At 72.2% G+C, this 56744-nt stretch carries 53 protein-coding genes, 3 pseudogenes and 1 riboswitch (1 of these 57 cut by a window edge); of the genes and pseudogenes, 41 read left to right on the forward strand and 15 right to left on the reverse strand.

What is annotated here, in order from left to right; translation table 11 throughout:
• Nucleotides 1-79 precede the first annotated feature (79 nt).
• Complete coding sequence (ffh, locus tag EAO77_RS14165; protein WP_147988338.1) at nt 80-1630, forward strand: signal recognition particle protein; 1551 nt, start codon at nt 80-82, stop codon at nt 1628-1630.
• A gap of 220 nt (nt 1631-1850) precedes the next feature.
• On the opposite strand, the gene EAO77_RS14170 is transcribed toward ffh, so the two are convergent.
• Nucleotides 1851-2735: a methyltransferase domain-containing protein gene (locus EAO77_RS14170; protein WP_147988339.1), complete on the reverse strand. Its 885-nt coding sequence runs from the start codon at nt 2733-2735 to the stop codon at nt 1851-1853.
• Between the two features lie 208 nt (nt 2736-2943).
• On the opposite strand from EAO77_RS14170, the gene proS reads away from it, so the two are divergent.
• The 18 genes and pseudogenes from proS (at nt 2944) to EAO77_RS14260 (ending at nt 17659) form a co-directional block, all read left to right on the forward strand.
• Nucleotides 2944-4356: a proline--tRNA ligase gene (gene proS / locus EAO77_RS14175; RefSeq protein ID WP_147988340.1), complete on the forward strand. Its 1413-nt coding sequence runs from the start codon at nt 2944-2946 to the stop codon at nt 4354-4356.
• A 269-nt stretch (nt 4357-4625) separates the two neighbouring features.
• The gene (locus EAO77_RS14180) at nt 4626-5255 is read left to right on the forward strand and encodes a hypothetical protein (protein WP_147988341.1); all 630 of its coding nucleotides are present in this window, start codon (nt 4626-4628) and stop codon (nt 5253-5255) included.
• 243 nt (nt 5256-5498) lie between these two features.
• Nucleotides 5499-5942, forward strand: coding sequence for a 30S ribosomal protein S16 (rpsP, locus tag EAO77_RS14185; protein WP_147988342.1), 444 nt, complete (start codon nt 5499-5501; stop codon nt 5940-5942).
• 2 nt (nt 5943-5944) lie between these two features.
• Complete coding sequence (locus tag EAO77_RS14190) at nt 5945-6184, forward strand: RNA-binding protein (RefSeq protein ID WP_045933091.1); 240 nt, start codon at nt 5945-5947, stop codon at nt 6182-6184.
• Between the two features lie 206 nt (nt 6185-6390).
• Nucleotides 6391-6948, forward strand: coding sequence for a ribosome maturation factor RimM (gene rimM / locus EAO77_RS14195; protein ID WP_147988343.1), 558 nt, complete (start codon nt 6391-6393; stop codon nt 6946-6948).
• Entirely contained in the window at nt 6948-7769 is an 822-nt protein-coding gene (gene trmD / locus EAO77_RS14200; protein WP_147988344.1) for a tRNA (guanosine(37)-N1)-methyltransferase TrmD, read from the forward strand. The genes rimM and trmD overlap by 1 nt, the downstream gene beginning before the upstream one ends.
• Before the next feature lie 126 nt (nt 7770-7895).
• The gene (rplS, locus tag EAO77_RS14205; protein ID WP_100109387.1) at nt 7896-8246 is read left to right on the forward strand and encodes a 50S ribosomal protein L19; all 351 of its coding nucleotides are present in this window, start codon (nt 7896-7898) and stop codon (nt 8244-8246) included.
• Nucleotides 8247-8339: 93 nt separating this feature from the next.
• Nucleotides 8340-9140: a signal peptidase I gene (lepB, locus tag EAO77_RS14210; protein ID WP_147988345.1), complete on the forward strand. Its 801-nt coding sequence runs from the start codon at nt 8340-8342 to the stop codon at nt 9138-9140.
• Nucleotides 9133-10216 (forward strand): annotated as a pseudogene (gene lepB / locus EAO77_RS14215) (signal peptidase I). Before lepB (EAO77_RS14210) ends, lepB (EAO77_RS14215) begins: the two are co-directional and overlap by 8 nt.
• Nucleotides 10110-11018 carry a signal peptidase I gene (lepB, locus tag EAO77_RS14220; RefSeq protein ID WP_147988346.1) on the forward strand — a complete coding sequence of 303 codons (909 nt, stop codon included), beginning with the start codon at nt 10110-10112 and terminating at the stop codon, nt 11016-11018. Before lepB (EAO77_RS14215) ends, lepB (EAO77_RS14220) begins: the two are co-directional and overlap by 107 nt.
• A 163-nt stretch (nt 11019-11181) precedes the next feature.
• On the forward strand, nt 11182-11925 hold the full coding sequence (lepB, locus tag EAO77_RS14225) for a signal peptidase I (protein WP_147988347.1): 744 nt from the start codon (nt 11182-11184) through the stop codon (nt 11923-11925).
• Nucleotides 11915-12421: an NUDIX hydrolase gene (locus tag EAO77_RS14230; protein WP_147988348.1), complete on the forward strand. Its 507-nt coding sequence runs from the start codon at nt 11915-11917 to the stop codon at nt 12419-12421. The genes lepB (EAO77_RS14225) and EAO77_RS14230 overlap by 11 nt, the downstream gene beginning before the upstream one ends.
• A 55-nt stretch (nt 12422-12476) precedes the next feature.
• On the forward strand, nt 12477-12785 hold the full coding sequence (locus EAO77_RS14235) for a DUF2469 domain-containing protein (RefSeq protein WP_055510545.1): 309 nt from the start codon (nt 12477-12479) through the stop codon (nt 12783-12785).
• A 213-nt stretch (nt 12786-12998) separates the two neighbouring features.
• Nucleotides 12999-13361 (forward strand): YraN family protein, encoded by a 363-nt coding sequence (locus EAO77_RS14240; RefSeq protein ID WP_147988349.1) that lies wholly within the window; start codon nt 12999-13001, stop codon nt 13359-13361.
• Entirely contained in the window at nt 13361-14977 is a 1617-nt protein-coding gene (locus tag EAO77_RS14245) for a YifB family Mg chelatase-like AAA ATPase (protein ID WP_147988350.1), read from the forward strand. The genes EAO77_RS14240 and EAO77_RS14245 overlap by 1 nt, the downstream gene beginning before the upstream one ends.
• A gap of 32 nt (nt 14978-15009) precedes the next feature.
• Nucleotides 15010-16209, forward strand: a complete 1200-nt coding sequence (gene dprA / locus EAO77_RS14250) for a DNA-processing protein DprA (RefSeq protein WP_261993895.1) — start codon at nt 15010-15012, stop codon at nt 16207-16209.
• 30 nt (nt 16210-16239) lie between these two features.
• The gene (whiG, locus tag EAO77_RS14255; protein ID WP_261993896.1) at nt 16240-17040 is read left to right on the forward strand and encodes an RNA polymerase sigma factor WhiG; all 801 of its coding nucleotides are present in this window, start codon (nt 16240-16242) and stop codon (nt 17038-17040) included.
• 61 nt (nt 17041-17101) lie between these two features.
• Entirely contained in the window at nt 17102-17659 is a 558-nt protein-coding gene (locus EAO77_RS14260; RefSeq protein ID WP_147989126.1) for a TetR/AcrR family transcriptional regulator, read from the forward strand.
• Nucleotides 17660-17894: 235 nt separating this feature from the next.
• On the opposite strand, the pseudogene EAO77_RS41325 reads toward EAO77_RS14260, so the two are convergent.
• A pseudogene (locus EAO77_RS41325) lies at nt 17895-18482 on the reverse strand (peptidoglycan DD-metalloendopeptidase family protein); the annotation flags it as partial.
• A gap of 140 nt (nt 18483-18622) precedes the next feature.
• Between EAO77_RS41325 and rpsB the strand changes: the two are divergent.
• The 9 genes from rpsB to EAO77_RS14310 all read left to right on the forward strand — a co-directional run bounded on the left by rpsB (nt 18623) and on the right by EAO77_RS14310 (nt 28410).
• Complete coding sequence (rpsB, locus tag EAO77_RS14270; protein ID WP_147988352.1) at nt 18623-19531, forward strand: 30S ribosomal protein S2; 909 nt, start codon at nt 18623-18625, stop codon at nt 19529-19531.
• A gap of 122 nt (nt 19532-19653) precedes the next feature.
• The gene (gene tsf / locus EAO77_RS14275) at nt 19654-20490 is read left to right on the forward strand and encodes a translation elongation factor Ts (RefSeq protein ID WP_147988353.1); all 837 of its coding nucleotides are present in this window, start codon (nt 19654-19656) and stop codon (nt 20488-20490) included.
• 158 nt (nt 20491-20648) lie between these two features.
• A complete protein-coding gene (pyrH, locus tag EAO77_RS14280; protein WP_147988354.1) occupies nt 20649-21413 on the forward strand; it encodes a UMP kinase in 765 nt (254 codons plus the stop codon).
• A 136-nt stretch (nt 21414-21549) separates the two neighbouring features.
• Nucleotides 21550-22107: a ribosome recycling factor gene (gene frr, locus EAO77_RS14285; protein WP_147988355.1), complete on the forward strand. Its 558-nt coding sequence runs from the start codon at nt 21550-21552 to the stop codon at nt 22105-22107.
• Nucleotides 22107-23270, forward strand: a complete 1164-nt coding sequence (locus EAO77_RS14290) for a phosphatidate cytidylyltransferase (RefSeq protein ID WP_147988356.1) — start codon at nt 22107-22109, stop codon at nt 23268-23270. The genes frr and EAO77_RS14290 overlap by 1 nt, the downstream gene beginning before the upstream one ends.
• 79 nt (nt 23271-23349) lie before the next feature.
• Nucleotides 23350-24456 carry a 23S rRNA (adenine(2503)-C(2))-methyltransferase RlmN gene (rlmN, locus tag EAO77_RS14295; protein WP_147988357.1) on the forward strand — a complete coding sequence of 369 codons (1107 nt, stop codon included), beginning with the start codon at nt 23350-23352 and terminating at the stop codon, nt 24454-24456.
• A 76-nt stretch (nt 24457-24532) separates the two neighbouring features.
• A riboswitch (TPP riboswitch) is annotated at nt 24533-24638 on the forward strand.
• Nucleotides 24633-25727: a thiamine ABC transporter substrate binding subunit gene (locus tag EAO77_RS14300; RefSeq protein WP_147988358.1), complete on the forward strand. Its 1095-nt coding sequence runs from the start codon at nt 24633-24635 to the stop codon at nt 25725-25727. Its footprint overlaps the riboswitch before it by 6 nt.
• A gap of 38 nt (nt 25728-25765) precedes the next feature.
• On the forward strand, nt 25766-27382 hold the full coding sequence (locus EAO77_RS14305) for an ABC transporter permease (protein ID WP_147988359.1): 1617 nt from the start codon (nt 25766-25768) through the stop codon (nt 27380-27382).
• Nucleotides 27382-28410 carry an ABC transporter ATP-binding protein gene (locus EAO77_RS14310; protein ID WP_147988360.1) on the forward strand — a complete coding sequence of 343 codons (1029 nt, stop codon included), beginning with the start codon at nt 27382-27384 and terminating at the stop codon, nt 28408-28410. The genes EAO77_RS14305 and EAO77_RS14310 overlap by 1 nt, the downstream gene beginning before the upstream one ends.
• A 30-nt stretch (nt 28411-28440) precedes the next feature.
• On the opposite strand, the gene EAO77_RS14315 is transcribed toward EAO77_RS14310, so the two are convergent.
• From EAO77_RS14315 to EAO77_RS14330, 4 genes are all read right to left on the reverse strand, one after another.
• Nucleotides 28441-29589 carry a hypothetical protein gene (locus tag EAO77_RS14315; RefSeq protein WP_147988361.1) on the reverse strand — a complete coding sequence of 383 codons (1149 nt, stop codon included), beginning with the start codon at nt 29587-29589 and terminating at the stop codon, nt 28441-28443.
• On the reverse strand, nt 29571-30299 hold the full coding sequence (locus EAO77_RS14320; RefSeq protein WP_147988362.1) for an ABC transporter ATP-binding protein: 729 nt from the start codon (nt 30297-30299) through the stop codon (nt 29571-29573). The genes EAO77_RS14315 and EAO77_RS14320 overlap by 19 nt, the downstream gene beginning before the upstream one ends.
• A gap of 214 nt (nt 30300-30513) precedes the next feature.
• Nucleotides 30514-31902 (reverse strand): aspartate aminotransferase family protein, encoded by a 1389-nt coding sequence (locus EAO77_RS14325; RefSeq protein WP_147988363.1) that lies wholly within the window; start codon nt 31900-31902, stop codon nt 30514-30516.
• Nucleotides 31887-32384, reverse strand: a complete 498-nt coding sequence (locus EAO77_RS14330; RefSeq protein ID WP_187283213.1) for an Lrp/AsnC family transcriptional regulator — start codon at nt 32382-32384, stop codon at nt 31887-31889. Before EAO77_RS14330 ends, EAO77_RS14325 begins: the two co-directional genes overlap by 16 nt.
• Before the next feature lie 181 nt (nt 32385-32565).
• On the opposite strand from EAO77_RS14330, the gene EAO77_RS14335 reads away from it, so the two are divergent.
• The 3 genes and pseudogenes from EAO77_RS14335 to EAO77_RS14345 all read left to right on the forward strand — a co-directional run bounded on the left by EAO77_RS14335 (nt 32566) and on the right by EAO77_RS14345 (nt 35358).
• Nucleotides 32566-34005, forward strand: a complete 1440-nt coding sequence (locus EAO77_RS14335; RefSeq protein WP_147989127.1) for a gamma-aminobutyraldehyde dehydrogenase — start codon at nt 32566-32568, stop codon at nt 34003-34005.
• 239 nt (nt 34006-34244) lie between these two features.
• A pseudogene (locus tag EAO77_RS14340) lies at nt 34245-34770 on the forward strand (HXXEE domain-containing protein).
• A gap of 42 nt (nt 34771-34812) precedes the next feature.
• Entirely contained in the window at nt 34813-35358 is a 546-nt protein-coding gene (locus EAO77_RS14345; RefSeq protein WP_147988365.1) for a hypothetical protein, read from the forward strand.
• Between the two features lie 74 nt (nt 35359-35432).
• On the opposite strand, the gene EAO77_RS14350 is transcribed toward EAO77_RS14345, so the two are convergent.
• From EAO77_RS14350 to EAO77_RS14375, 6 genes are all read right to left on the reverse strand, one after another.
• Complete coding sequence (locus EAO77_RS14350; RefSeq protein ID WP_147988366.1) at nt 35433-36632, reverse strand: serine hydrolase domain-containing protein; 1200 nt, start codon at nt 36630-36632, stop codon at nt 35433-35435.
• A 173-nt stretch (nt 36633-36805) separates the two neighbouring features.
• Complete coding sequence (locus EAO77_RS14355) at nt 36806-37498, reverse strand: response regulator transcription factor (protein WP_147988367.1); 693 nt, start codon at nt 37496-37498, stop codon at nt 36806-36808.
• Nucleotides 37495-38685 (reverse strand): sensor histidine kinase, encoded by a 1191-nt coding sequence (locus EAO77_RS14360; RefSeq protein WP_261993897.1) that lies wholly within the window; start codon nt 38683-38685, stop codon nt 37495-37497. The genes EAO77_RS14355 and EAO77_RS14360 overlap by 4 nt, the downstream gene beginning before the upstream one ends.
• An 80-nt stretch (nt 38686-38765) precedes the next feature.
• A complete protein-coding gene (locus tag EAO77_RS14365; protein ID WP_261993898.1) occupies nt 38766-39542 on the reverse strand; it encodes an SAM-dependent methyltransferase in 777 nt (258 codons plus the stop codon).
• Nucleotides 39539-40258, reverse strand: a complete 720-nt coding sequence (locus tag EAO77_RS14370) for a glycerophosphodiester phosphodiesterase (protein ID WP_410088546.1) — start codon at nt 40256-40258, stop codon at nt 39539-39541. Before EAO77_RS14370 ends, EAO77_RS14365 begins: the two co-directional genes overlap by 4 nt.
• Nucleotides 40259-40266: 8 nt before the next feature.
• The gene (locus tag EAO77_RS14375) at nt 40267-41292 is read right to left on the reverse strand and encodes an adenosine deaminase (protein WP_147988369.1); all 1026 of its coding nucleotides are present in this window, start codon (nt 41290-41292) and stop codon (nt 40267-40269) included.
• Between the two features lie 110 nt (nt 41293-41402).
• Here EAO77_RS14375 and EAO77_RS14380 point away from each other — a divergent pair, with 110 nt between their 5' ends.
• The gene (locus EAO77_RS14380; protein ID WP_147988370.1) at nt 41403-42119 is read left to right on the forward strand and encodes a DUF4190 domain-containing protein; all 717 of its coding nucleotides are present in this window, start codon (nt 41403-41405) and stop codon (nt 42117-42119) included.
• A gap of 36 nt (nt 42120-42155) precedes the next feature.
• Here the strand turns inward: EAO77_RS14380 and EAO77_RS14385 are convergent, their stop codons facing one another.
• A complete protein-coding gene (locus EAO77_RS14385) occupies nt 42156-42704 on the reverse strand; it encodes an NADAR family protein (protein ID WP_147988371.1) in 549 nt (182 codons plus the stop codon).
• Nucleotides 42705-42879: 175 nt separating this feature from the next.
• Here EAO77_RS14385 and EAO77_RS14390 point away from each other — a divergent pair, with 175 nt between their 5' ends.
• The 8 genes from EAO77_RS14390 to EAO77_RS14425 all read left to right on the forward strand — a co-directional run bounded on the left by EAO77_RS14390 (nt 42880) and on the right by EAO77_RS14425 (nt 52783).
• Complete coding sequence (locus EAO77_RS14390; protein WP_147988372.1) at nt 42880-44394, forward strand: gamma-aminobutyraldehyde dehydrogenase; 1515 nt, start codon at nt 42880-42882, stop codon at nt 44392-44394.
• 51 nt (nt 44395-44445) lie between these two features.
• Nucleotides 44446-45693: a PotD/PotF family extracellular solute-binding protein gene (locus tag EAO77_RS14395; protein ID WP_147988373.1), complete on the forward strand. Its 1248-nt coding sequence runs from the start codon at nt 44446-44448 to the stop codon at nt 45691-45693.
• Nucleotides 45694-45728: 35 nt separating this feature from the next.
• A complete protein-coding gene (locus EAO77_RS14400; protein ID WP_147988374.1) occupies nt 45729-46880 on the forward strand; it encodes an ABC transporter ATP-binding protein in 1152 nt (383 codons plus the stop codon).
• On the forward strand, nt 46877-47800 hold the full coding sequence (locus tag EAO77_RS14405) for an ABC transporter permease (RefSeq protein ID WP_147988375.1): 924 nt from the start codon (nt 46877-46879) through the stop codon (nt 47798-47800). Before EAO77_RS14400 ends, EAO77_RS14405 begins: the two co-directional genes overlap by 4 nt.
• Entirely contained in the window at nt 47800-48594 is a 795-nt protein-coding gene (locus EAO77_RS14410) for an ABC transporter permease (RefSeq protein WP_147988376.1), read from the forward strand. The genes EAO77_RS14405 and EAO77_RS14410 overlap by 1 nt, the downstream gene beginning before the upstream one ends.
• Nucleotides 48595-48875: 281 nt before the next feature.
• A complete protein-coding gene (locus tag EAO77_RS14415) occupies nt 48876-50288 on the forward strand; it encodes an NAD(P)/FAD-dependent oxidoreductase (RefSeq protein ID WP_147988377.1) in 1413 nt (470 codons plus the stop codon).
• Nucleotides 50289-50411: 123 nt separating this feature from the next.
• Complete coding sequence (locus EAO77_RS14420) at nt 50412-50885, forward strand: hypothetical protein (RefSeq protein WP_147988378.1); 474 nt, start codon at nt 50412-50414, stop codon at nt 50883-50885.
• A gap of 92 nt (nt 50886-50977) precedes the next feature.
• Entirely contained in the window at nt 50978-52783 is a 1806-nt protein-coding gene (locus tag EAO77_RS14425; RefSeq protein ID WP_147988379.1) for a chitinase, read from the forward strand.
• Here the strand turns inward: EAO77_RS14425 and EAO77_RS14430 are convergent.
• Nucleotides 52734-53339: a phosphatase PAP2 family protein gene (locus EAO77_RS14430; RefSeq protein ID WP_410088453.1), complete on the reverse strand. Its 606-nt coding sequence runs from the start codon at nt 53337-53339 to the stop codon at nt 52734-52736. The two genes, EAO77_RS14425 and EAO77_RS14430, sit on opposite strands and share 50 nt — an antisense overlap.
• A gap of 361 nt (nt 53340-53700) precedes the next feature.
• Complete coding sequence (gene gabT / locus EAO77_RS14435; protein ID WP_147988381.1) at nt 53701-55023, reverse strand: 4-aminobutyrate--2-oxoglutarate transaminase; 1323 nt, start codon at nt 55021-55023, stop codon at nt 53701-53703.
• On the opposite strand from gabT, the gene EAO77_RS14440 reads away from it, so the two are divergent.
• Nucleotides 55006-56744, forward strand: the 5' portion of a protein-coding gene (locus EAO77_RS14440; RefSeq protein ID WP_410088548.1) for an ATP/GTP-binding protein. Its footprint extends 379 nt past the window's final position; 1739 of the gene's 2118 nt are visible here — the first part of the coding sequence; it begins with the start codon at nt 55006-55008; its stop codon lies off the right edge, out of view. The genes gabT and EAO77_RS14440 overlap by 18 nt on opposite strands.

The raw sequence follows: 56744 nt of genomic DNA on the forward strand, positions 1-56744 counted from the left end.
GGCGAGGACGATTGCGCCGCGCGGCCGGATACCCTGGAGGGCGATCCAACGCCCCCGACTCCTGAGGACCGACGCCGCCGTGTTCGACACTCTCTCCGATCGCCTCTCAGCGACCTTCAAGAACCTGCGTGGCAAGGGGCGCCTGTCCGAGGCCGACATCGACGGCGCGGCCCGGGAAATCCGCATCGCCCTGCTCGAGGCCGACGTCGCCCTGCCCGTCGTCCGGGAGTTCATCAAGCAGGTCAAGACCCGCTCGCTGGGCGCCGAGGTCTCCAAGGCGCTCAACCCGAGCCAGCAGGTCATCAAGATCGTCAACGAAGAGCTGGTGGGGATCCTCGGCGGGGAGACCCGGCGCCTGCGGTTCGCCAAGACCGCACCGACGGTGATCATGCTCGCCGGCCTCCAGGGCGCGGGCAAGACCACCCTGGCCGGAAAGCTCGGCCTGTGGCTGAAGGGCCAGGGCCACTCGCCGCTGCTCGTCGCCTGCGACCTCCAGCGCCCCAACGCCGTCACCCAGCTCTCGGTCGTCGCCGAGCGCGCGGGCGTGGGCTTCTACGGCCCGCAGCCGGGCAACGGCGTCGGCGACCCGGTCCAGGTCGCCAAGGACTCCGTCGAGTACGCGCGCACCAAGCAGTACGACATCGTGATCGTCGACACCGCCGGCCGCCTCGGCATCGACCAGGAGCTGATGGAGCAGGCCGCGGACATCCGCGACGCCGTCCAGCCCGACGAGGTCCTCTTCGTCGTCGACGCCATGATCGGTCAGGACGCGGTCAACACCGCCGAGGCGTTCCGCGACGGCGTGGGCTTCGACGGCGTCGTCCTGTCCAAGCTCGACGGCGACGCCCGTGGCGGTGCCGCGCTCTCCATCGCGCACGTCACCGGCAAGCAGATCATGTTCGCCTCCAACGGCGAGAAGCTGGACGAGTTCGACGCGTTCCACCCGGACCGCATGGCGTCCCGCATCCTCGGCATGGGCGACATGCTCTCGCTGATCGAGAAGGCCGAGCAGACCTTCAGCCAGGAAGAGGCCGCCAAGATGGCCTCCAAGCTGGCGAGCAGCAAGGGCAAGGAGTTCACGCTCGACGACTTCCTCGCCCAGATGGAGCAGGTCCGCAAGATGGGCTCCATCAGCAAGCTGCTCGGCATGCTGCCGGGCATGGCCCAGATGAAGGACCAGATCAACAACATCGACGAGCGCGACGTGGACCGCACGGCCGCGATCATCAAGTCGATGACCCCGGGCGAGCGCACGGACCCGACGATCATCAACGGCTCCCGCCGCGCCCGTATCGCGCGCGGTTCCGGCGTCGACGTCAGCGCCGTGAAGAACCTCGTCGAGCGCTTCTTCGAGGCGCGCAAGATGATGTCGCGGATGGCCCAGGGCGGCGGCATGCCGGGGATGCCCGGCATCCCGGGCATGGGCGGTGGCCCCGGCCGGCAGAAGAAGCAGCAGAAGCAGGCCAAGGGCAAGCGCAAGAGCGGCAACCCGATGAAGCGCAAGGCCGAGGAGGCCGAGGCCGCGGCACGACGCGAGCAGGCCCAGCAGGGCGGCGCGTTCGGGCTTCCGGCGGGGGAGCCCGGCAAGGACTTCGAACTGCCCGAGGAGTTCAAGAAGTTCATGGGCTGAGCCCTCGCGACGGCCCCGGGTTCATCCGGCCGGGCGACCGCGACGGCCGGCGGTTCGTCGGTCCGGGCCCGCCGCGGCGGGCCCGGGTCTCATCGGGCCGGGCCCCCCGGGTTCCAGCGGTTCACGGGCCGTGCCACTGCGCACCGGCCCGCGCAAGGGGCCCGCGACCGTCACCGGTTGCGGGCCCCTTCCGCGCTCTCCCGTCCGGCCCTCCGCGCTCTCAGGGGGTGCGGGCGATCAGATAACGGAAGACGTTCGGCATCCAGACCGTCCCGTCGGGCCTGCGGTACGGGTGCAGCGCCTCGGTGATCTCCTTGGCGACCTGGCCGGTGTCGCTGTCGCGCACCGCGGCGTCGTACAGGCCGGTCGACATCAGCCCGCGCACCGCGCTGTCCGCGTCCGCGTACCCGAAGGGGCAGGCGACCCGGCCCGAGCCGTCCGGGCGCAGGCCCGCACGGGCCGCCACGTCCTCCAGACCGTCCCGCGGGGACTCGGGCACGCTCCGCCTGCCCGACCGGCCCTTGTGCGCCACCCGCAGCACACCGGACGTGGCGCACCGCTCCGGCGGCCCCCATCCGGTGAGCACCACCGCGGCGCCGCGCTCCGCGCCGGCGACGGCCGCCCGCAGGGCCGGCTCCAGCCACCGGGCGTCCCCCGCGCCGCCGCCGATCGGCTGGAAGGCGGTGACCAGGTTCCAGGCGGGGCGACGGGCGTCGTGGAGCCCTTCGGTCCCCGACACCAGCCGCGCGTCCACGGGCGCCGTGCCCGAGGCGGTCAGCCGCTCCCTGGCCAGTGCCAGCCTGCCGGGGTCGTCGTCGGCGCCCGTCACCGATGCGCCGCGCGCGGCGGCGATCAGCAGGGCGAGGCCCGAGCCGCAGCCGAGACCGAGCAGCCGGGATCCGGCGCCGACCTCCAGCCGTGCGTACACCGCCTCGTACAGCGGTACCAGCATGCGCTCCTGGATCTCGGCCCAGTCCCGGGCCCGTGCCTCCGCGAGGACGTCCGGGGCGTCGTGCCCGGCCGAAGCGGCCTGATCCGTCTGTGCAGTCCGAGGAGAGGACGCCGACGCCGTGCGGTGCCGGTTCCGGACGAGCGTGGATGCCATCAATACGCCCCATTCCGCCGTGAGAGTCGGTTGTGCCCCGAAGGGCAGGCCCCTGGTGCGTTCGTACCGCGCCTTCCGTATGCCAGGGAACTGCGCGGGCGGCCCCGCGTCCAGGGGTTGTGCGGCATTGCTTGCGCGCCCGGTGCGTGCGCCCCGGGGCACATGGCCGATTCCCGTCCCGGTCCCATGTCGCCGTACCATGCGCGCCATGGCCAAGACACCTGTGCTGACACCCCAGGCGGAGGACTTCCCGCGCTGGTACCAGGACCTGATCAACAAAGCCGAACTGGCGGACAACGGCCCGGTGCGCGGCACCATGGTCATCCGACCGTACGGCTACGGCCTGTGGGAGCGGATGCAGCACGAGATGGACGCCCGCATCAAGAACGCGGGCGCTCAGAACGCCTACTTCCCGCTCTTCATCCCCCAGTCTTACCTGACTCGCGAGGCTGAGCACGTCGAGGGCTTCGCGCCCGAACTCGCGGTGGTCACCCACGGCGGCGGCAAGGAGCTCGAGGAGCCGGTCGTGGTGCGGCCGACCTCCGAGACGATCATCAACGACTACTTCTCCAAATGGGTGCAGAGCTACCGCGACCTGCCCCTGCTGATCAATCAGTGGGCCAACGTGGTCCGCTGGGAGATGCGGCCCCGCGTCTTCCTGCGCACGACCGAGTTCCTCTGGCAGGAGGGCCACACCGCCCACGCCACCTACGAGGACGCCCGCGACTACGCCGCGTACATCCACCGGGAGGTGTACGCGGACTTCATGGTCAACGTGCTCGGCATCGACGTCGTGCTCGGCCGCAAGACGCCCAGGGAGCGCTTCGCAGGGGCGATCAACACCCTCACCCTCGAAGGGATGATGGGCGACGGCAAGGCGCTCCAGATGGGCACCAGCCACGAGCTCGGCACCAACTTCGCCAAGGCGTTCCAGACCCGCTACCTGACGGCCGACGGCCGCCAGGAGCTGGTGTGGCAGACCTCGTGGGGCACCTCGACCCGGATGGTCGGCGGTCTGATCATGTCGCACGGCGACGACAACGGGCTGCGCGTGCCGCCGCGGCTCGCGGCGGTCCAGGTCGTGGTCATGGCGATCAAGGGCGAGGAGTCGGTCGCCCGGGTCCGGGAGCTGGGCGGCACGCTCCGGGCGGCCGGGCTGCGCGTCCATGTCGACGACCGGGTGGACACCCCCTTCGGGCGCCGGGCGGTGGACTGGGAGCTCAAGGGTGTGCCGGTGCGGATCGAGATCGGGCCGCGCGACCTGGAGGCGGGCACCGCGATGCTGGTCCGCCGCATCCCGGGCGGGAAGGAGGCGGTCCCCGCCGACGCGCTGACCGCCCTGCTGCCCAAGGTCCTGGAGGACGACCAGGCCCTGCTGCTGGAGCAGTCCCGTCGTCGCCGCGAGTCCCGCACGACCGACGTCTCGACGGTCGAGGAGGCCGCCGCGGCGGCCGCCGCGGGCGGCTGGGCGCGGATCCCCTGGGCGGTGCTGGGCGAGGAGGGCGAGGCGAAGCTCGCCGAGCAGGCGGTGTCCGTGCGCTGCCTGGTCGCCGAGGACGGGTCGGTGCCGGAGGCCGACGACGCCCCCGGTACCGTCGCCCTCGTGGCGCGCGCCTACTGAGCCGTCCCGCTCCGGCGGGCGCGCCGCGGCCGGCGCGCCCGCCGGAGCGCCCGGGCCCGTACGCGCGCACTCCGTGGGCGTGAGCGGGGGCCGCGGGGCGCGCGAGGCGAGCTGTACGCTCCCTGGCGTGCGCAGGGCGCGCAGCCGCGTGGTTACGCACCACCTTACGGTGAGCTGTGCGCCTTCTCCGGGGATCCGCCCACCCGACCCCCTCGGCGGCATCGGCCGCGAACTGACGGGTACGTGCAAAATATTTGCGATGCCCCGGAATGGAACCCGGGGGGCTTCCGGCTCGTTGTCACGACGTGAGCACGACACCACCTGTTCTCGCCGCAGAGCTGGCACAGGCGTGGGCCGACATTCAGCGGCACCACCCCGAACTGCCGGATCTGGCCGCGCCAGAGTCCCTGATCGGAGAGTCCTCGTCCGCCTGTGGCGCCGAGCTCTCCTTCGAGCGACTGCTCCACGAGGCAGTCCACGGCATCGCCGCCGCGCGAGGAGTCCGCGACACCTCGCGCGCCGGCCGCTACCACAACCGCCGCTTCCTCGCGATCGCCGAGGAGATGGGCCTCGACCACCCCGAGGAGCCGCACCCGAGCAGCGGTTTCTCCCTGGTCACGCTCAACCCCGAGGCCAAGCGGCGGTACCGCCCCACCATCGAGCGGCTGCAGCGCGCCCTCAAGGCGCACACCGCGGCGACGGCGTCCGACACCAAGCGCTCTTTCCGGGGGCCGGCCGCACGGCACGGTTCGTCCGGCGGCGGTGTGCGGGTCAAGGCCGTCTGCGACTGCGGCCGCAACGTCAGAGTCGTCCCGTCCGTCCTCGCCCAGGCGCCCATCGTCTGCGGCGGCTGCGGCAAACCGTTCCGCATCCCGGAAGTCGTCGGCGCGGCGAGCTGAGCGGGAGGGGTGCGGGCGAGCGCTCCACCCGCCGGGCCGCGCCGGCCGCCGACGGGGGCGGACGGCCGTGCCGGGCGGGTGAAGAGCCCCTGCGCGCGTGTGGCACAATGGCTAGCTGTACTCGACAGCCGCACAGGAACCCTCTCGCCTCCGGCTGACGCGTCCATCGGGCACCCGAGTACCGCAACCCCACGTGGCATCTCGTTGTGCCCAACCACGTCAAGACCAGGAGACACCACTCCCGTGGCAGTCAAGATCAAGCTGAAGCGTCTCGGCAAGATTCGCCAGCCCCACTACCGCATCGTCGTCGCCGACTCCCGTACCCGCCGTGACGGCCGGGCCATCGAGGAGATCGGGCTGTACCACCCGACGTACAACCCCTCGCGCATCGAGGTCGACTCGGAGCGTGCGCAGTACTGGCTGTCCGTCGGCGCCCAGCCGACCGAGCCGGTCCTCGCCATCCTGAAGCTCACCGGCGACTGGCAGAAGGCCAAGGGCCTGCCCGCCCCGGAGAAGCCGCTGCTGGCCCCGGCCACCAAGGAAGACAAGCGCGCCAGCTTCGATGCCTTCGCCAAGGCCATCGAGGGTGACGACGCCAAGGGCGAGGCCATCACGCCGAAGGCCAAGAAGGCCGACAAGAAGGCGGACGAGGCCGAGGCCGCTCCCGCCGAGTCGACCGAGGCCTGAGCATGCTCGAGGAGGCTCTCGAGCACCTCGTGAAGGGCATCGTCGACAATCCGGACGAGGTACAGGTCGCCTCGCGCAATCTGCGCCGCGGCCGTGTGCTGGAGGTCCGGGTGCACCCCGACGATCTCGGCAAGGTGATCGGCCGCAACGGCCGCACCGCGCGTGCCCTGCGCACCGTCGTGGGCGCCATCGGCGGCCGTGGCATCCGCGTCGACCTCGTCGACGTGGACCAGGTCAGCTGAACTGAAGTGGAACACCGGCCCGGGGGTCCGCCCCGGGGCCGGTCGCAGCACCGGCTCGGGCCGGGGAGGGCTCCAGGGCCCGCCCCGGCCCGTCGTCGTACACGCCGTACCGGTGCCGTGCCCTCCGTCTCCCTGCGTCGCACGGGGTCTCCCTGCGTCGCACGGGCCGGGGCCGGCCGTCCGGGTCAACCGAAGGAGTAGCAAGCGTGCAGCTGGTGGTGGCGCGGATCGGACGCGCCCATGGCATCAGGGGCGAGGTCACCGTCGAGGTGCGCACGGACGAGCCGGAGCTGCGGCTCGGCCCCGGCGCCGTGCTGGCCACCGACCCGGCCGGCGCGGGCCCGCTGACGATCGCGGCGGGCCGTGTGCACAGCGGCAGACTGCTGCTGCGCTTCGAGGGCGTCTCGGACCGCAACGCCGCCGAGGCGCTGCGCAACACGCTGCTCATCGCCGCGGTGGACCCGGAGGAGCTTCCCGAGGACCCCGAGGAGTACTACGACCACCAGCTGATGGACCTCGACGTCGTCCTCGCCGACGGCACGGAGATCGGGCGGATCACCGAGATCAGCCACCTCCCGTCGCAGGACCTGTTCATCGTCGAACGGCCCGACGGCAGCGAGGTCATGATCCCCTTCGTCGAGGAGATCGTCTCCGAGATCGACCTGGAGGAGCAGCGGGCCGTCATCACCCCCCCGCCCGGTCTGATCGACGACAGCCAGGCCGAGATCGCCTCCGCCCGCGACGGGGCACAGGAGGAGTCCTGATGCGGATCGACGTCGTCACGATCTTCCCCGAGTACCTCGACCCCCTGGACGTCTCGCTGGTCGGCAAGGCGCGCGCCCGGGGCCGGCTCGGCGTCCAGGTGCACGACCTGCGCGACTGGACGTACGACCGCCACAACACGGTCGACGACACCCCTTACGGCGGCGGTCCCGGCATGGTCATGAAGACCGGGCCCTGGGGCGAGGCACTCGACGACGTGCTGGCCGGCGGGTACGAGGCCGGAGCCCACGGCCCCACCCTGGTCGTGCCCACCCCCAGCGGCCGCCCCTTCACCCAGGAGCTGGCCGTCGAGCTCAGCGAGCGCCCCTGGCTCGTCTTCGCCCCCGCCCGCTACGAGGGCATCGACCGCCGTGTCGTGGACGAGTACGCGACCCGCATGCCGGTGTACGAGGTGTCCATCGGCGACTACGTGCTGGCCGGCGGGGAGGCCGCCGTGCTGGTGATCACCGAGGCCGTCGCCCGGCTGCTGCCCGGCGTGCTCGGCAACGCGGAGTCGCACCGCGACGACTCGTTCGCCCCGGGCGCCATGGCCGACCTGCTGGAGGGGCCGGTCTACACCAAGCCCCCCGTCTGGCGCGGACGGGAGATCCCGGACGTGCTGGTCAGCGGCCACCACGGCAGGATCGCGCGCTGGCGCAGGGACGAGGCGTTCCGCCGCACCGCCGCCAACAGGCCCGACCTGATCGAGCGTTGCGACCCGGCCGCCTTCGACAAGAAGGACCGGGAGATCCTCTCCATGCTCGGCTGGGCCCCCGAGCCCGGCGGACGATTTTGGCGCAGGCCGCAGCTCGTGGAAGAATGAGCCGCTGCTGTGCGTCCGGCCGGCGCCCCTGCCACAGGGGGAACGACGCCCGCCCGACGTGAGCACCCCGATCTCATCACGACATTCCGTCGATGACCTGTGGCATCGACGAGGAAGCAGAACACCATGGCCCACCTGCTCGACAACGTCAACGCGGCTTCGCTCCGCTCCGACGTCCCCGCCTTCCGCCCCGGCGACACCGTGAACGTCCACGTCCGCGTCATCGAGGGCAACCGCTCCCGTATCCAGCAGTTCAAGGGCGTCGTCATCCGCCGCCAGGGCGCGGGCGTGAGCGAGACCTTCACGGTCCGCAAGGTCTCCTTCTCCGTCGGCGTCGAGCGCACCTTCCCGGTGCACAGCCCGATCTTCGAGAAGATCGAGCTCGTCACCCGCGGTGACGTCCGTCGCGCCAAGCTCTACTACCTCCGCGAGCTGCGCGGCAAGGCCGCCAAGATCAAGGAGAAGCGCGACAACTGAGCCGTCGCCCGCCCGGCCCCCGACGGCCGGACGGACCCGGAGCTCGCACGCGCGTCCGGTGTTCACAGGGCGGCCGGATAGGCTTCGCCCCCGATGGACACCGAAGCACAGCACACGGAGCGCGACCGCTCCTCCGGCCCCGCAGAGGGGACCGCGGAGGAGGGGTCGCGCTCCGCGCGTTCCCCCCGTCGCTCCCGCCGCAGCGGCGCCCGGGGGCGCATCTCCCTGCGCACCGCCGGACTGATCGGCGTGACCTGCACCGTCCTCGTGCTGCTGTTCAGCCATTTCGTGGTCCAGCCCTTCCAGATCCCGAGCAGCTCCATGGAGCCCACGCTCCGGGCCGGCGACCGGATCCTGGTGAACAAACTCGCCTACGGACCGGACTCCCGGCCCGCCCGCGGCGACATCGTGGTCTTCGACGGCAGAGGTTCCTTCGTCCGGGCGGAACTGACGGAAAACCCCGTCAGTTCCGTAGTACGAGAGGGGCTCGCCGCTCTCGGTCTCGCCGAACCGGCCGACACCGACTTCGTCAAACGCGTGGTCGGCACCGGTGGCGACCGGGTGGTCTGCTGTGACGACGAGGGCAGGATCGAGGTGAACGGTGTACCGGTCGACGAGGGGTATCTGCATCCCGGCGACGTCCCGTCCGAGGTGGCCTTCGACATCGTCGTCCCCGCGGAACGGCTCTGGGTCATGGGCGACCACCGCGGGAACTCCAGCGACTCCCGGGACCACCTCGGCGACCCGGGCGGCGGCATGGTCCCCGTCGACAAGGTGATCGGCCGCGCCGACTGGATCGGCTGGCCGGCCGGGCGCTGGACCTCCATCGAACCCACCGGCGCCTTCCGGCACGTGCCCCCGCCCAGCAGTGTCGTGGGCGGCGGGCATGGGTAACCGCGGCCGTGCGGCGAGCCATCGCGCCGACACCCGGCTGCCCACGGGGACCCGCCCCACCGACGGCGGCCGCCCGCTGCCGGGCCGTGCCGAGCGGCGCCGACTCGCCCAGAAGGTCCGGCGCAGGCGCCGCCGCTCCGCGGTCAAGGAGGTCCCCCTCCTCATCACCGTCGCCCTGCTCATCGCCCTGGTGCTCAAGACGTTCCTGGTCCAGGCGTTCGTCATCCCCTCCGGCTCGATGGAGCAGACGATCCGCATCCAGGACCGGGTGCTGGTGGACAAGCTCACGCCGTGGTTCGGCTCCAGGCCCCAGCGCGGTGACGTCGTCGTCTTCAAGGACCCCGGCGGCTGGCTGCCGCGCGAGGAGAAGCCGACCGGCGACGACCCCGTCGTCGTCAAGCAGGTCAAGCAGTTCCTGACCTTCATCGGCCTGCTGCCCTCGGCCGACGAGCGCGACCTGATCAAGCGAGTGATCGCGGTGGGCGGCGACACCGTGAAGTGCTGCGGCGCCGACGGCCGGGTCACCGTCAACGGCGTCGCCCTGAACGAGCCGTATCTGCACCCCGGCAACGCGCCGTCGACGATCTCCTTCGAGGTCAGGGTGCCCGAGGGGCGGCTGTTCGTGATGGGAGACCATCGCTCCGACTCCGCCGACTCCCGTTTCCATCTCAGGGAGGAAGGGCAGGGGACCGTGTCGGAGGACCAGGTCGTCGGGCAGGCAGTCGTGATCGCCTGGCCGCTGGACCACTGGAGCCGCCTGGAGGAACCGGGGACCTTCGCGTCCGTTCCGGGCGCGCGCGTTGGGACGCCGGCGGCGGCGGCGCCGTCGCATAGTGTGTCCTCCCAGGATCTGAACGGAATGGTCCTGCTCCCGACCCCTGCGGAACTCCCGCTCGTTATGGGAGTGGTGGGCCTGTTCCTTGTACGGGGCAGGCGGTTCGTACGGAGTGAGGAGTGGATGTGGGGGACGTGGCGGTCGGCGCACGGTCCGGGCACGACGATCCCGAGGAGAGGCCGGGGCGGCTCCCCGAGCAGCCCTCGGACGCGAGCGGAGCGGCTCCGGCGGGCGGCGGTGACGACGACGATGCGCCGGAGGGCAGCGGTACGGGACAGAAGAAGCAGCGATCCTTCTGGAAGGAACTGCCGCTCCTGATCGGTATCGCGCTGCTCCTCGCGCTTCTGATCAAGACCTTCCTGGTGCAGGCGTTCTCCATTCCGTCGGATTCCATGATGAACACCCTGCAGCGCGGTGACCGCGTGCTGGTGGACAAGCTCACGCCCTGGTTCGGCTCGGAGCCCGAGCGCGGCGAGGTCGTCGTCTTCCACGACCCGGGCGGCTGGCTGGAGGGCGAGCCCACGCCCGAGCCCAACGTCTTCCAGGAGTTCCTCAGCTTCATCGGCCTGATGCCCTCCGCCGAGGAGAAGGACCTGATCAAGCGGACCATCGCGGTCGCCGGCGACACGGTCGAGTGCAAGAAGGGCGGCCCCGTCATGGTGAACGGGAAGGCCCTCCGGGAGGACTACCTCTACCCCGGCAGCTCGGCCTGTGACGACCAGCCCTTCGGCCCGTTCAAGGTGCCCGAGGACCGGATCTGGGTGATGGGCGACAACCGCCAGAACTCCCAGGACTCCCGCTACCACATGGAGGACGTGAACCGCGGCTTCGTCCCGGTGGACAAGGTCGTCGGCCGTGCCGTCGTCGTCGCCTGGCCTCTGAACCGCTGGTCCACGCTGCCGGTGCCCGCCACCTACGACCAGCCGGGGCTCGACGCCGCGGCCGCCGTCGCCCCGTCGGCCCTGGGCCTCGCGGGCGCGGTGCCGCTCGTGCTGTGGCGCCGCCGCCGGCTGTCCGCCCAGGCCCTCGCCGCGCGCGGCTGAGCGGCTCGTGGCGGCGCCGGGCCCTGCGGCGCTGCCCGGGAGCACGGCTCCCGCCGGGGCCGATTCCGGGTGCTGACCCGGAGCCGTACCGCCGGGTAGGGTGCCTCGCGGACCGCAGATCCCCGGGGCGCAGCCGGGGACCGATCTCTCCGAGGAGCGCTGGATGGGCGGTACAGGACGTGACGGGGCCGGCGGCGGCCGGCTGGGCAGCGCGCTGTCCGGCATAGCCGTGGCCGTCGGCTGTGTGCTCTTCCTCGGCGGTTTCGTCTGGGGCGCCCTCGTCTACCAGCCGTACACGGTCCCGACCGACTCCATGGTCCCGACGGTCGACGTCGGTGACCGGGTGCTCGCCGAGCGGATGGGCGGCGAGGACGTCCGCCGCGGCGACGTGGTGATCTTCCGCGACAAGGACTGGGGCAACCTCCCCATGATCAAGCGGGTCGTCGGCGTCGGCGGCGACGAGGTCGCCTGCTGCGGGGACGGCGGACGGCTGACGGTCAACGGCCGGGCACTCGACGAACCGTATCTGCGCGCCGAGGGCCGGGCCGCGGAGGACTTCACCGCGAAGGTGCCCGAGGGTCACCTCTTCCTGATGGGCGACGACCGCAGGACCTCGCTGGACTCGCGCTCCCACCTCGAGGAGACGGACAACGGCGCCGTCCCCCGGTCCGCCGTCGAGGCGCGCGTCGACGCGATCGCCTGGCCGCTGGACGGCGGCATGGTGGGGCGTCCCGACGCGTTCGCGGAGCTGCCGGGCGGGGTCTCGCGGCCCGGCCCCGTGAAGCTGATGGTTGCCACGGTGGCGGGCGGCGCCGGGCTCATCCTGGGCGGTGCCGTGTACGGGCCGGTGGCGGCCTGGATCGGACGGGCGCGGCGGCCGAAGCCGGAGGCCGCGGGTGTCGTCTGAGCCGTCGGCCGCCGGAGCGCGGCGCAGGGTCGCCAGGGTCGTGCTGCTCGACCCCGAGGACCGCATCCTGCTCCTCCACGGCTTCGAGCCGGGCGACCCTGCCGACGACTGGTGGTTCACCCCGGGCGGCGGACTCGAGGGCGACGAGACGCACGAGGAGGCCGCGCTGCGCGAGCTGACCGAGGAGACCGGGATCACCGGGGTGGAACTCGGGCCGGTGCTCTGGCGGCGTCAGTGCTCGTTCCCGTTCGACGGCCGCCGCTGGGAGCAGGACGAGTGGTACTTCCTGGCCCGTACCACGACCACCGAGACCGCCCCGGCCGGGCTGACCGAACTGGAGCGGCGCAGTGTCGCCGGCCTCAGGTGGTGGACCTCCGCCGAACTGTCGGCGGCGCGTGAGACGGTGTACCCGACCAGGCTCGCCGAGCTGCTGCGCACGCTGCTCGACGAGGGACCTCCGAGTACGCCCGTGGTCCTCGCCCCGGAAATCGCATAGGGGCGCGGGGCACTGGCGCACAATGGGGGGACGCAAGGCTGAAGGGGAACATGCCATGAGCGCCGAGGACCTCGAGAAGTACGAGACCGAGATGGAGCTGAAGCTCTACCGGGAGTACCGAGATGTCGTCGGGCTGTTCAAATACGTGATCGAGACGGAGCGCCGCTTCTACCTCACCAACGACTACGAGATGCAGGTGCACTCGGTGCAGGGTGAGGTGTTCTTCGAGGTCTCGATGGCGGACGCCTGGGTCTGGGACATGTACCGGCCGGCCAGGTTCGTCAAGCAGGTCCGCGTGCTGACATTCAAGGACGTGAACATCGAGGAGCTCAACAAGAGCGACCTGGAGCTTCCCAGCAGCTGACGGCCGGGCGGTGGCCCACGGCCGGCGCCGCCCGGGGCGCCGGATGTTCTGTCCGGGGAGGTCCCCGCCTGCGGTCGGGTGTCCGTCCCGGTCGGCGGCTCCCTCTCCCGGGTGACGGAGTTGTCCACAGCGAGCTGCTTGTCCACGGGTTTCCACCAAGATCCACACCGTCGGGGCGCAGGCCCCAGAGTCGGTGCCGGAGGTGGGGCCGACATGAACGCGACGCGTGCGATGGGACGGTACGGCGAGGACCTGGCAGCCCGGCGGCTGGCCGGTTCGGGCATGAGCCTGCTGGCGAGGAACTGGCGCTGCGGGCGGGCCGGAGAGATCGACATCGTGGCCCGTGAGGGCGACGTCCTCGTCGTCTGCGAGGTCAAGACCCGCAGGGCCGGTGCCCACGGGCAGCCGATGGCGGCGGTGACTCCCGCCAAGTCCAGGAGGCTCAGACACCTGGCGGAGTGCTGGGCGGCCCGTCACGGGGGAGCGCCCCCGGGCGGGATCCGCGTCGACCTGGTGGGCGTGGTGCTCCCCCGCAGGGGCGCCGCCGTGGTCGAGCACGCCAAGGGGGTGGCGTGATGGGGTTCGCCCGCGCGTGTTCCGTGGCCCTCGTCGGTGTCGAGGGCGTGGTGGTCGAGGTCCAGGCCGACCTGGAGCCCGGGGTGGCCGCCTTCACCCTGGTGGGCCTGCCGGACAAGAGCCTGGTCGAGAGCCGCGACCGGGTCCGGGCCGCGGTCGTCAACTCGGGAGCCGAATGGCCGCAGAAGAAGCTCACCGTGGGGCTCAGCCCGGCGTCCGTCCCCAAGGGCGGCAGCGGTTTCGACCTGGCCGTCGCCGTCGCGGTGCTGGCCGCGGCCGAGCGCATCGACCCGCGGCAGATCGCCGATCTGGTGCTCATCGGCGAGCTCGGGCTCGACGGACGGGTGCGGCCGGTGCGCGGGGTGCTCCCCGCCGTCCTCGCGGCGGCGGAAGCGGGCTACGACCAGGTCGTCGTCCCGGAGCAGACCGCCGGCGAGGCGTCCCTGGTGCCCGGTGTGTCCGTCCTCGGCGTCCGCACCCTGCGGCAGCTGATCGCGGTGCTGGCCGACGAACCGGTGCCCGACGAGGAGCCGGTCGCCGCCGGGCGCCCCGACCCGGCGCTCGCCGGGCTGCTCGTGCCGGGCGCCGGCGTGGGCACCGGGCTGAGCGCCGCCCCGGAGACCGGCGGCGGGCCCGACCTGGCGGACGTCGCGGGGCAGCGGACCGCCCGTACCGGGCTGGAGGTCGCCGCGGCCGGCGGACACCACCTGCTGCTCACGGGGCCACCGGGCGCGGGCAAGACCATGCTGGCCGAGCGGCTGCCTGCCGTGCTCCCGCCGCTGACCCGGCGGGAGTCGCTGGAGGTCACGGCGGTCCACTCGGTGGCGGGCATCCTGCCGCCGGGCGAACCCCTGGTCCGCACCGCCCCGTACTGCGCGCCGCACCACTCGGCGACGATGCAGTCCCTCGTCGGCGGCGGGCACGGACTGCCGAGGCCCGGCGCGGTCTCCCTCGCGCACCGGGGCGTGCTCTTCCTGGACGAGGCGCCCGAGTTCACCGGCAAGGCCCTCGACGCACTGCGCCAGCCCCTGGAGTCGGGACACGTCGTGGTCGCCAGGAGCGGGGGTGTCGTCCGGCTGCCCGCCCGCTTCCTCATGGTCCTCGCGGCGAACCCGTGCCCCTGCGGGCGGCACACCCTGCACGGCGCCGGCTGCGAATGCCCTCCGTCCGTCGTCCGCCGCTACCAGGCGCGGATGTCCGGGCCGCTGCTCGACCGGGTGGACCTGCGCATCGAGGTCGAGCCGGTCCACCGCTCCGAGCTGATGGGCGGCGGGCGCGGGGAGTCCACCGCCGAGGTCGCCGCACGGGTGCTGGAGGCCAGAGCCCGGGCCGCGGCCCGGCTCCAGGGCACCGGCTGGACGGTCAACAGCGAGGTGCCCGGCCATGAGCTGCGTACCCGCTGGACGGTGGCACCCGGAGCACTGGCGGTCGCCGAGCGGGACATCGAGCGGGGACTGCTCACCGCGCGCGGCCTCGACCGGGTGCTGCGCGTCGCGTGGACGATCGCCGACCTCCACGGCCGCGACCGGCCGGAGGCCCGGGACATGGCGCTCGCGCTGGAGCTGCGGACCGGGATCGCCCGGGGCGCCGCCACCCTGACGGGAGCGGCACGGTGAGGCCGGGGCCGGGGCCCACGGCAGCCGGCGAAGTGCCCGCCGCGGGGGAGGAGGCGCCGTGGCAGGCCGGCCCGGCCGACGACGGGCGGGAACGATCGGCACGCTCCGTGCTCACCCGGATCCTGGAGCCCGGTGACGAGAGGAACGGCCGCTGGCTGCGCGAGTTCGGCGCGGAAGGGCTGCTGGCGCGGCTGACGGCCGACGGCGATCCGGCCCGCGCCCTGCCCGGGGCCACCGAGCGCCGTGTCGTCGGTCTGCGGGCGCGGGCCGCAGGCGTCGTACCCGGCCGGCATGCGGACGCGGACCATGGCGCGGGCGGCAGATTCATCGTGCCGGGAGACGCGGAGTGGCCGACCCAGCTCGACGACCTCGGCGACGCCCGGCCGATCGGCCTGTGGCTCCGGGGCGGCTTCGACCTCCGGAGATGGGCGCTGCGCTCGGTCGCCCTCGTCGGCGCCCGCGCCTGCACCCCCTACGGGGCGCACATGGCCACCACCCTGGCCGCCGGTCTCGCGGAGCGGGGCTGGGTGGTGGTGTCGGGCGCCGCGTTCGGCGTCGACGGGGCCGCGCACCGCGGGGCGCTCGCGGCGGGCGGGGCCACCGTCGCCGTCCTCGCCTGCGGGGTCGACACCGTCTACCCCAGGGGCCACACCGAACTGCTCGGCAGGATCGCGCGGCAGGGGCTGCTGGTCAGCGAGTTGCCGCCGGGTGAGCATCCGACCGCCAGACGCTTCGTCCTGCGCAACCGGGTGATCGCCGCCCTCACCCGCGGCACGGTGGTGGTGGAGGCGGAGTACCGCAGCGGATCACTGGTCACCGCCCGCAGCGCACAGCGGCTCGGCCGCTTCACCATGGGCGTCCCCGGCCCGGCGACCAGCGGGCTGTCCGCGGGCGTGCACGAACTGCTGCGCGGCGAAGGTGTGCTCGTCACCGACGCGGCGGAAGTCGTCGAGCTTGTGGGGGACATGGGTGCGCTCGCGCCCGAGCGGCTGGGACGGGTCCTGCCGAGGGACGTTCTGGAGCCCGCCGCCAGACAGGTGCTCGAAGCGCTGCCGGGCCGGGGCACGGCGACCGCGCGGGACGTGGCGCGCGCCGCGGGCGTCCCGGAGGACGAGGCGCTCGGCAGGCTGTACGAACTGCAGGCACTGGGCTTCGCGGAACGGCACGGGACGGCCTGGAAGTTGGCGCCCCGGCCGATTCGCGGTTCGAACGCGCGGCGAGGCGATGCTTGACCTGAAGCATTCGGGTGAAAGGGTGAAGCGATGACCTTCTCCGCCCCGTCTGTGACGCCTGAGGGCCCGGTGCACCGTGTGTCGGCCCCGATTCGAAGGTGTGGACGAGGGCGTATATCCGCCGCCGACCGTTCCCCCGGCCTCGCCCACCGCGACGGCGTCAAGTACGTGGCGGGCCGGGTCAGCGTGGGCCTGCCGTCCAACGTCGAGCAGGCGGACTTCGTCTCCTCCGGGGTCTTCGGCCTCATCGACGCGATCGAGAAGTTCGACGTCGAGCGGTCGATCAAGTTCGAGACGTACGCGATCACCCGTATCCGCGGTGCCATGATCGACGAACTGCGCGCCCTCGACTGGATCCCGCGCTCCGTGCGGCAGAAGGCCCGGGCGGTCGAGCGGGCGTACGCCACCCTGGAGGCGCAACTGCGCCGCACGCCGTCGGAGGCGGAGGTCGCCGCCGAGATGGACGTCACCGTGGAGGAACTCCACTCGGTTTTCAGCCAGTTGTCGCTCGCGAACGTCGTCGCGCTGGAGGAGCTGCTCCATGTCGGCGGCGAAGGGGGCGACCGGCTCAGCCTGATGGACACCCTGGAGGACACGGCCGCCGACAATCCCGTCGAGGTCGCCGAGGACCGGGAACTGCGCAGGCTCCTCGCCCGGGCCATCAACACCCTGCCCGACCGGGAGAAGACCGTGGTGACCCTCTACTACTACGAGGGCCTCACCCTCGCGGAGATCGGGCACGTCCTGGGCGTCACCGAGAGCAGGGTGAGCCAGATCCACACCAAGTCCGTCCTCCAGCTCCGCGCCAAGCTGGCCGACGTCGGACGCTGACGCCCCCGCACGACGGCCGCACTCGTAGAGTGGGGGTGTGCCCAGGATTCGAGCGGCCTCCGTGGCCGAGCACCGGACGATGCAGCGAGGCGCCCTGCTGGACGCCGCGCGTTCACTCCTGTCCGAAGGCGGCACCGAGGCGCTGACCTTCCCCGCGCTCGCCGAGCGCACGGGTCTGGCCCGGTCGTCCGTCTACGAGTACTTCCGCTCCCGAGCGGCCGTCGTCGAGGAACTGTGCGCGGTCGACTTCCCCGTGTGGGCGGCCGAGATCGAGAGCGCCATGGACCTCGCCGCCACCCCGCAGGAGAAGGTCGAGGCGTACGTGCGCCGCCAACTGGAGCTCGTCGGCGACCGGCGGCACCGGGCCGTCGTCGCGATCTCCGCGAGCGAACTGGACTCCGGTGCGCGCGAGAAGATCCGCGCCGCGCACGGAGCCCTGATCGCGATGATCGTCGAGGCCCTGGCCGAACTGGGCCAGAGGGAGCCGCGCCTGTCCGCCATGCTGCTCCAGGGCATGGTCGACGCCGCGGTCCGCCGCATCGAACTGGGCGCGGCCGAGGACCCCTCCGCCATCGCCGACGCCACCGTCGCGATGGCGCTGCGCGGCGTGCGGGGCTGACCGCGCGGAGCGTGCGGTGCGCCGCCCCCGCGGTGAGCAGCAGAAGGCCGGCGTGCACCGCCTCCGCGGGCCCGGCCGGTGCTCCGGCGGTCTCCGTGCCCGGGAGCGGCACGGAGAACACCGGAAGCAGCCGCGAGGGCCCACCGCGCAGGAGCTCCGGAGGCAGCGGCGACAGCGGATCGAGGTAGTCGCTCCCGCGCAGCAGACCCCAGTGCAGGCACGCCCCGGGGCAGTGCCCGCTCCCGCCGCCCAGCGTGCCGACGATCTGCCCCGCCCTGACCTCGTCCCCCTCCGCGACCAGGGCCGTCACCGGCTCGTACGTGGTGCGCAGCGGCGGGTCGCCCGTGCCGGCGAGGACGATGCCGACGACACCGCGCCCCGCCACCGTGCCCGCGAACGACACCCGCCCCGCTGCCGCGGCGCGCACCGGGGCGCCGGCCGCACCGGCGAGATCGACGCCCCGGTGGCCCGCCCCGTACGGCGACGCCGGCGGATCCCAGCCCCTGACGACCACGGGCCGCGGCGCGCCGAGGGGCCAGCCGTACCCCCCGGCCGGCCCGTCGGCCCGGGCCGGGGTGACGCACAGGGCGACCAGCAGCAGGGCGGCCGTCGCCGACCACCGGACGGCCCGGGTGCAGGCGCCGGCGGACGCGGGGCGCGGGGCGGCGGGCGTGCGGCCACGCCGCACGGAGGGTGCGCGGTTCATGGCCCAACCGTCCCCCGGCCGGTCCGCCGCGAGTGGATCATGGTCCGGATCTGTGGACAACCGGCCCGTTGTGGACAGCGGCGTCACCCGGGGCTCCCGGGGTCCCGTACACTTCATCTGGCGATCCGGGTCACCGGGTCGACTTCGCACGCCCCGCCACCGGACCTTCTGCGGTCGGTGGCCGCGCTCCTCGGTCCTTCTGTGGCACGGCGCGTCGGGGCGTCAGGACACAACCGAGAACCCAAGGAGATACGGCCATGGCCGTCGTCACGATGCGGGAGCTGCTGGAGAGCGGCGTCCACTTCGGTCACCAGACCCGTCGCTGGAACCCGAAGATGAAGCGCTTCATCTTCACCGAGCGCAACGGCATCTACATCATCGACCTGCTCCAGTCGCTGTCGTACATCGACCGCGCCTACGAGTTCGTCAAGGAGACCGTCGCGCACGGCGGCTCCATCATGTTCGTCGGTACGAAGAAGCAGGCCCAGGAGGCCATCGCCGAGCAGGCGACGCGCGTCGGCATGCCCTACGTCAACCAGCGCTGGCTGGGCGGCATGCTCACCAACTTCTCGACCGTCTACAAGCGTCTGCAGCGCCTCAAGGAGCTCGAGCAGATCGACTTCGAGGACGTGGCCGCCTCCGGCCTCACCAAGAAGGAGCTCCTGGTCCTCTCCCGCGAGAAGGCCAAGCTCGAGAAGACCCTCGGCGGCATCCGCGAGATGCAGAAGGTGCCGAGCGCCGTCTGGATCGTCGACACCAAGAAGGAGCACATCGCCGTCGGTGAGGCGCGCAAGCTCCACATCCCGGTCGTCGCGATCCTCGACACCAACTGCGACCCCGACGAGGTCGACTACAAGATCCCGGGCAACGACGACGCGATCCGCTCCGTCACCCTGCTCACCCGCGTGATCGCCGACGCCGTCGCCGAGGGCCTCATCGCCCGCTCCGGCGTGGCCACCGGCGACTCGAAGCCGGGCGAGAAGGCCGCGGGCGAGCCGCTGGCCGAGTGGGAGCGTGACCTGCTCGAGGGTGAGAAGAAGGCCGACGACGCCGCGGAGAAGCCGGCCGACGCCCCGGCCGCCGAGGCGCCGGCTGCCGACGAGGCCCCCGCCGCCGAGGCGCCGGTCGCCGACGAGGCCCCGGCTGCCGAGGCCGAGCAGGCCTGAGCCACGGCCTGACCTGCACAGGTTCGGTTGACGACGGCGGGGGCCCGGTGGCCCCCGCCGTCCACCCGTAGATCTTCCCGATCTTCGTAGATCTTTCAGACTTCGAGAGAGAACCCAGACTCATGGCGAACTACACCGCCGCTGACGTCAAGAAGCTCCGCGAGCTCACCGGCGCCGGCATGATGGACTGCAAGAAGGCGCTGGACGAGGCCGACGGCAACGTCGACAAGGCCGTCGAGGCCCTGCGCATCAAGGGGCAGAAGGGCGTCGCCAAGCGCGAGGGCCGCTCCGCCGAGAACGGCGCCGTCGTCTCCCTCATCGCCGGCGACAACTCCTCCGGTGTCATCCTCGAGCTGAAGTGCGAGACGGACTTCGTCGCCAAGGGCGACAAGTTCCAGGCCGTCGCCAACGCGCTCGCCGAGCACGTCGCCAAGACGGGCCCCGCCGACATCGAGGCGCTGCTCGCCTCCGAGATCGAGGCCGGCAAGACCGTCCAGGCGTACGTGGACGAGGCCAACGCCAACCTCGGCGAGAAGATCGTCCTGGACCGCTTCGCGCAGTTCGCCGACGGTTACGTCACCGCGTACATGCACCGCACCATGCCCGACCTGCCCCCGCAGATCGGTGTCCTCGTCGAGCTCGACAAGGAGAACGCCGAGATCGCCAAGGGCGTCGCGCAGCACATCGCCGCCTTCGCGCCGAAGTACCTCTCCCGCGAGGACGTCCCGGCCGAGGTCGTCGAGACCGAGCGCCGTGTCGCCGAGGAGACCACCCGCGCCGAGGGCAAGCCCGAGGCCGCCCTCCCCAAGATCGTCGAGGGTCGGGTCAACGGCTTCTTCAAGGAGGCCACCCTTCTCGGCCAGCCGTACGCGCTGGACAACAAGAAGACGGTCCAGCAGATCCTGGACGAGGCCGGAGTCGCCCTCAAGCGCTTCAGCCGCATCAAGGTCGGCATCTGAGTCCGTACGCCACGGACACCGGACCCCGGTAGGGTCTGAAGCAGTCGTCCGCGTCCGCGCCGGACGACCGCAGATCTGACGAGGAGGCCATTGCCGTACGGGAAACCGCAAGGACCCCAGGGCAATGGCCTTCTTCGTATGTGCACGAGGAGATCTCCATGAATCAGGACGCCGCAAAGGGCGACGACAACCACGGCAAGAAAGCCGGCCGCTTCATGCTGAAGCTGTCCGGTGAGGCGTTCGCCGGCGGCGGGGGCCTGGGGGTGGACCCCGACGTCGTACACGCCATCGCCCGAGAGATCGCGGCGGTCGTACGCGACGGCGCAGAGATCGCGGTCGTGATCGGCGGCGGAAACTTCTTCCGCGGCGCCGAGCTCCAGCAGCGGGGCATGGACCGGGCGCGCTCCGACTACATGGGCATGCTCGGCACCGTCATGAACTGCCTCGCCCTCCAGGACTTCCTGGAGAAGGAGGGCATCGACTCCCGCGTCCAGACCGCCATCACCATGGGACAGGTCGCCGAGCCGTACATCCCGCTGCGCGCCGTGCGCCACCTGGAGAAGGGCCGCGTCGTCATCTTCGGCGCGGGCATGGGCATGCCCTACTTCTCCACCGACACCACCGCCGCGCAGCGTGCGCTGGAGATCGATGCCGAGGCCCTGCTCATGGGCAAGAACGGCGTCGACGGGGTCTACGACTCCGACCCCAAGGCCAACCCCGACGCGGTGAAGTACGACGCGCTCGAGTACGGCGAGGTGATCGCCCGGAACCTCAAGGTGGCGGACGCCACCGCGATCACGCTCTGCCGCGACAACGCCCTGCCGATCCTCGTCTTCGAGCTTCTCGCCGAGGGCAACATCGCCCGGGCCGTCAACGGTGAGAAGATCGGCACCCTCGTGAGCGCCCGGGGCACCCGGGCCTGACCGGGGCGCCCCCGGGGCCGCACCCCGGGGGATGGACAAAGTCCTGCCGGTCGGACACCGTGCAGGGAACACGCGACGCAGGTTCCGCCGGCCCAGTCCGATGCCGGGCCCAACTCAAGACACGCAGGAGCAAGTGGTGATCGAAGAGACCCTCCTCGAGGCCGAGGAGAAGATGGAGAAGGCCGTCCTGGTCGCCAAGGATGACTTCGCCGCGATCCGCACCGGACGTGCGCACCCGGCGATGTTCAACAAGATCGTGGCGGACTACTACGGTGCCCTGACCCCGATCAACCAGCTGGCCTCGTTCTCGGTGCCGGAGCCCCGGATGGCCGTCGTCACGCCGTTCGACAAGACCGCTCTGCGCAACATCGAGCAGGCGATCCGCGACTCCGACCTCGGTGTCAACCCGAGCAACGACGGCAACATCATCCGCGTGGTCTTCCCCGAGCTCACGCAGGACCGCCGCAAGGAGTTCATCAAGGTCGCCAAGACCAAGGGCGAGGACGCCAAGATCTCCATCCGCGCCGTTCGCCGCAAGGCCAAGGAGACCATCGACAAGCTGATCAAGGACGGCGAGGTCGGCGAGGACGAGGGCCGCCGCGCGGAGAAGGAGCTCGACGACACCACCGCGAAGTACGTCGCGCAGGTGGACGAGCTGCTCAAGCACAAGGAAGCCGAGCTGCTCGAGGTCTGATGAACGACTCTTCCTGGGGGGCCTCGCCCGGCGCGGGATACGCCGGTGCATGGCCACCGCCCGACCAGGGGCCCCTCCCGGCGGGTCCTGCCCACGATGGGCACGGGGCACAGCAGACTCGGCCCATGCCCATCGTGCCGGACTTTCCCGACGCAGGTAGAGACGCCCAGTCCGCAAAAGGCCCCGCCGGCCGCGAGGTCCCCGAGGGGGGTGCCGCACGGCTCGGCGGCCCCCTGTTCCGCGACGAGAATCCGCAGGAGCCCATGCCCACCCCGCCGTCTGCCCCCGCGCCGCAGCCGACGCATGCCGCGCCGCAGCCGACGCCCTCCTCGCAGCCGCCCCAGAAGAAGCGCGCCGGCCGCGATCTCCGGGCGGCCATAGGGGTCGGTGTCGGTCTCGGGGCGGTGATCGTCGTGTCGCTGTTCTTCGTGAAGGCCGTGTTCGTCGGCGTCATAGCGGTCGCCGTCGTCGTCGGTCTGTGGGAACTGACCTCCCGGCTCCAGGAGCGCAAGCAGATCAAGGCGCCCCTGGTGCCGCTCGCCGTCGGCGGTGCGGCCATGGTCGTCGCCGGCTACCTGCGCGGCGCCGAGGGCGCCTGGGTGGCGATGGCGCTGACCGCACTGGCCGTGCTGGTGTGGCGGATGACCGAGCCGCCCGAGGGCTATCTGAAGGACGTCACGGCCGGCGTCTTCGCCGCCTTCTACGTGCCGTTCCTCGCGACCTTCGTGTCGATGATGCTCAGCGCGGACGACGGTCCGGAGCGCGTGCTCACCTTCCTGGTGCTCACGGTCGTCAGCGACACGGGCGCGTACGCCGTGGGGTGGCGCTTCGGCAAGCACAAGCTGGCGCCGCGCATCAGCCCCGGCAAGACCCGTGAGGGGCTGCTCGGCGCGGTCGGGTTCGCCATGGCGGCGGGCGCGCTGTGCATGGAGTTCCTGGTCGACGGCGGCACCTGGTGGCAGGGGCTGCTGCTGGGCCTGGCGGTCGCGGCCAGCGCCACGCTCGGCGACCTCGGCGAGTCGATGATCAAGCGGGACCTGGGGATCAAGGACATGGGCACCCTGCTCCCCGGGCACGGCGGCATCATGGACCGCCTGGACTCTCTGCTGCCGACCGCCCCGGTGGTGTGGCTGCTGCTGGTGCTCTTCGTCGGCACCGGCTGACCTGCGGTTCTTCCGGTGAGGGCTCGTCGTCCACAGGGCGGCGGGCCCTCACTCGTATCTCTGCGACACTGGTAGCACCATGCCCAAGCCCGGAGAACTCACTTTCGTCGCGCCCCGCGGAGCCAAGAAGCCCCCGCGGCACCTCGCCGACCTCACGCCCGCCGAGCGCAAGGAGGCCGTCGCCGCCATCGGCGAGAAGCCGTTCCGCGCCAAGCAGCTGTCCCAGCACTACTTCGCGCGCTACGCGCACGACCCCGCGCAGTGGACGGACATCCCCGCCGCCGCGCGCGAGAAGCTCGCCGGGGAGCTGCTGCCCGACCTGATGTCGGTCGTGCGGCACATCTCGTGCGACGACGACACCACCCGCAAGACACTGTGGCGGCTGCACGACGGCACGCTCGTCGAGTCCGTGCTGATGCGCTACCCGGACCGGGTCACCATGTGCATCTCCTCCCAGGCGGGCTGCGGGATGAACTGCCCGTTCTGCGCGACCGGACAGGCCGGGCTCGACCGGAATCTCTCGACCGCGGAGATCGTGCACCAGATCGTCGACGGCATGCGCGCCCTGCGCGACGGCGAGGTCCCCGGCGGTCCCGCCCGCCTGTCGAACATCGTCTTCATGGGCATGGGCGAGCCGCTGGCCAACTACAAGCGGGTCGTCGGCGCGATCCGCCGGCTCACCGACCCGGAGCCCGACGGGCTGGGCCTGTCCCAGCGCGGCATCACCGTCTCCACGGTCGGCCTGGTGCCCGCGATGCTCCGCTTCGCCGACGAGGGCTTCAAGTGCCGCCTCGCCGTCTCGCTGCACGCGCCGGACGACGAGCTGCGCGACACCCTGGTGCCGGTCAACACCCGCTGGAAGGTGCGCGAGGTCCTCGACGCGGCCTGGGAGTACGCGGAGAAGTCCGGCCGCCGGATCTCCATCGAGTACGCCCTGATCCGTGACATCAACGACCAGGCGTGGCGCGGCGACCTGCTCGGACGGCTGCTCAAGGGCAAGCGCGTCCACGTGAATCTGATCCCTCTCAACCCGACCCCCGGCTCCAAGTGGACGGCGTCGCGGCCCGAGGACGAGAAGGCGTTCGTCGAGGCCATCGCCGCCCATGGCGTGCCGGTCACCGTCCGCGACACCCGCGGCCAGGAGATCGACGGGGCCTGCGGGCAGCTGGCCGCGCAGGAACGGTGACCGGAAGGCCGCCGGGCCCGGCTGGTACTGTGCCCGTGCATTCGCACAGATGACCGTGCGCAGGAAGAACAACGAAACATTCCGACAGGGGAGCGCACCACAGCGCTGAGAGTGCGGCACGGCCGCAGACCCTCGGACCTGATCCGGGTCATACCGGCGTAGGGAGTCAGCACCACATGAACAGCCAGCTTCGCCGTGCCGTCGCCGCGGCCGCCGCCTCCGCCCTCGGCGTCACCGCTCTCGCCGCGTGCGGCGGCGGATCCGACGGCCAGGAGGGCGGCGGTACGGCCTCCAAGACGGTCACCCTCGTCAGCCACGATTCGTTCGCGGTGTCCGACACCGTGCTCAAGGCGTTCACCGAGCAGACCGGGTACACGGTCAAGGTGCTCAAGAGCGGGGACGCCGGCACGGCGCTCAACAAGGAGATCCTGACCAAGGGGTCCCCGCAGGGCGACGTCTTCTTCGGCGTCGACAACACCCTGCTCTCCCGCGCCCTGGACAACGACCTCTTCACGCCGTACGAGGCCAAGGGCCTCGACCGGGTCGCCGACGCCGTGCAGCTGGACGCCGGGAAGCACCGCGTCACGCCCGTCGACACCGGCGACATCTGCGTGAACTACGACAAGAAGTACTTCGCGGACAAGAAGCTCGCCCCGCCGAAGACCTTCGCCGACCTCGCCAAGCCCGAGTACAAGAACCTCCTCGTCGTGGAGAACGCCGCCACCTCCTCGCCCGGTCTGGGCTTCCTGCTCGGCACCGTCGGCGAGTTCGGCGAGTCCGGCTGGCAGGACTACTGGAAGAAGCTCGACGCCAACGGCGTCAAGGTCGTCGACGGCTGGGAGCAGGCGTACAACGAGGAGTTCTCCGGTTCGGCGGGCGGAAAGAAGGCGGGCGCGGACCGTCCGCTCGTCGTCTCCTACGCCTCCAGCCCGCCCGTCGAGATCCTCTACGCCGAGCCGCAGCCCGCCGAGGCGCCCACCGGCGTCGCGACCGGCACCTGCTTCCGCCAGATCGAGTTCGCCGGACTGCTCCAGGGCGCGAAGAACGAGGCGGGCGGCAAGGCGCTGCTCGACTTCCTGATCGGTGACGCCTTCCAGGAGGACATGCCGCTGAACATGTTCGTCAACCCGGTGGTCGAGGGCGCGTCGCTGCCCGAGCTGTTCACGAAGCACGGCGCGGTCGTCGACGAGCCCGCGACGGTCGATCCCGCGACGATCGCCGGCAACCGTGAGCAGTGGGTCCGCTCGTGGTCCTCGCTCGTCCTGAAGTAAGGGCGTCCCGGCGCGGCAACGCGGCGCGGCTCGCCCTGATGGCCGGGCCCGTCGCGTTCTTCGCCGTCTTCTTCGCCTACCCCGTCGCCGCCATCGTGGGCCGTGGTCTGCACGACGGAGGGGCGTGGCAGTTCGGGCGCGTCGCGGAGGTGGCCGGCCGGCCGGAGATCCTGCGGGTGCTCTGGTTCACCACCTGGCAGGCGCTCGCCTCCACCGCGCTCACGCTGCTGATCGCCCTCCCGGGGGCGTACGTCCTCGCCAGGTTCGACTTCCCCGGCAAACGGCTGCTGCGCGCGGTGGTCACGGTGCCGTTCGTGCTGCCGACCGTGGTCGTCGGCACCGCGTTCCTCGCGCTGATCGGGCGCGGCGGTCTGCTCGACGAGGTGTGGGGCGTCCGGCTCGACACCACCGTCTGGGCCATCCTGCTGGCCCATGTGTTCTTCAACTACGCCGTGGTCGTCCGCACCGTCGGCGGGCTGTGGTCCCAGCTCGACCCCCGCCAGGAGGAAGCCGCGCGCGTCCTCGGCGCGGGCAGGTTCACCGCGTGGCGGCGGGTGACCCTGCCCGCGCTGATGCCCTCGCTCGCGGCGGCCGCGCTGATGGTCTTCCTCTTCACCTTCACCTCGTTCGGCGTGGTGCAGATCCTCGGCGGCCCCACGTTCTCCACGCTGGAGGTGGAGATCTACCGGCAGACCGCCGACCTGCTCGATCTGCCCACGGCCGCCGTGCTGACCCTGATGCAGTTCGCCGCCGTCGGAGCGATCCTCGCCGTGCACGCCAGGACGGTACGCCGCAGGGAGAGCACCCTGCGGCTCGTCGACCCCTCCGCCACGGCGCGAAGGCCGCGCGGCGCCGCGCAGTGGGCGCTCCTCGGGGGCGTGGTCGCGGTGGTGCTGGTGCTGCTGGTCGCCCCACTCGCGGTGCTCGTCGAACGGTCCTTCGACACCCCGGGTGGCTACGGCTTCGACTACTACCGGGCCCTCACCGTCGTCGATTCCCGGGGCGGCACGTTCCTCGTCCCGCCCGTCGAGGCGGTCCTCAACTCCCTGCAGTACGCGGCCGCCGCGACCGCCGTCTCGGTCGTCGTCGGCGGTCTGGCCGCCGCGGCGCTGACCCGGCGGGCCGGCAGGCTGGTGCGCGGTTTCGACGCGCTGCTGATGCTGCCCCTCGGCGTCTCGGCCGTCACGGTCGGCTTCGGCTTCCTCATCGCGCTCGACGAGCCGCCGCTGGACCTGCGCACGTCCTGGATCCTGGTGCCGCTCGCCCAGGCGCTCGTCGGAGTGCCGTTCGTCGTCCGCACGATGCTGCCGGTCCTGCGCGCCGTGGACAGCCGGCTGCGCGAGGCGGCGTCCGTGCTCGGCGCGTCGCCGCTGCGCGCCTGGCGAGAGGTCGATCTGCCGCTGGTGCGCAGGGCGCTGCTGGTCGCGGCGGGCTTCGCCTTCGCCGTCTCCCTGGGCGAGTTCGGCGCCACCGTCTTCATCGCCCGGCCCGACAACCCGACGCTGCCCGTCGCGGTGGCCCGGCTGCTCGGACGGCCGGGAGAGCTCAACTACGGCCAGGCGATGGCCCTGTCCACCGTGCTGATGGCGGTCTGCGCGGCGGCGCTGCTCGCCCTCGAACGCATCCGTCCCGACAAGACCTCCGGGGAGTTCTGATGGCGCTGCTGCAACTGGAGGGCGTCACCGTACGGTTCGGGGACCGTCCCGCGCTCGACCGGGTGGACCTCGGGGTCGCGGAGCACGAGATCGTCTGCGTCCTCGGGCCGAGCGGGAGCGGAAAGTCCACCCTGCTGCGGGTGGTCGCCGGGCTCCGGGCCGCCGACGCGGGGCGCGTCCTGCTCGACGGGTCGGACCAGACCAGGGTGCCGGTGCACCGGCGCGGAGTGGGCCTGATGTTCCAGGACCACCAGCTCTTCCCGCAGCACGACGTGGCGGGGAACGTCGCGTTCGGGCTGCGCATGCACGGCGCGGCGGCGGCCGAACGCGTGCGCCGCACCGGGGAACTGCTGGACCTCGTCGGTCTGCCGGGCGCGGAGCGGCGGTCCGTGGCCTCCCTGTCCGGCGGTGAGCAGCAGCGGGTGGCCCTGGCCAGGGCACTCGCTCCGGAGCCCCGGCTGCTGATGCTCGACGAGCCGCTGGGCCAGCTCGACCGGGGGCTGCGCGAGCGCCTCGTCGTCGAACTGCGCGGCCTGTTCGGCCGGCTGGGCACCACCGTGCTCGCGGTGACGCACGACCAGGGCGAGGCGTTCGCCCTCGCCGACCGCGTGGTCGTCATGCGGGACGGCCGCATCGCCCAGGCGGGGACGCCGCTGGAGGTGTGGCAGCGGCCGGCGTCCGAGTTCGTCGCACGCTTCCTGGGCTTCGACAACGTCGTGCCCGCCACCGTCAGCGGGACCGCGGCCGCCACCGCCTGGGGCAAGGTTCCCGTCCCCGACGGCGCGCCGCAGGGGGAACGCACCCTGCTCGTCCGGCCGTCGGGCGTGCGGCTCACCGCGGCCGGCGAGGGCCTCGCCGCGGTCGTGGAGTCGATGACCTTCCGCGGCAGCCGGGTCGCCGTACGTCTGCGGCCCGCGGACGGGCCCGTGCTGGAGGCCGAATGCCCGCTGCGGGACGCTCCCGCAGAGGGCGCCGGCGTCGGGGTGGCCTTCGACCCCGAGGACGTCGTCGTGCTGGACCGCTCCTGACCCGCCCGCGGAGGGCAGGCCCCGCGCCGCTCAGCCCTTGAGCGGTGCGGCGGCGAGCGAGGCGACCAGCCAGGTGAGCGGTGCGAACACCACCAGCAGCGCCACCACCCGCAGTGCGGCCACCCGGCGCAGTGCCGTGGGCTGGGCGCCGATCCGCAGCAGGGCGTCGGTGACGCCGGCCCGGGACCGCCTCGCTTCCACGACCGCCGTCAGCAGCACGGCCGTCGTGCAGGTCACGACGAGCACCGCCCCGAGGACGGTCAGCGGCCCCCACGGGCGCGGAACGCCCCCGTAGACGGCGAAGGCCGCCACCGCCCCCGAGCCGACGGCGCACACCACGCCGAGCGGGCGGCCGACGCGGCGGGCCTCCTGCATCAGGATCCGGCCCGCGAGCAGCCGGGTCGCGCCCGGACGGAACGCCTGGAGCAGCCGGCCGCACAGGTGGGTCAGCGCCGGGCCCGCAAGCCAGAGTCCCGTCGCCGTCAGGGTCCATCCGACCAGCACGCCGGCCGGGTGACCCGCGCCCTGACCGGGCAGCGGAAGCGCGGTTCCGGACGCCCGGCCGCTCGCGTACGTCTCGACGGCGAGCCCTGCCGCCACGAGCGCGACGCCCCAGGGCAGCCCGGAGGGAGTGGACGCGGGCGCGTCGGCGTCGCCGTCGCTCTCCCCGGGCCCCGGACGCAGGGCCACCGCCGCGGCGGCGGTCGCCGTCAGGGGGACCAGCGCCAGCAGAGTCAGCGCCGCGCCCAGCGGAAGCGATTCCTCTGCCGCCAGCAGGTCGGCGGCGGCGCCGTCGAACGGCAGTCCGCTGATGTCCCCCCGCAGGTGCAGGAAGAACAGCAGCGCCACCGCGCTGCCCAGCGTCGCGGCGACGGCAGTCGTCACCGCGGCCGTCACACCGAGCCGGGCGGGGCCGAGGCCGACGGCGGACAGGCCCTGCTGCGGTCGGGTGCCCGGATCGGTGCGCGCGACGGACACCGCGAAGTACACCGTCGCGGCCAGCGGGACCAGGCACCACAGCAGACGCAGGGTGGCGGCACGGGAGTCGGCCGGATGGGACAGCGCGTACGTCAGCGCGCACAGCAGCAGGAAGCCGACCCCCGCCGACGCCGCGGCCACCATCAGGCGGCGCAGCTGTACGAGGGGGTGCGCGCCACGGGCTAGACGGAGAGCGAGCACGCGGCCCGGCCTTCCGTGTCGGTGACCGTCGCCGTGCCGGTGCGGCGGCCGTCGCCGACGGTGATCACGCGGTCGGCGACCGACGCCGTGTCCGGGTCGTGGGTGGCCAGGACCATGGTGATGCGGTGCGAGCGCACCGCGGCGGTGACCGTGCGCAGGACGTGCGCCGCGTCGGTGCTGTGCAGCGCCGCGGTCGGCTCGTCCGCGAAGAGCACGGACGGCGTGGTGACCAGGGCGCGGGCAACGGCCACGCGCTGCTGTTCGGCGCGGAGCAGGGCGTAGGGACGCTTCTGGGCGGCCGCGCCGATGTCCAGGCGCTCCATCCACTCCAGGGCCGTGGTCTTCGCCGCCCGGCGGGGCACGCCGCTCAGCAGCAGCGGGAGGGCGGCGTTCTCCCAGGCCTTCAGCTCGGGGACGAGCACCGGCTCGGGGTCGATCCAGCCGAACCGGTCGCGCCGCATCCGCTCGCGCATCAGCGGGGGCATCGTGTGCACCGGCGAGCTGTTGAACCAGACCTCGCCCTGCTGCGGGACGAGCTGGCCGGAGAGGCAGCGCAGCAGGGTGGTCTTGCCGCTGCCGCGCGCACCGCACACGGCGAGGATCTCGCCCTCCCGCACTCCGAGCGAGACGCCGACGAGCGCCGGCGAGCCGCGATGGGCGTGGTGCAGGGAACGAGCCCAGATCACATCGTTGTCCGGCGGGGCCACCATGCGTACTCCTCGGTTCTGATCAGATTTCCGGACCCCCGTACGGGGGAACGAAGACAGGGCCGATCGGTCACTGGGCACGCTAGGGAGTCAGCGGCGAGGTCCGGGGAAGCACGCGGCCCGGGTGCCGTCCATCTCACTCGGATGGATGCACCCGGGCCGTGTGCCGGGACGTGCGGGGGGACCGGGCCGGGGAGGTGGCCGGGTCCGGGTGCCGCTACAGCTTCGTCCAGGCCTCCGTCAGGACCGAGCGCAGGATCTGCTCGATCTCGTCGAAGGTCCGCTGGTCGGAGATGAGCGGCGGGGCCAGCTGGACGACCGGGTCGCCGCGGTCGTCGGCGCGGCAGTACAGGCCGGCGTCGAAGAGGGCCTTGGAGAGGAAGCCGTACAGGACGCGCTCGGTCTCCTCGTCGTTGAAGGACTCCTTGGTGTGCTTGTCCTTGACGAGCTCGATGCCGTAGAAGTAGCCGTTGCCCCGGACGTCGCCGACGATCGGCAGGTCGTGGAGCTTCTCCAGCGTGGCGCGGAAGGCGTCCTCGTTGTCGAGGACGTGCTGGTTCAGCTTCTCCTTCTCGAACAGGTCGAGGTTGGCGAGGCCGACCGCGGCGGACACCGGGTGGCCGCCGAACGTGTATCCGTGCAGGAAGGTGTTGTCGCCCTGGTAGAACGGCTCCGCCAGGCGGTCGGAGACGATGCAGGCGCCGATCGGGGAGTAGCCCGACGTCATGCCCTTGGCGCAGGTGATCATGTCCGGCACGTAGCCGAACTTGTCGCAGGCGAACATCGTGCCCAGGCGGCCGAAGGCGCAGATGACCTCGTCGGAGACGAGCAGCACGTCGTACTTGTCGCAGATCTCGCGGACCCGCTGGAAGTAGCCGGGCGGGGGCGGGAAGCAGCCGCCCGCGTTCTGCACGGGCTCCAGGAAGACGGCGGCGACGGTGTCGGGGCCCTCGAACAGGATCTCCTGCTCGATCTGGTCGGCGGCCCAGCGGCCGAAGGCCTCCGGGTCGTCGCCGTGGATCGGCGCCCGGTAGATGTTGGTGTTCGGCACCTTGTGCGCACCGGGGACCAGCGGCTCGAAGGGCGCCTTCAGACCCGGCAGACCGGTGATGGAGAGGGCCCCCTGCGGGGTGCCGTGGTAGGCCACCGCACGCGAGATGACCTTGTACTTGGTGGGCTTGCCCGTCAGCTTGAAGTACTGCTTGGCGAGCTTCCAGGCCGTCTCCACCGCCTCGCCGCCGCCGGTGGTGAAGAAGACCTTGTTGAGGTCGCCCGGGGCGTGGTGGGCGATGCGCTCCGCCAGCTCGACCGCCTTGGGGTGCGCGTAGGACCAGACCGGGAAGAAGGCCAGCTCCTGCGCCTGCTTGTAGGCGGCCTCGGCGAGCTCGTGCCGGCCGTGACCCGCCTGCACCACGAAGAGGCCGGCCAGGCCGTCCAGGTAGCGCTTGCCCTTGTCGTCGTAGATGTAGGTGCCCTCACCACGCACGATGGTGGGCACGGGGGCGTTCTCGTACGACGACATGCGGGTGAAGTGCATCCACAGGTGGTCGTAGGCGGACTTGGAGAGGTCGCTGCGGTCCTGGCTCACGGCTATCGGGTTCCCCACATATAGGTCTGCTTCTTGAGCTTGAGGTAGACGAAGCTCTCGGTGGAGCGCACGCCGGGGAGCGCGCGGATCCGCTTGTTGATCACTTCGAGCAGGTGGTCGTCGTCCTCGCAGACGATCTCCACCATCAGATCGAACGAGCCCGCGGTCATCACCACGTACTCGCATTCGGCCATGGCCGTGAGGGCGTCCGCAACCGGATCGAGGTCGCCCTCGACCCTGATGCCGACCATCGCCTGGCGCCGCAGACCCACGGTGAGGGGATCGGTCACGGCGACGATCTGCATCACGCCCTGGTCGAGGAGCTTCTGGACACGCTGCCGGACGGCCGCTTCGGAAAGGCCCACTGCCTTGCCTATCGCGGCGTACGGACGGCGACCGTCCTCCTGGAGCTGCTCGATGATCGCGAGGGAGACCGCGTCGATCGTCGGCGACGATCCGCCGCCGCTCCCGTTCCTGATGTCTGCGCTACGGCTGGCCACGACCTCACTCTGCACCGGGACTCGTCGGTCTGGCAAGTCATGAGCGATGAAATTCGTCGTTCAGGGTGCCTGTTCATACTGAATCCGAAGTTGGCAAGGGGCGGGCCTGTTGAAAACGTCGGAGAACGGATTAGGGTGGAGTGTCTCACCCATCGGACATCTCACAGGAGGGGTGGCAACAGTGACCACCGAGCTGCGTCGTCTGCGCAACTACATCAACGGGGAGTTCAAGGACGCCGCCGACGGCCGGACCATCGACGTCGTCAACCCCGCCACCGGCGAGGTGTACGCGACCTCGCCGCTGTCCGGCCAGGCCGACGTCGACGCGGCCATGGATGCTGCGGCGGCCGCTTTCCCCGCCTGGCGGGACACCACGCCCGCCGAGCGCCAGAAGGTGCTGCTGAAGATCGCCGACGCCTTCGAGGAGCGTGCCGAGGAACTGATCGCGGCCGAGTCGGAGAACACGGGCAAGCCCCTGGAGCTGACCCGCACCGAGGAGATCCCTCCGATGGTGGACCAGATCCGGTTCTTCGCGGGTGCCGCGCGGATGCTGGAGGGCCGCTCCGCAGGCGAGTACATGGAGGGCCTGACCTCGATCGTCCGCCGTGAGCCGGTCGGCGTCTGCGCGCAGGTCGCGCCGTGGAACTACCCGATGATGATGGCGGTGTGGAAGTTCGCGCCGGCGCTGGCCGCGGGCAACACCGTGGTGCTGAAGCCGTCCGACACCACCCCGGCGTCCACGGTGCTGATCGCGGAGATCATCGGCGCGATCGCGCCCAAGGGCGTCTTCAACGTCGTCTGCGGCGACCGGACCACCGGCAGCCTGATGGTCGAGCACCCGACGCCCGCCATGGCCTCCATCACCGGCTCGGTGCGCGCCGGAATCCAGGTCGCCGCCTCCGCGGCCAAGGACGTCAAGCGCGTCCACCTGGAACTGGGCGGCAAGGCGCCGGTCGTCGTCTTCGAGGACACCGACATCCCCAAGGCCGTCGAGGACATCTCGGTGGCGGGCTTCTTCAACGCCGGCCAGGACTGTACGGCCGCGACCCGGGTCCTGGTGCACGAGTCCATCCACGACGAGTTCGTCTCGGCGCTCGCCAAGGCGGCGTCCGAGACGAAGACCGGCGCGCCCGACGACGAGGACGTGCTCTACGGTCCGCTGAACAACGCCCGTCAGCTGGAGCAGGTCAGCGGCTTCATCGACCGGCTCCCGGCGCACGCGAAGGTCGAGGCCGGCGGTCAGCGCGTCGGCGACAAGGGCTTCTTCTACGCCGCCACCGTCGTCTCCGGCCTGAAGCAGGACGACGAGATCATCCAGAACGAGGTCTTCGGCCCGGTGATCACGGTGCAGTCCTTCGCCGACGAGGCGCAGGCGCTGGAGTGGGCGAACGGCGTCGAGTACGCGCTCGCCTCCTCGGTGTGGACGAAGGACCACGCCCGTGCGATGCGCATGTCCAAGGCCCTGGACTTCGGCTGCGTCTGGATCAACACGCACATCCCGCTGGTGGCCGAGATGCCGCACGGCGGCTTCAAGAAGTCCGGCTACGGCAAGGATCTGTCCGCCTACGGCTTCGACGACTACACCCGGATCAAGCACGTCATGACGTCGCTCGACGGCTGACGCAGCCGGCCGGGAGCTCCGGCCGGGAGTTCCGGCCGGAGCGGGCGCGGTCTCCGGGGTGCGCCTCGCGCATGAGGCGGCAGTCCGTGGCAGGCGGGGCAGGGGAGGGCTCCCTGCCCCGCCTGTCGTGTGCCCGGCGCCTGGTGCGCCCCGGGAAGGCGGCCTGCTCCACGCGCCCGGGCCGGCACCGCCGGCCGAGGGCCTGCGCCGCCGCGCCCCGGCGCAGCAGAGGGGGCAGCATGGACGATCAGCGAGTCAACCGCGCGGTGACCTATGGGCTGTTGGCCGCATGGATGCTGCACGATGCCGAGGAACTGGCCACCGGCCCCCGGTGGATCCGGGAGAACGTGCCGGTGCTCCGCGAGCGGTTCCCCGAGGTGCCGGCGCGGGTGTGGCGCGGGTGATGGGCGCGGTCGACCAGCGGGAGTTCGCCGCGGCGGTGGGTGTGATGGCGGCCGTCGTCGGCTCCGCCGCCGTCGCCGGGAGCCGCAGTGGTGGCCGGTCCGCCTTCTTCCAGGGCGCGCTGGACGGCTTCGGGCTGCACGGACTGGTCCACCTCGCCCAGGCCGCGGTGAAGCGCGGCTGCACCCCCGGCTCGGTGACCTCCCCTCTGTGGTCGTGCTCTTCGCGCTGTGGGCCCGTGGCCGGCTGCGCAGGGCCGGTGTGCCGCGGCCGCACGGGCGGCGGCACGCGGTGGTGGGATTGGCCGTCGCCGGTGCGGCGACCGTGGTGGCGCATGCCGTCGCCCGGCGGATGACGCGGTGAACTCACTTTTGAACATGTTCATAACTGGCGTAGGCTCAGGGCATGAGCGAGCGGCAAGCCCTCGTGCGGGGGATACGTGTCTGGCTGGTCTTCTTCGTCGTCTGTCTGGTGCTCAGCGGCGCCACGGCCTTTCCGCTGGTCACCGAGATGCGCTGGGTGGAGGGGCTGTTGAGCTCGTCCCTGTCGCCCGTGCCCGAGCACCTGCCGGGACTCATGGACTGGGTCGGGAAGGTCCGCGAAGGTCTCGACGCGACCGACGAGCGGTATCCCTTCGTCCTCTACGGAACCGACTGGCTCGCCTTCGCCCACCTGGTGATCGCCGTCGCCTTCTACGGCCCCTACCGTGACCCCGTCCGCAACATCTGGGTGATCGAGTTCGGGATGATCGCGTGCGCGGGCGTCATTCCGCTCGCCCTGATCTGCGGGCCCCTGCGCGGCATCCCCTTCTGGTGGTCGGTCATCGACATGTCCTTCGGGGTCTTCGGGGTGATCCCGCTCCAGATCGTCCGGCGCAGGATCAAGCGCCTGGAGGCGCTGGGCGAGGCGGCCCGAGAGCCCCGGCCCGAAGCCGTCGCCGCCGGGGCCTGAACCGCGAGGACCCGGACCGTGCGAGCCCGAGGGGAAGGGCTCCGTGAGCGGGGCCCCGAGCCCCGCCGTCGGCGTCACTCCTCGTCCGGCATGCCGAAGGCGGCGGTGATCACCCCCATCACCACGGCATTGGGGTCCTGGCCCTTGGCGTCCGTGGAGTTGACGCTGTAGACCAGCGTGCTCCGCAGATCCCGGGTGCCGCCCATACCGGCGTTGTACCCCCAGCGGCCGCCCGTCTTGCCCCAGACGTCACGTCCGCCGAGGCGCCAATGGGTCAGCCCCACGCTGTAACTCGCCCTGCCCGCGGCGAGCCGCGGGAGGGTGAACATCTCCTCCAGCAGCGGGCCGCGCACCACGCGGCCGCTGAACAGCGCACGGGTGAAGCGCTCCAGATCGGCAGTCGTCGAGATGAGGTCGCCCGCGGCCCAGGCGTCCGTCACGCCCCAGACGCTCACGTCCCGCAGCTCGGTGGAGCCGTCCGGGCGGTCGAATATCTGGTAACCCCGGTTGTGCGGGCCCTGGATGCGCGGGCTGCGGCCCGGGAGATAGGTGTCCCGCAGCCCGAGGGGGCGCAGGATCCGCTCGGTGACCCGCTCCTCGTACGTACCGCCCGTGACCCGTTCGATCAGCAGACCCGCGACCGTGTAGCCGATGTTGAGGTAGTGCTGCTGGGATCCGGGGGTGAACTCGGGCTCCTTGGACGTCGCCGAGCGGACCATGGCGCGGGGGTCGTGCAGCGCGAAGCGGTTCCGGTACCGCTCCTCGAGGGTGGAGTCGGGGAAGTCGGGGGCCGGTATCCCGCTGGTGTGGTTGAGCAACTGGCGCACCGTGACGCCCCCGTAGGCCGCCGGGATCAGCTCCGGCAGGTACGCGCGGACGGGACGGTCCAGGTCGACGGCGCCCTCGTCCGCGAGCTGGAGCACGGCGGCCGCGGTGAAGACCTTGGTCACCGACCCGGCCCGGAAGCGGCCGCCCGGATCCGCCGGCCGGCCCGACCGCAGGTCATGGACCCCGCCGCTGCCGTGCCATCGGCTGTCGCCGCCGACGCGGACGAGCGCCGCCGTGGCACCGGAGGCCGCCGGATCGCGCACGGAGTCGACCGCGGCGCGCAGGGCATCGGTGTCCGGAGCGGTCCGGACGGACTCCTGAGCGGCCTGTCCCGAGGCCCTGACCGCGCCGGCGGACGCGGGGGAGTGGGCGGCGGCGGGGAGGGCGGACGCCCCCGTGGCGAGACCGAGGGCCAGCGCGACGGCGACAGCGGTGCGTACCTTCATGACGAGCGCTCCAGGAGTGTGCGGCACCACGGGACCCGAGTCCGGGGCCGGTGCCGTGCGGTGTCGTTCCAACACCTTCATCCTGCTGATCCGCGGCCTGTCGCGGATCGCCGGAGCGAGTGGTCTTCACCCCGTCAGTTCCTCGCCCGCGCGGGGGAGTCGGGGCGATCGCCTCACCCGAGCGGGGGAGCGGGCACGGTCACCAGGCCGGTCTCGTAGGCGCAGATGACCGCTTGGATGCGGTCCCGCAGGCCGAGCTTCGCCAGCACGTTCCCGACATGCGTCTTCACCGTGTGCTCGCTGACCGTCATCCGGGACGCGATCTCCGCGTTGGACAGCCCCCGCCCCAGCATCAGCAGCGTCTCCCGCTCCCGCGCCGTGAGGACGTCCAGCCGCGAGGCCCCGCCGCCACCCGCGCCCGCGCCGCCCGGGCCTGCGGCCGGTCCCTGCCGGGTGTACTGCTCCACGAGACGTCTGGCCACCGACGGCGCCAGCAGCGAGTCGCCCCGCGCCACCACGCGCACCGCGTGCGCCAGATCGTCCCGGCGCACGTCCTTCAGCAGGAAGCCGCTCGCCCCGGCGCGCAGCGCCTCGTACACGTACTCGTCGATGTCGAACGTCGTCAGCATCACCACCCGGCAGCCGCCCGCCGCCGTGATCTCGCGGCACGCCCCGATGCCGTCCATGACCGGCATCCGGATGTCGAGCAGCGCCACGTCCGGGGCGTGGCGGCGCACCGCCGCGACCGCCTCGGCACCGTCACCCGCCTCGGCCACCACCTCGATGTCGGGCTGGGCGTCGAGGATCATCGCGAAGCCGCTGCGGACCAGTTCCTGGTCGTCGGCCACCACCACACGCAGGGTCAACTCCCCACCTCCGCGCCGGAGCCTACGGGGTCCCTGGGCAGCACCACACGCACCTCGAAGCCCCGCCCGCCCGGCCCGGGCCCCGCACTCGCGGTGCCCCCGTGGGCCGCGGCCCGCTCGCGGATGCCCGCGAGCCCGTGCCCCGCCGCCGTCCTGCCCGCCGGGGCCGCGGCCGACGGCCCCGGCACCGGCGGGCAGGCTCCGTCACCGGCCGGTCCGCGGCCGTCGTCCGTGACGGTGATCTCCAGCGCGTCCGCCGTGTTGACGAGCCGGACGGCGACCCGGCGCGCGCCGGCGTGCCTGACCACATTGGTCAGCGCCTCCTGCACCACCCGGTACGCCGTCGCCCCCGCCGCTCCTGGCAGCCGGTGGGCACCGCCCACCACGTCGTAGGAGACGTCGAGCCCGCCGGACCGCACCCGCTCCACCAGCACGGGGAGCTGGGAGACGTCCGGCTGGGGCCGGTGCGGAGCCGGGTCCTCGAAGCCGTCCCTGAGCACGCCGAGCATGCCGCGCAGCTGCGCCATGGCGTCCCGGCCCGTCTCCGAGATGGCGTCGAACGCGGCCTCGGCGCGCTCCGGGGCCGTGCGCACCGCGACCGGCCCCGCCTCCGCCTGGACCACCATCAGGCTCACCGCGTGCGACAGCACATCGTGCATCTCGCGCGCGATACGGGCCCGTTCACGGGCCGCCGCCTGCTCCGCCTCGATCCGGTTGGCCCGCTCCAGCTCGGCGGCCCGGTCCTCGACGGCGGCGACGTACGCCTGCCGGACGTCCGTGAGGCGACCGAAGACGTACGCGGTGCCCAGCACGAAGAGCGAGAACGTCAGCTCGCGCAGGGAGCGGCTGTTGAGCCACACCGACACCCCGGTGATCAGCGGCAGCAGCGCGAGCACGCCGAGGCGCCGGCGCGGCGGGCACAGGGCCGCGATCGAGTGGACGACGACCAGCCCCGTGTACGGCAGCGGCTGCCCCGGCCCGTCCACCGCGACCTGGTACAGGGCGCTGGTGGCGAGCACCGCCGCCAGCACGGTGACCGGGAACCGCCGGCGCCACAGCAGCGGCAGCACCGTCAGCGTGGTCAGCCCGTACGCCGCCCAGGTCGCGGGCGGATGGTCGGCCGGCCGGGGCACCACGAACGGCATGGTCACCGCCGCCTGCACGATCAGCGCCACACCGATGTCCACGCTCCACGGGTGCGCCGCGCCGAGCCCCCGCGCCCGGGCCCGGAGACCTCGTACCCGGTCCGTGCCGGCCCGTCCGCCCACTAGGGCTTGCGGGCCACGGCGCCGAACTGCGCCACCTCGGGCTCCGCGCCGCCGGCACGCCACCGGGCGCACGAGACGATGCCGGGCTCCAGGATCTCCAGCCCCTCCAGGAACGAGGCGAACTCCTCGCGCGAGCGGGCGGTGATCGGCGGCTTGGCGTTCTCGTTCCAGAAGGCCATCGCCTCGGCGTTGCCCTCGCCGCCCAGCTCCAGCGTCGGGTGGGTCAGCACCAGATGGCTGCCCGGCGGGACCGCGTCCATCAGCGTCCGCACGATCGTCCGCGCCTGACCGGTGTCGAGGACGAAGTTGAGGATGCCGAGCATCATCACGGCGACCGGCCGGGACGGGTCGAGGGTTCCCGCCATCGCCGCCACGATCTCCTCGGGCCGGTGCGCGTCGGCGTCGACGTACTCCGTCGTGCCCTCGGGGGATCCGGTCAGCAGCGCCCGGGCGTGCGCGAGGACGACCGGATCGTTGTCCACGTACACCACGCGAGCGTCGGGTGTGATGCTCTGCGCGACCTCGTGGGTGTTGTCGGCGGTCGGCAGGCCGGTGCCGACGTCCAGGAACTGCCGGATCCCCGCCTCGCCCGCCAGGTACGTGACCGTCCTGCGCAGGAAGGCCCGGTCCGCGCGGGCGACTTCGCCGATGCTGGGGTAGAGACCGGTGACGTGGTCGCCGACCGCGCGGTCCACCGGGTAGTTGTCCTTGCCGCCCAGCCAGTAGTTCCAGACACGGGCGTTGTGCGCCACGTCGGTGCGAAGTCGTGCGGTCACGTGCCAAGTCCCTTCCCCGGCCGGTGGCGGCCCAGCACCCTGCCGAGCACCTCCACACGGTTGGTGGTGATCGAGTCCACACCGCAGGCGATGAGCCGGCGCATCGTGCGCCGGGTGTCCGCGGTCCATGCGGAGACCAGCATGCCCTGCGCGTGCGCCCGTTCGGTGGTCTCCGGGGAGACCAGTGCGAAGCGGTAGTTCAGCCAGCGCGGGCGCAGCGCGTCCAGCAGCACCGGGCGGGGCGGGGCGAGCGTCGTCCACGTCAGCGCGATCTCGGCAGCCGGGTCGGCCTCGCGGACGGCGAGCATGGTGCCGGCCCCCGCGCAGTAGTAGACGCGCTCGCCCGCACCGCACTCGCGGACGGTGTCCACCACCCTGCGCACCGAGCGGGGCGTCGCGCCCGGCAGGTCGAGCATCACGCGGCGCGTGCCCGCCTCCGCCAGCGCCTGCCGCAGGGTGGGCACGCCGCCCCCGGTGGCGGACTCGATCTCGGCGAGGGTCAGACGGCCGGGCGGCCGGTCGAGCCCCCACATCCGTTTCAGCGAGTCGTCGTGCAGCAGCACCGGCACGCCGTCGCGGGTGAGGCGCACGTCGATCTCGACGCTGTCGGCGCCGCGTTCGTACGCCGAGCGGATCGACGGGAGGGTGTTCTCCCGGATCCGGTACGGGTCGCCGCGGTGGCCGACGACGGTCACCTGCCGCGTCACGTCCTCCACGCCGTCGCTCACCGGGAGAGCCACGCGTTCGTGTACGCGTCGATCTCGTCGGCGATCCGGGCCTTGCCCGCCGGGTCGAGGAAGGACGCCTCCACCGCGTTCTTCGCGAGGGCGGCGACGCCCGCCTCGTCGAGCTCCAGGAGCCGGGCGGCCACCGCGTACTCGCTGTTGAGGTCGGTGCCGAACATCGGCGGGTCGTCGCTGTTGACCGTGACCAGCACGCCGGCCGCGACCATCTCCCGGATCGGATGCGCGTCGAGGTCGGCCACCGCGCGGGTGGCGATGTTGGACGTCGGGCAGACCTCCAGCGGGATGCGGTGCTCCGCGAGGTGGGCGAGCAGCGCCGGGTCCTGGACGGAGCTGGTGCCGTGGCCGATGCGCTCGGCGCGCAGCTCGCGCAGGGCGTCCCAGACCGTCTGCGGGCCGGTCGTCTCCCCGGCGTGCGGCACCGAGTGGAGACCGGCGGCGATGGCGCGGTCGAAGTACGGCTTGAACTGCGGGCGGGCCACGCCGATCTCCGGGCCGCCGAGCCCGAACGACACCAGGCCCTCCGGGCGCAGGTCCACCGCGAGCCGGGCGGTCTCCGCCGCCGCTTCGAGTCCGGCCTCGCCGGGAATGTCGAAGCACCAGCGCAGCACCACACCGAGCTCGCGCTCGGCGGAGACGCGGGCGTCCTCGATGGCGGCCATGAAGGCCTTCTCCTCGATGCCGCGCCTGGTGGAGCTGAACGGGGTGACGGTGAGCTCCGCGTACCGGATGTTCTGCCGCGCCATGTCCCGGGCGACCTCGAAGGTCAGCAGCCGGACGTCCTCCGGGGTGCGGATCAGGTCGACGACGGAGAGGTAGACCTCGACGAAGTGCGCGAAGTCGGTGAAGGTGAAGTAGTCGGCGAGGGCCTCGGGATCGGTCGGGACCTTGGAGTCCGGGTGGTGCGCGGCCAGTTCGGCGACGATCCGCGGTGACGCCGAGCCGACGTGGTGCACGTGCAGTTCGGCCTTGGGCAGCCCCGCGATGAAGGGATGCAGATCGGTCATCGGGTTCCTCCGTGTGCGATGGGCCGCTCCTGTGAGGAGATCATCGCAGGCGCCGGGAGGGGCGGGGGACCGAGGCCGTAGCATGGCCGGACAACCGTTGGGGGAGAACCATGTCTGACAACCAGGAGCCCACGGGCGCGCCGCAGCCGAACGACCCCTGGGCGCCGCCGGCCGCGAGCGCGCAGGACCGCGTGCCGCTGGACAAGCCGTGGACCGCGCCCCAGCAGCCGAGCGTGCACGACCAGCCGACGATGATCGGGATGCCCGGGGCCCCCGGTCCCGGCGAGCCGGGCCAGGTCCCGCCGCCTCCCACGGCGCCCGGCGGTCCGGCCCCCGCGCAGCCCGGCTACGGCTACCCGGGCACCGGCGGTTACGGCTACCCCGGTGCGACCCTGCCCCCGCCCCCCGCGGGCGGGACCTCCGGCGGCTTCGGCGCCCCGTCCGACCCGTACGGATCGGCCTACCCCGGCTACGCGACCCCGTACGGCGGGCAGCCGCAGGGCTGGGGGCAGCAGCCGGCCAACGGACTGGGCATCGCGGGCATGGTGCTCGGCATCATCGCCACCGCGCTGTTCTGCCTGTGGCCGCTGGCGATCGTGCTGGGCATCCTGGCGGTCATCTTCGGTGCGGTGGGCCGCGGCCGGGTGCGCAGGGGCGAGGCCGACAACCCGGGCCAGGCCGTGACCGGCATCGTCTGCGGTGTGGTCGGCCTGGTGCTGGGCCTGGTGCTCCTCGTCGCCGTGGCCGTCGACGCGTCGAACGACGACTACTCCCCCTGGGACTCCATGGGCTCCACGCCCCACACCGTCGTCGAACCCACCCGCTGAGCGGAGCCCGGACCGGGCCCCGCGTCCCCGCGGGGCTCACCCCCGGGCTCTGAGCTCCTCGCGCGCCTCCATCAGCGCGAACCCCAGCAGATTCAGGCCCCGCCACCGGGCGGGGTCCTCGGCACGCTCGTCGTCGGCGGCCAGTCCGATGCCCCAGATCCGGTCGAGCGGACTGGCCTCGACGAGCACCCGGTCACCGGTGGCCAGCAGGAACGCGGCCAGCTCCGCGTCCTGGCCGAACTTGTGCACACTGCCCTCGCGGACGATGCCGAAGCGCTCCCGCTTCCACGTGTTCTCGTCGAAGCCGCGCACCGTCCGGCCGGCCTTCTTCGCCTCGGCGGGCGAACGGGCCCGAAGCGCCCGCTGCTCCGCCTCCGCATCGCCGAAGAGGCGGGCCTTGGCCGCCATCATCCAGTGCTCCGCGGTCGCGTACCGTACGCCGCCGGCCTCGAAGGGCGACGGCCACCACTGGCTGAGGCAGCTCGGACCGATCCTGCCGTCACGGCGTGGCGCGTGCCCCCAGAAGTGCAGGTACTCGATTCTCTGCCCTGCGGCTGCCCGTTCGACGAGCTCGTCCTTCCCCATGCACGCGAGTGTGGCAGCCGCCACGGACAGTGCGTACGGGTATTCGGCCCCGGACCCGACACATGGTCGACCGAATCCGTCGCGTAATCAAAAGGCAACAACGGAATCCCTTGTTGCGTAGGTCACCCTCTGTCAGGATCGGCACTCAAATCGAGCTGGAGCAACGGAGAGCGTCATGGCCATCCCCGATCGAGTGAAGGACCGCTTCGCCGCCGGCACGCAGTACATCGACGGACGGCTGCGCCCGGGCACCTCGGGACGCACCCAGGACATCGTGAACCCGGCGACGGGAGAGACGGTGCTCACCTACGCACTCGCCGGCACCGCCGACGTCGACGCAGCGGTCACCGCCGCCCGCGCCGCGCTGCCCGGCTGGGCCGGGGCGACCCCCGGCGAGCGCTCGGACGCCCTGCACCGCTTCCGCGGAGTGCTCGCCGAGCGGGCGGACGAACTGGCGCGCACCGAGACCCTCCAGTGCGGCAAACCGATCAAGCTCACCACCGAGTTCGACGTCCCCGGCACCGTGGACAACACCGCGTTCTTCGCCGGCGCCGCGCGGCATCTGCAGGGACAGTCGGCCGGCGAGTACAGCGCCGACCACACCTCCTGCACCCGGCGCGAACCCGTCGGGGCCGTGGGCTCGATCGCACCATGGAACTATCCGCTCCAGATGGCGGCCTGGAAGATCCTCCCGGCCGTCGCCGCCGGCAACACCGTCGTCCTCAAACCGGCCGAGATCACCCCGCTCACCTCGCTCCTCTTCGCGGAGGCGGCCACCGAGGCCGGCCTGCCCGCCGGTGTCGTGAACATCATCAGCGGCGCGGGCAGGGACGCGGGCGAGCACCTGGTCGGCCATCCCGGCATCGCCATGACCTCCTTCACCGGCTCCACCGAGGTCGGCAAGCGGGTGGCCCGGATCGCGACCGACACCGTCAAGCGCCTCCATCTGGAGCTCGGCGGCAAGGCACCGTTCGTCGTCTTCGACGACGCCGACGTCGAGGCCGCCGCGCACGGCGCCGTCGCCGGCTCCCTCATCAACTCGGGACAGGACTGCACGGCCGCCACCCGTGCCTACGTCCAGCGGCCGCTGTACGAGACGTTCGTCGCCGCGGTCGCCGACCTGATGGCCGGCGTGCGGCTCGGCGACCCGTTCGACCCCTCGACCGACCTCGGACCGCTGGTCTCCTTCGCGCAGCGCGACCGGGTCGCCGGCTTCGTCGACCGCGCCCGCGGCTACGCCAGGGTCGTCACCGGCGGCGAGGCCCCCGCGGGCGAGCTGAAGCGCGGCGCCTACTACCGGCCCACCCTGATCACCGGCGCCGCCCAGGACAGTGAGATCGTCCGGGACGAGATCTTCGGCCCGGTGCTGGTGGTCCTGCCCTTCGACAGCGACGACGAGGGCATCGCCCTCGCCAACGACACCCCCTACGGCCTCGCCGCCTCCGCCTGGAGCCGGGACGTCTACCGGACCGGCCGGGCCACCCGTGAGATCCAGGCGGGCTGCGTCTGGATCAACGACCACATCCCGATCATCAGCGAGATGCCCCACGGCGGCTACAAGCAGTCGGGCTTCGGCAAGGACATGTCGGCGTACTCCTTCGAGGAGTACACGCAGGTCAAGCACGTGATGTACGACAACACGGCGGTCGTCCGCAAGGACTGGCACCGCACCGTCTTCGGGGACCGATAGCCGTCAGGCCGCCCGACCGGCGGCCGGAACCACCCGAAAGGGCAGAGCGTCATGGAGAGTTACGAGTCCGAACGCCTCTCGGCGGCCCAGATCGCCGCGATGCGGCGCAGTCTGACGGGGGGCCGGGGTGCGCTCTCCCGCCGTTCGCTGCTGCGCGCCTCGGGCGTCGGCGCGCTCACGGCCGGCGGCGCCGGCCTGCTGAGCGCCTGCGGCATCCCGCCCGCCAAGCGCGAGAACGGGGCGGCGGCGTCGGACGACCACTCGGACACGGAGAAGCGGCTCACCTTCTCCAACTGGACCGAGTACATGGACACCAGCGAGGACGGCAAGACCCGGCCCACCCTCGCCGCCTTCACCAGGCGCACCGGCATCACCGTCAAGTACACCGAGGACATCAACGACAACGTCGAGTTCTTCGGCAAGATCCAGCCCCAGCTCGCGGCCGGCCAGGACACCGGCCGCGACCTGATCAACGTCACCGACTGGCTGGCCGCCCGGATGATCCGCCTGGGCTGGGTGCAGAAGCTCGACGCCTCGCTGCTGCCGCACGCCTTCGCCAACCTGTCACCCCAGTTCCGCAGCCCCGACTGGGACCCGGGCCGCGCCTACAGCTACCCGTGGACCGGTATCCCGGCCGTCATCGCGTACAACGTCAAGGCCACCCGCGGCCGCAAGGTCGACTCCCTGACCCAGCTGCTCGACGACCCCGCGCTCAAGGGCCGGGTCAGCCTGCTCACCGAGATGCGCGACACCGTCGGCCTCACCCTGCTCGACATGGGCAAGTCCCCCGAGAAGGTCACCGACGCCGACTACGACGCCGCCATCGGCCGGCTCCAGAAGGCCGTCGACAAGAAGCAGATCCGCCGCTTCACCGGCAACGACTACACCTCCGACCTCGACAAGGGCGACATCGCCGCCTGCGTCGCCTGGGCCGGTGACCTGATCCAGCTCCAGGCCGACAACCCGGACATCCGCTTCTCGATCCCGGCGGCCGGCTACATGACCGCCACCGACAACCTGCTCGTCCCCGCCCGGGCCCGGCACCAGAAGAACGCCACCCGGCTGATCGACTACTACTACGAGCTGCCGGTCGCGGCCCAGCTGGCCGCCTACATCAACTACGTGACACCGGTGGCCGGTGTCGCCCCCGAGCTCGCGAAGATCGACCCGGAGCTCGCGAAGAACCCGCTGATCATCCCGGACGAGGCCATGGCGGCCAAGTCCCACTCCTTCCGCTCGCTCAGCAGCGAGGAGGAGACGGCGTACGAGGAGAAGTTCGCCAAGCTCATCGGCGCCTGACCGCCACCGACCCGACACCACCTGGGACGCGACCCATGACTGACAAGACAGCGGGCGGGGACGTCCGCCTCGCCGGGATCAGCAAGACCTACGGATCCTTCACCGCGGTGCACCACCTGGACCTCACCGTCCCCCAGGGCTCGTTCTTCGCCCTGCTCGGCGCATCCGGCTGCGGAAAGACCACCACCCTGCGCATGATCGCCGGCCTGGAGGAGCCCAGCACCGGCACCGTCTCGCTCGGCGAGCGGGACGTCACCCACCTGCCGCCCCACAAACGGCCCGTCAACACCGTCTTCCAGAGCTACGCGCTCTTCCCGCACCTGAGCATCCACGAGAACGTCGCCTTCGGCCTGCGCCGCCGTGGTGTCTCGTCCGTGAAGAAGCAGGTCGGGGAGATGCTCGACCTGGTCCAGCTCGGCGACTTCGCCCAGCGCCGGCCGCACCAGCTCTCCGGCGGCCAGCAGCAGCGCGTCGCCGTCGCCCGCGCCCTGATCAACCACCCGCAGGTGCTCCTCCTCGACGAGCCCCTCGGCGCCCTCGACCTCAAGCTGCGCCGCCAGATGCAGCTGGAGCTGAAGCGCATACAGACCGAGGTCGGCATCACCTTCGTGCATGTCACCCACGACCAGGAGGAGGCCATGACCATGGCCGACACGGTCGCGGTCATGAACGGCGGCCGGGTCGAGCAGCTCGGCGCCCCGGCCGAGCTCTACGAGAACCCGCAGACCACCTTCGTCGCCAACTTCCTCGGCACCTCCAACCTGATCGAGGCCGAGGTCGCCTCCGCCGCCGGCGACGAGGTCGTGGCCACCGCGGCCGGCACCACGCTGCGGCTGCCCCGGCACCGCTGTCCCGACGGCACCCGCACCGGCGGCCGGCTGCTGGTGGGCATCCGCCCGGAGAAGATCTCCCTCGTCCCCGCCGACGGGGCGGATCCCGTCGCCGCCGGACGCAACACCGTGACCGGCCGCGTCGTGGACTCCTCGTTCATCGGCGTCTCCACCCAGTACGTCGTCGAGAGCCCGGCCGGAAAGGCCATCGAGGTCTACGCCCAGAACACCGGCCGGCACACCGGCCTGGTACCCGGCACCGAGGTCCTCCTGCACTGGAACCCGGAACACACCTTCGGGCTGGACGCCGCCCAGGACATCGCGGCCGGTGTGGAGTCGGTGGAGGAGACGCCGTGACCCTCACCGAGGCCCCGCCGGCGGCCCCCGCCGAGCCCGTGGTCCACCGCACGGCGCTGCGCCGCCGGCTGGTCCCGTACTGGCTGCTGCTGCCCGGCATCCTGTGGCTGCTGGTCTTCTTCGCGCTGCCGCTCGTCTACCAGGCGTCGACCTCCGTGCAGACCGGCTCGCTGGAGGAGGGCTTCGAGGTCACCTGGCACGTCGCGACCTACTGGGACGCGCTGACCGAGTACTACCCGCAGTTCCTGCGCTCCCTGCTGTACGCCGGCACCGCCACGGTGCTCTGCCTGCTGCTCGGCTACCCGCTCGCCTACCTGATCGCCTTCCGGGCGGGCCGCTGGCGCAATGTGCTGCTGGTGCTGGTCATCGCGCCGTTCTTCACCAGCTTCCTGATCCGCACGCTCGCCTGGAAGACGATCCTCGCGGACGGCGGCCCGGTGGTGGAGTTCCTCAACGCCGTCCACTTCCTCGACGTCACCAGCTGGCTCGGGATGACCGAGGGCGAACGGGTGCTGGCCACTCCGCTGGCCGTCGTCACCGGTCTGACCTACAACTTCCTCCCGTTCATGATCCTCCCCCTCTACACCTCCCTGGAGCGGATCGACCCCCGCCTCCACGAGGCGGCGGGCGACCTCTACGCCCGCCCCGTCACGGTCTTCCGGAAGGTCACCTTCCCGCTGTCCATGCCGGGCGTCGTCTCCGGGACGCTGCTCACCTTCATCCCGGCGAGCGGCGACTACGTCAACGCCGAGCTGCTCGGATCCACGGACACGCGCATGATCGGAAACGTCATCCAGTCGCAGTTCCTGCGGGTGCTCGACTACCCGACGGCCGCCGCGCTGTCGTTCATCCTGATGGCGGTCGTGCTGGTCACGGTCACCGTCTACATCCGCCGGGCCGGAACGGAGGACCTGGTCTGATGTCGTGGCTCAGGCGCAACCTCGTGGTCATCGCGGGCCTGCTCACGCTCGCCTACCTGATCGTCCCGAACATCGTCGTGACGGTGTTCTCCTTCAACAAGCCGGCCGGGCGGTTCAACTACTCCTGGCAGGAGTTCTCCACCGACGCCTGGACCGACCCGTGCGGCGTCGCCGACATGTGCGAGTCGCTCACCCTGTCGCTCCAGCTCGCCCTCTGGGCGACGATCGGCGCCACCGTCCTCGGCGGGATGATCGCCTTCGCGCTGGTGCGCTACCGCTTCCGGGCCAGGGGCACGATCAACTCGCTGATCTTCCTGCCGATGGCCATGCCCGAGGTGGTCATGGCCGCCTCCCTGCTCACCCTCTTCCTCAACCTCGGCGTCGAGCTGGGCTTCTGGACCATCCTCATCGCCCACACCATGTTCTGCCTCAGCTTCGTCGTCGTCGCCGTCAAGGCCCGCGTGATGTCCATGGACCCCCGCCTGGAGGAGGCGGCGCGCGACCTGTACGCCGGACCCGTGCAGACCTTCCTGCGGGTCACGCTGCCGATCGCCGCGCCGGGCATCGCGGCCGGCGCGATGCTCGCCTTCGCGCTCTCCTTCGACGACTTCATCATCACCAACTTCAACTCCGGTTCCACGGTGACCTTCCCCATGTTCGTGTGGGGCTCGGCGCAGCGCGGCACACCGGTGCAGATCAACGTGATCGGCACGGCCATGTTCGTGATCGCCGTCCTGATCGTGGTCGCCGGGCAGATCGCCGGCAACCGCCGGAGGAGGACCGCGCAGCGGTAGGAAGCACCACCGCGCGAGCCTGCACGGGCGAGCACGGCACGAGGCCGCGTCGCGCGGGACCGCGCGAGGGAGCACGGTGGAGAACGCACCGCGCGTCACCGCACGAGGGACCGCACGTGAGGGACGCACGAGAGAGACCGCACCCGCCCAGGACCCGCACCGGGAGCACCCGCAGGACCCGCACGAGAGCACCGAGCAGAACCGCACCGAGAGCACCGCACGAGACCGCACCGCGCCGTGCCGGCCCCACGGGGCCGGCACGCATCGAAGGAGTGGAAACCATGGCCCCAGCAGCCATGACCTTCGCCGCGTCCCTGGCCGACGCACAGCCCGTCCCCTTCTGGCTGGAGGATCCCGGCAGGCCCGAAGCACAGCCGGCGCTCACCGCCACCGAGCGCTGCGACCTCCTCGTCGTCGGCGGCGGCTACAGCGGTCTGTGGACCGCGCTGCTCGCCAAGGAGCGCGACCCCGCGCAGGACGTCGTGCTGATCGAGGGCCGCGAGGCGGGCTGGGCCGCCTCCGGCCGCAACGGCGGCTTCTGCGCCGCCTCCCTCACCCACGGCCTCGGCAACGGGCTGGCCCGCTGGCCGGGCGAGCTGGCCGCGCTGGAGGAGTTCGGCGCGCGCAACCTCGACGCCATCGAGGACGCCGTCACCCGCTACGGCATCGACTGCGACTTCGAGCGCACCGGCGAGATCGACGTGGCCACCGAGCCCCACCACCTCGCCGAACTGCGCGAACTGCACGAGGCGGCGGCCCGCCTCGGCATCAGCGGCATGGAGCTGCTCGACCGGGACGCCGTGCGCGCCGAGGTGGACTCGCCGACCTTCCTCGGCGGGCTGTGGGACCGGCACGGCGTCGCCATGCTGCACCCCGCGAAACTCGCCTGGGGGCTGAAACGGGCGTGCCTCGACCTCGGGGTCCGCGTCTACGAGAACACCCGGGGCCTGGAGCTGGCGCGCTCGGGGCCGGGGATGGCCGTCCGCACGCCCTACGGCCGGATCCTCGCGCGCCGGGTCGCGCTCGGCACCAATGTCTTCCCGTCCCTGGTACGGCGGGTGCGCCCGTACACCGTGCCGGTGTACGACTACGCACTGATGACCGAGCCGCTCGACGCCGGACGGCTAGCCTCGATCGGCTGGCGGCGGCGACAGGGGCTCGGCGACAGCGCCAACCAGTTCCACTACTTCCGCATCACCGCCGACAACCGCATCCTGTGGGGCGGCTACGACGCCGTCTACCCGTACGGAGGCCGGCTGAGTGCGGAGATGGACCACCGTCCGGAGACCTACCTCACGCTGGCGGGCCACTTCTTCCACTGCTTCCCGCAACTCGAAGGGGTGCGGTTCTCGCACGCCTGGGGCGGGGCGATCGACACCTGCTCGCGCTTCTCGGCGTTCTTCGGCACCGCCCACGGCGGCCGCGTCGCCTACGCCGCCGGGTACACCGGACTCGGCGTCGGGGCCACCCGGTTCGGCGCCGACGTGATGCTCGACCTGCTCGACGGGCGGCCGACGGAACGCACCCGGCTGGAGATGGTGCGCAGCAAGCCGCTCCCGTTCCCGCCGGAGCCGGTGGCCTGGGCGGGGATCGGACTCACCAAGTGGTCGCTGGCGCGAGCGGACGCCAACGGGGGGCGGCGCAATCTGTGGCTGAAGACCATGGACCGGCTCGGCCTGGGCTTCGACAGCTGACCGGCCCGCCGGACGGGCGTGATCCGGTTCACTGCGGAAGACCGGTCGAAGTCGCGTAATCGCCGGCATCCCGCGCGCTCTCTGTGGGTGGAAGCACCGTCCCCCCACGGAATGGAGACCACGATGAGTGGCTCGGGCGCCCGGAACGCGGCTCAGTGGCTCGCGGGAGCCGCGCCGGATCCGCAGACCTGTCTGTCGGACTGGAAGCGCAGTCCGCACCGGATCACGCTGCTGCCCGCCGGGCGGCGCTGGGACGTCCTGATCCTGCCCGGCCGGCTGGGCCATCCCACCCTCGACGTGCTGAACAGGCTGGTCGGCAGGCCGGGGCCGGTGCTCGCCGACTTCGGCGAGGCGCGCATGGGCTTCTTCGTGCCGCCCGGCACGGCCGGCCGCTGGGTGGGCACCGGGATCCGCACGGCCGGCCGGGGCACCTGGATCGTCGTGCCGTACCCGGGGCGCAGCGTGGGCAGGGTGCGCTGGCTGGTCGTACCGGACGGCTCCGGCACGCTCAACGATCCCGCGCTGCTGGAGCTCGCGATGCACGAGGCGGCCGCGGTGGTGGCCCGTGCGGAGCGGGATGCGGACGGGGGACGGTGAGGGGCGGCTGCCAGAGGTCTTGACAACCGGATTGGTCTGGACCATGTTGTGCGCGCCGCACCTCTCCATCACCCCCATGTCCGGAGGCAGTTGTGCACCGCACCAGACTCAGTGCTGCCCTGACGGCAGCCGTCCTCGCCGCGTCGGCGCTCGTCGCCACGGCGTCGTCCGCAACCGCCGCCGACGCCGAACTCGCCCGCAACGGCGGCTTCGAGGCCGGCCTGACCGGCTGGAGCTGCACCGCCGGCAGCGGCGCCGCCGTCTCCTCACCCGTGCACGGCGGCACCTCGGCGCTCAAGGCCACCCCGGCCGGCAGCGACAACGCCCGGTGCTCCCAGACGGTCGCCGTGAAACCCGACTCCGCCTACACGCTCAGCGGCTGGGTGCAGGGCGGCTACGTCTACCTCGGCGCCTCGGGCACCGGGACCACCGACGTCTCCACCTGGACCCCCTCGGCGTCCACCTGGCAGAAGCTGACCACCACCTTCCGCACCGGCCCGTCGACCACCTCGGTCACCCTCTACACCCACGGCTGGTACGGCACCCCCGCCTATCACGCCGACGACATCTCGCTCGTCGGACCCGGCGGCGACCCGGCGACCGTCCCGGCCGCGCCGGGCAACCTGCGCGCCGGCACCCCCGGCGCCACCTCCGTGCCGCTGACCTGGAACGCGTCCTCCGGGGCCACCTCGTACCACGTCTACCGCAACGGCACCCGGGTCACCACCGTCACCGGGACCTCCGCCACCGTCACCGGTCTGAGCGCCGCCACCGCCTACAGCTTCCAGGTCTCCGCCGCGAACGAGGCGGGCGAGTCCGCCAAGTCGGCCGCCGTGACCGCCACCACCGCGACGGGCGGCGGAGACGGCGGCGGCGCCGGGCTGCCCGCCCACGCCCTCGTCGGCTATCTGCACGCCAGCTTCGCCAACGGCTCCGGCTACACCCGCATGGCCGACGTGCCCGACTCCTGGGACGTCGTCAACCTCGCCTTCGGCGAACCGACCTCCGCCACCTCCGGCGACATCCGCTTCTCGCTCTGCCCCGTGAGCGAATGCCCGAACGTCGAGTCCGTCGCCGAGTTCAAGGCCGCGATCAAGGCCAAGCAGGCCGCCGGCAAGAAGGTCCTCATCTCCATCGGCGGCGCCAACGGCCAGGTCCAGCTCGCCTCCACCGCGGCCCGCGACGCCTTCGTCACCTCCGTGTCGAAGATCATCGACGAGTACGGGCTCGACGGGCTCGACATCGACTTCGAAGGCCACTCCCTCTCGCTGAACACCGGGGACACCGACTTCCGCAACCCCACGTCGCCGGTGATCGTCAACCTGATCTCCGCCGTGAAGACCATCAAGGCGCGCTACGGCGCGGACTTCGTCCTGACCATGGCCCCGGAGACGTTCTTCGTCCAGCTCGGCTACCAGTTCTACGGATCCGGCCCCTGGGGCGGCCAGGACCCCCGCGCCGGCGCCTACCTGCCGGTCATCCACGCCCTGCGCGACGACCTCACCCTGCTGCACGTACAGGACTACAACTCGGGCCCGATCATGGGCCTCGACAACCAGTACCACTCCATGGGCGGCGCGGACTTCCACATCGCCATGACCGACATGCTGCTCGCCGGCTTCCCCGTGGCGGGCGATCAGAGCAGGGTCTTCCCCGCCCTGCGCCCGGAACAGGTCGCCATCGGCCTGCCCGCCTCCACCCAGGCCGGCAACGGCCACACCTCCCCGTCCGAGGTCAACAAGGCGCTCAACTGCCTCACCCGCAACACCGACTGCGGCTCCTACCGGACCCACGGCACCTGGCCCGCGCTGCGCGGGCTGATGACCTGGTCCATCAACTGGGACCGCTTCAACCAGTGGGAGTTCTCGAAGAACTTCGACGCCTACCGATGGAGCTGAGCCGGGCGGAGAGGATCCCGCCCGAGCCGGACCCGGCCGAGCCGAGCGCCACCAGCACGATTCCGAACAGGCACCAGCTGCCGAGGACGTCCAGCGGCCAGTGGTAGCCCCGCAGCACCAGACCGATGCCCGTCGCCACCGTGAGCACCACGGCGACGGGCATCGGCCATCGCCGCCGGGTGTACGGGGAGACCAGGAGCGCCGCCCCGACGTAGGCGACGACGGCGGTCGCCGTGTGGCCGGACGGATACCAGCCCGTCCCGGGCTCCAGCGGCCCGGGCCGCGCGATCAGCAGCTTCAGCGGCGCGACCAGCGCCGGCACCGCGGCCATCGCCAGCACCGCCGCGCCCGCCCGCAGCCATTCCCGGCCGCGCCACAGCACCCAGAGGACGGCGAGCGCCAGTACGGGCGGCGCGACGGTCATGCCGCCCAGGTCGGCCAGGGGCTCGGTCACCGCGTCGGGCACATCACGGAAGACGGCCCGGCCCAGACGCTCGTCGGCGTCGCGCAGCGGGCCGTGGGCCACCACCTGCCAGGTGATCAGGGCGAACAGCACACCGCAGACGGCGGCGGCTCCTGCCCGCAGACGCCGAGAGGCCGGCCACGCCGGAACAGGGGGGGTGGTTCCGGSGRGGCCGGCCGGACCGGTTTGCCGCGCGCCCCGGGGGGTGTGGGGCGGGCGGCGATCCGATCGGTGAGGAGTTCCGGAGCGTGAGGCTCCAGCGGTGTGCGCGATGGCACGACCGGGTCGGGGCTGGGGAGGCTCCGGCCCGGCACCGCTCGCGGTCTCCCGCGGCGCGGGTGTTTCTCTCATCTGCACAGACCGTACGGCAGAGCACGGGGGGACCGACAGACGGATCCCCATCCCGCCATCGGCCCCCCACACGTTCTTCACAGTCGGGCTCTGTCGTCCCCGGTCAGATGCCCGCGAACGCCTGCTCGAGGATGTCCAGACCCTCGTTCAGCAGGTCCTCGCCGATCACCAGCGGGGGCAGGAACCGCAGCACGTTGCCGTAGGTGCCGCAGGTCAGCACCAGCAGGCCCTCGGCGTGGCACGCCTTGGCCAGCGCGCCGGCCGCCTCCGGGTTCGGCTCCTTGGACGCCGGGTCCTTCACCAGCTCGATCGCGACCATGGCGCCGCGGCCGCGGATGTCGCCGATGACCGGGTACTTCTCCTGCATCGTGGCGAGGCGGCCCTTCATGACCTCCTCGATGCGCCGGGCCCTGCCGTTGAGGTCGAGCTCCTTCATGGTCTCGATGGCGCCCAGCGCACCGGCGCACGCCACCGGGTTGCCGCCGTAGGTGCCGCCCAGGCCGCCGGAGTGCACGGCGTCCATGATCTCGGCGCGGCCGGTGACGGCGGCGAGCGGCAGACCGCCCGCGATGCCCTTGGCCGTGGTGATCAGGTCCGGGACGACGCCCTCGTCCTCGCAGGCGAACCACTGGCCGGTGCGGCAGAAGCCGGACTGGATCTCGTCGGCGACGAAGACGATGCCGTTGTCCCGGGCGAAGTCGGCGATCGCCGGCAGGAAGCCCTTCGCGGGCTCGATGAAGCCGCCCTCGCCGAGGACCGGCTCGATGATGATCGCGGCGACGTTCTCCGCGCCGACCTGCTTGCGGATCATGTCGATGGCCTGCGCGGACGCCTCGGCGCCGGCGTTCTCGGCACCCGTGGGCCAGCGGTAGCCGTAGGCGACCGGCACGCGGTAGACCTCGGGCGCGAACGGGCCGAAGCCGTGCTTGTACGGCATGTTCTTCGCCGTGAGCGCCATCGTCAGGTTGGTGCGGCCGTGGTAGCCGTGGTCGAAGACGACGACGGCCTGGCGGCCGGTGTACGAACGGGCGACCTTGACCGCGTTCTCCACGGCCTCGGCGCCGGAGTTGAACAGCGCGGACTTCTTGGCGTGGTCGCCGGGGGTGAGCTCGGCGAGCGCCTCGCAGACCTCCACGTAGCCCTCGTAGGGGGTGACCATGAAACAGGTGTGGGTGAAGTCGGCGAGCTGCGCGGAGGCGCGGCGCACGACGGCCTCGGCGGACGCGCCCACCGAGGTCACGGCGATGCCCGAACCGAAGTCGATCAGCCGGTTGCCGTCGACGTCCTCGATGATCCCGCCGCCCGCGCGGGCCGTGAACACGGGCAGCACGGACCCCACACCGCCGGCGACCGTGGCCGTTCGGCGGGCCTGAAGCTCCTGCGACTTCGGGCCGCGGCGGCACCGGGCATCTGGAGGTTCGGGCACAAGGAGCGACCCCGGGAGGAGCCCGAACTCGTCCCGGCGCGCCAGCTGTTCAGCGGTGCCTTCATCGCGTACCTGTGCGGCTGGCTGGTCTGGTCACTGCTGTGGAACGGCTACCTCGAAGGCTGGTGGATCTTCGTCGACGAGTGGTGGCTGCTGCCGATGCTGTGGCTCGTCCCCGAGGACTGGCGGTCCGCCACCAGCTCCTACGTCGAGCTGTACGTCGCCGCGACCTACCTCTACAACGCCCTCGTCCTCGCCCTGCTCGCCCACGCCTTCGGCCGGGTCGGCAACTGGCGCGAGGTCTGGCAGCGGTACGGGGTCCCGCTGTGGCCGCTGTTCGTGCTGCTGCCCGGGGTGTGGCGGGAGATGCCGCGCACCTCGTGGCTGACCTGGGTGTCCAACGTCTACTACGTCCTCCTCGTCGTGGCCGTGGTCGCCGCCGTCGGCCGGGCCGGCACCTGGCCCGCCGTGCGCCGCCGGCTCGACTCCCGGGGCGAGGCCGCTCCGCGGCCGGAGCCCGAGTCCGACCCCGTCGAGTGGCCCGAGATCCACCGGGCCGGCCTGACCGAGGCCGCCGCGGTACTCGGCGAGGCCACCCGGTCGGGGGCGCTCGGCGATGTGGACTACGCCCGGATCCGGCGCGCCTGGCAGAGCGTCCACGCCCGGCCGGAGCGGCTCGCCGCCTTCTCCGACACCGTGCGCAGGCTCGGGCCCGCCGCCTGCGCCCATCCCTCGGGCCTGCGGGACCTCCCGTTGCGCACGGCCACCCACGACCTCGCCACCGGCCAGGTCAGGATCGGCACGGCGGTCGACGACGCGCGCAACCCCTACGCCCGGCGCACCACCGGCGTCGCCCTGGAACCCGCGCTGCTCGGGACGTCGCTGCTGGCGGTCGGCCCCTCCGGGTCGGGCAAGAGCGTGCGGCTCGTGCGGCCCGTGGTCGAGTCGCTGTGCCTGCTGGCGCTCGCCAACCGGGCGGCCGTCGTGGCGGTGACCGCCCAGGGTTCCGCGGTGGCCCCCGACGACGCCTTCGACCTCGTCGTCTCCGTCGGACGCCCGGACTCCACCCACGACCTCGACCTCTACGGCGGCGCCGAGGACCCGGACGAGGCGGCGCGCACGCTCGCCGAGGCGCTCGTCGGCGACCTCGCCGCCACGCTCCCGGGCGGCGACAGCCGGCGGGCCGCCACCGCGCTCGCCCAGCTCATCGGCCCCTACCGGTGCGTCCACGGCCATTTCCCCGGCATCCCCGACCTGCGGGAACTGCTCGGCGGCGCCCCCACCGCGCTCGACGCGCTGCGCGCGGCGCTGCGGGACGCGGGCGAGGCCTCGCAACTGCGTGAACTCGACGCCCGCGAACGCCAGTCGGCCCGCGGCGACGACATCGGCGTCCTGCTCGCCGAACGCGTCGCCTTCCTCGACCGGCCCGCCTTCGCCGGCTTCTTCCGGACCGACGGCGCCGGGCGCCGGTTCTCCCTGCGGGCCATCGAGCACCCGCTGCGGGTCCGCGTCGACCTGCCCGAGCGGGGCCACGCGGAGGCGTCGCGGATCATCGCGCGCCTGGTGCTCGCCCAGTTCACGGAGGCCGCCCTCACCCGCGACGACCGGTCGCTCTTCGCGTGCCTGGTGCTGGACGACGCCTCGTACACGGTCACCACCGACTGCGTGCGCTCGGTGCAGCGGCTGCGCACCGCGAACGCCGGGGTGGTGTTCGCCCTGCG

Source organism: Streptomyces sp. T39 (genome assembly GCF_008042045.1).
In the GTDB taxonomy this organism is placed as follows: domain Bacteria; phylum Actinomycetota; class Actinomycetes; order Streptomycetales; family Streptomycetaceae; genus Streptomyces.

Excerpts from the sequence above, each read along its gene's own strand:
- rpsB (WP_147988352.1), top strand. The coding sequence starts at position 18,623 with ATGGCCGTCGTCACGATGCGGGAGCTGCTGGAGAGCGGCGTCCACTTC.
- EAO77_RS14375 (WP_147988369.1), bottom strand. The coding sequence starts at position 41,292 with ATGACCGATCTGCATCCCTTCATCGCGGGGCTGCCCAAGGCCGAACTG.
- lepB (WP_147988347.1), top strand. The coding sequence starts at position 11,182 with ATGGGCGGTACAGGACGTGACGGGGCCGGCGGCGGCCGGCTGGGCAGC.
- EAO77_RS14380 (WP_147988370.1), top strand. The coding sequence starts at position 41,403 with ATGTCTGACAACCAGGAGCCCACGGGCGCGCCGCAGCCGAACGACCCC.
- EAO77_RS14245 (WP_147988350.1), top strand. The coding sequence starts at position 13,361 with ATGGGGTTCGCCCGCGCGTGTTCCGTGGCCCTCGTCGGTGTCGAGGGC.
- pyrH (WP_147988354.1), top strand. The coding sequence starts at position 20,649 with ATGAATCAGGACGCCGCAAAGGGCGACGACAACCACGGCAAGAAAGCC.
- EAO77_RS14345 (WP_147988365.1), top strand. The coding sequence starts at position 34,813 with ATGAGCGAGCGGCAAGCCCTCGTGCGGGGGATACGTGTCTGGCTGGTC.
- tsf (WP_147988353.1), top strand. The coding sequence starts at position 19,654 with ATGGCGAACTACACCGCCGCTGACGTCAAGAAGCTCCGCGAGCTCACC.
- EAO77_RS14395 (WP_147988373.1), top strand. The coding sequence starts at position 44,446 with ATGGAGAGTTACGAGTCCGAACGCCTCTCGGCGGCCCAGATCGCCGCG.
- rlmN (WP_147988357.1), top strand. The coding sequence starts at position 23,350 with ATGCCCAAGCCCGGAGAACTCACTTTCGTCGCGCCCCGCGGAGCCAAG.
- EAO77_RS14300 (WP_147988358.1), top strand. The coding sequence starts at position 24,633 with ATGAACAGCCAGCTTCGCCGTGCCGTCGCCGCGGCCGCCGCCTCCGCC.
- EAO77_RS14305 (WP_147988359.1), top strand. The coding sequence starts at position 25,766 with ATGGCCGGGCCCGTCGCGTTCTTCGCCGTCTTCTTCGCCTACCCCGTC.
- EAO77_RS14240 (WP_147988349.1), top strand. The coding sequence starts at position 12,999 with ATGAACGCGACGCGTGCGATGGGACGGTACGGCGAGGACCTGGCAGCC.
- trmD (WP_147988344.1), top strand. The coding sequence starts at position 6,948 with ATGCGGATCGACGTCGTCACGATCTTCCCCGAGTACCTCGACCCCCTG.
- EAO77_RS14310 (WP_147988360.1), top strand. The coding sequence starts at position 27,382 with ATGGCGCTGCTGCAACTGGAGGGCGTCACCGTACGGTTCGGGGACCGT.
- EAO77_RS14400 (WP_147988374.1), top strand. The coding sequence starts at position 45,729 with ATGACTGACAAGACAGCGGGCGGGGACGTCCGCCTCGCCGGGATCAGC.
- EAO77_RS14420 (WP_147988378.1), top strand. The coding sequence starts at position 50,412 with ATGAGTGGCTCGGGCGCCCGGAACGCGGCTCAGTGGCTCGCGGGAGCC.
- lepB (WP_147988345.1), top strand. The coding sequence starts at position 8,340 with ATGGACACCGAAGCACAGCACACGGAGCGCGACCGCTCCTCCGGCCCC.
- EAO77_RS14180 (WP_147988341.1), top strand. The coding sequence starts at position 4,626 with ATGGAACCCGGGGGGCTTCCGGCTCGTTGTCACGACGTGAGCACGACA.
- EAO77_RS14235 (WP_055510545.1), top strand. The coding sequence starts at position 12,477 with ATGAGCGCCGAGGACCTCGAGAAGTACGAGACCGAGATGGAGCTGAAG.
- EAO77_RS14410 (WP_147988376.1), top strand. The coding sequence starts at position 47,800 with ATGTCGTGGCTCAGGCGCAACCTCGTGGTCATCGCGGGCCTGCTCACG.
- EAO77_RS14385 (WP_147988371.1), bottom strand. The coding sequence starts at position 42,704 with ATGGGGAAGGACGAGCTCGTCGAACGGGCAGCCGCAGGGCAGAGAATC.
- whiG (WP_261993896.1), top strand. The coding sequence starts at position 16,240 with ATGACCTTCTCCGCCCCGTCTGTGACGCCTGAGGGCCCGGTGCACCGT.
- EAO77_RS14170 (WP_147988339.1), bottom strand. The coding sequence starts at position 2,735 with ATGGCATCCACGCTCGTCCGGAACCGGCACCGCACGGCGTCGGCGTCC.
- EAO77_RS14390 (WP_147988372.1), top strand. The coding sequence starts at position 42,880 with ATGGCCATCCCCGATCGAGTGAAGGACCGCTTCGCCGCCGGCACGCAG.
- EAO77_RS14415 (WP_147988377.1), top strand. The coding sequence starts at position 48,876 with ATGGCCCCAGCAGCCATGACCTTCGCCGCGTCCCTGGCCGACGCACAG.
- proS (WP_147988340.1), top strand. The coding sequence starts at position 2,944 with ATGGCCAAGACACCTGTGCTGACACCCCAGGCGGAGGACTTCCCGCGC.
- EAO77_RS14190 (WP_045933091.1), top strand. The coding sequence starts at position 5,945 with ATGCTCGAGGAGGCTCTCGAGCACCTCGTGAAGGGCATCGTCGACAAT.
- EAO77_RS14350 (WP_147988366.1), bottom strand. The coding sequence starts at position 36,632 with ATGAAGGTACGCACCGCTGTCGCCGTCGCGCTGGCCCTCGGTCTCGCC.
- rplS (WP_100109387.1), top strand. The coding sequence starts at position 7,896 with ATGGCCCACCTGCTCGACAACGTCAACGCGGCTTCGCTCCGCTCCGAC.
- EAO77_RS14320 (WP_147988362.1), bottom strand. The coding sequence starts at position 30,299 with ATGGTGGCCCCGCCGGACAACGATGTGATCTGGGCTCGTTCCCTGCAC.
- EAO77_RS14290 (WP_147988356.1), top strand. The coding sequence starts at position 22,107 with ATGAACGACTCTTCCTGGGGGGCCTCGCCCGGCGCGGGATACGCCGGT.